Source organism: Paraclostridium sp. AKS73, from assembly GCF_025671395.1.
GTDB classification, from domain to species: domain Bacteria; phylum Bacillota; class Clostridia; order Peptostreptococcales; family Peptostreptococcaceae; genus Paraclostridium; species Paraclostridium benzoelyticum.
Window position 1 is genome coordinate 1 of sequence record NZ_JAIXHU010000005.1, and the last position, 57671, is coordinate 57671.

Consider the following 57671-nt stretch of genomic DNA (forward strand, 5'->3'; position numbering starts at 1 on the left):
AGATAATAATAGATACTTACGGTGGATACTCAAGACATGGAGGAGGAGCTTTCTCAGGAAAAGATCCTACAAAGGTTGATAGATCAGCAGCATATGCTGCAAGATACGTTGCTAAAAATATAGTAGCAGCAGGACTTGCAGACAAATGTGAAATAGAATTAGCTTATGCTATAGGTGTTGCTAGACCATTATCTGTATTGATAGATACATTTGGAACTGGAAAAGTAAGTGAAGAATTACTTGTTGACTTAGTTAATAAGAACTTTGATTTAAGACCAGGAGCAATAATAAGAGACTTAGACTTAAGAAAGCCTATGTATAAAAATGTTGCAGCTTATGGACACTTTGGTAGAACTGACTTAGATTTACCATGGGAAAGAACTGATAAAGCTGAAACTTTAAAATCACAAGCAAATATATAGATAGTATAGATTGGGAATATATATAACGTTTCGTCATGTTATATATATTCCCTTAGCTATTTCTTAAATCAAGTTACATTTAGGGGACATAAATAAAAATAAGGCATTGCACTATGTGCAATGCCTTATTTTGTTAAAGTATTCCAGTTTTTAGCCGTATATAAGTAGATGGTATCAAATTAGCTATATTTTAGAAGTTATTATACTTCTTTTTAAGAAAAGCTATCATAATCAACAGAGGACAGGGAGGAAAATATATGAAATTAAAAAACTTAAAAATAGGACAAAAGTTAGGGTTAGCATTTGTTATTTTATTAGTTTTTACAGCATTATCAAATTTATTTTAATAAGTAACTTAAAAAAATCTACGGATAGAAGCGATCAATTATTTGATGGTCCTTTTCAAGTAACCAATGAATCTATGAGTATTAGACGGGATTTAGCATCGATAGATCAAATTACTATGAACTCTATTGCAGGAAATAAATCAGAGGAACTTGAAGCTTTGGTACAAAAAGATTTTGAAAATATTGATAAAAGTATGGATGTACTTAGAAAAAAAACTTTAGGTGATAAAAAATTAGTTGAGGATCTTGGAACATCTTTAGAAACATTAAAAAGAGAAAATGGAAATCTATATTCACTTATACATCAAGGTAAAGCAAAAGAAGCAGAACACATTGCAGTAACATCTGGAAGTGTATATTATAATGCTTATGATACATGTATAAATACGGCAAAGGCTATATACGAAAATGAAAAAGCTCGTAGTGTAGAATTCAATAAAGAGATAAAAGAAAGATCATCAAAAGCTATTAAATCTTCTGTAGTAATAAGTGTAGTTGTTATCTTATCAGGTCTTGGTATATGCATATTTATAACAAAGAAATTACAAAATCCAATCAAAGAATTAGAATCTGCTGCAAATAAAATGGCAGATGGAGATTTTGATATAGATATTGAGTATGAATCAAAAGATGAATTAGGTTCATTATCAGATAGCATGCGTCAAATGAGTAGTAAGACAAAAGAGATTATAATGGATACTACACACGTATTAGAAGAAGTTGCATCTGGAAACTTTGATGTTGAAACTAGTACTGAATACGTGGGAGTGTTCAAAGTAATAGAAAGTTCTATTTTAAAAATAACTAAAGATCTAAGTGAAATAATGTTACAAATAAACTTAGCATCAGAAGAAGTTGAAGGGGCATCAAATCAAGTATCAAGTGGATCACAACTTTTAGCACAAGGTGCTACAGAACAAGCAAGTGCAGTGGAAGAATTATCTGCAACTATAGCAGAAATATCAGATAAAATTAAAGAAAATGCTGATAATGCAAAAAAAGCAAATTCATTAATGTTAAATTCAAGTAAGCAAGTTAAAGAAGGAAATGACCAAATGACTCATATGATAAAAGCCATGGAAGAAATATCATTTACTTCTAATGAGATAGCTAGAATAATAAAAACAATAGATGACATAGCATTCCAAACTAATATATTAGCATTAAATGCAGCAGTAGAAGCGGCTCGTGCAGGAGAAGCTGGTAAAGGATTTGCTGTTGTTGCAGATGAAGTTAGAAATCTAGCGTCTAAATCAGCTGAGGCTGCAAAAAATACAGCTACACTTATTGAAAATTCAATAGAAGCCGTTGATAAAGGTAATGAAATAGTGGAAAATACAGCTGATTCATTCAAGAGAATAATAAATACAACAAATAGAACAACTGCAGTAGTTAATGATATAGCAAAAACATCTGAAGATGAAGCTAACGCGATAAATCAAGTTACACTAGGAGTAGATCAAATATCTGAAGTAGTTCAAACAAATTCAGCAACTTCAGAGGAAAGTGCAGCTGCTAGTGAAGAATTAAGTGGACAAGCACAAATGTTAAAATCACTTATAGAAAGATTTAAGTTAAAAAGTGTAAATAGTTCAAGTAAAAATATAAACTTTGAAGAAGAACTAGATAATTATTTTGAAGCTAAAAATGTTTAAATGTAGTTAACTTAATGTGATGTTATATCTAGTACCTTCCTGCACTAAAGCCTAAAAGCTGGCTTTAACGGTTAGTCAGGTTCTAGATATAACATACTTGTAGGAAAAGTTACACTAAATTTTATTGAAGGTGTCGTGGGGTTGCGACACCTTTTATTTTTGTGTTTTGAAATTACACTTGCAATACGAGGTATTTTGATTTACTATATTTATGTAACTACATCGTATAGTGAGGTATTTAATGAACGGAGGTGATTTTATGGAATTAAATAAAGAAGTTTTAAAAGGGCATATAGATACATTAATTTTAGCTATTTTAGATGAAAAAGATTCTTATGGATATGAAATAGCTAAAATTGTTAGGGATAAAACTACATTTGAATTAAAAGATGGAACAATGTATGTTTCTCTTAAAAGATTAGAAACAAAAGGATTGATAAAATCTTACTGGGGAAATGAACAAGGGGCAGGAAGTAGAAGAAAGTATTACAACATAACTGATGAAGGTAGAACCGCTTTAGATATAAAAATACAAGAGTGGGATTTTGTCCAAAACATAATGAATCAATTTTTAAAGGGGAGAAAATAAGTTATGAAAATTATTGATGAATATTTAAAGTCATTATATAAAAATGATAAAAGTAAGGAAGTAAAAGAGTTAAAAGAAGAATTAAGGGAGCATTTAATAACATCAACTAATGAATTTATTGATAATGGATACTCAGAAGAAGATGCGCAAAGGGAAGCTATAAATCAATTTGATGGTGGAACTGAAATGCTAAAAGATTTACATAAATCGCTTAAGGAAAGTAAAAAGGATAATGAAAAATTAAATAAAAGAATGATAAATATATTCAAAAATACAGCTATACTAGCTTTAATAGTATGTTTGTCGATGATGGTGTTTGGAGGTCGTATAAATGATAATATTAATTATATACGAGATATTATAGACCTTAAGTTAGATATTATAGTAAGTGAAAAAGACCTATATAATCCAAAAACCTATGAAAAAGAATTTAATGATTTACTTAATACTAAAGAGTTTAATGATGTAAGATATTTAGAAATATATACAGCTGGAAATGAAAAGGTTCTATATAAACATACAGATAAAAATATAAAAAAGAAGAGCTTATTAATATAGGTGGAAATACAATGGGGCTTACCTCAAAAGGAGAAAGAGGCGGATTTAATGTAGGAATAGACTATACTCTATTATCAACAATTCATATTATTTTTGGATGCTCATTTTATATAGGAATAGCTTCAGCTATTATTTATATAGCTTTACTTATAAAATTTAAGTATGCATTTAGAAAAAAATTAATTTATAGAAAAGTTTAATCTATAAAACTAATTGGAGGTGTCGAAGGATTACGACACCTTTTTTGTTGAATTGTTAGAATATTAAGTTAAAAGGTAATTAAGAAAATATGGTGAATAATTAATAATATTGGTAAAAAATGACAAATAAGGGGTGCATTATGAATAAAAAAATATTTGGAGGATTATTAATAACAAGTATGTTATTAATATCGGGGTGTACATCTACTAAAACTACAGATGTAAATATATTAGCGACTACAGATTTACATGGAGTACTTCCAAATGAATTAAGTGAATATGTAGCAAATGAAAAAAGAAAGATAAAAATATAACATTAGTGGATGCTGGTGATTTTTGTGATAGTGAATTCGGGGTATCTGGGGATATGGAAAAATTCTTTGAACAGACAGGGAAGGATAGGTTAGAGAATAATATACAATATAGGGACATGCCTTTAGCAAAAGAAATGAAGGATATCGGATATGACACTGTAACTCTTGGAAATCATGAGTTTTTAGGAAGTAAAAAAGAATTAGATAATATGATAACTAGCTTTGAAAAACAAGGTGTAAGTGTCTTGTCAGCAAATACATATAAATCAAATGGAGAAAGTTATACAAAGCCTTATGTAATAAAAGAAGTAGAAACTCCAGAGGGAACTGTAAAATTAGGAATACTGGGACTTACTATAAAGGAAGTTGGAGAAAGTAAATACTGGGATGGGGAAAAGTTAGTAGAAAATAAATCTTTGGAACTTAAAGATCAAGCTGGTTTTAAGGGAGAACTGTATATGACAGACTTAGTGGAAGATGCTAAAAAATGGGTCAAAGTCATGAAAGAAAAGGATAAAGCTGATGTTATAGTAGCTGTTGCTCACACTGGGGAGAAACCTAAAAAACCAAGACACCCAGGGAATAGAATCCAAGATTTAGCTACCCAAGTTGATGGTATAGATGCAATTGTAGCAGGGCACAACCATGTTCAAATTAAACAAAATGATTATAAAAATAAATCAGGAGAGAAAGTTATAGTAACAGAACCTGGAAAACATGGAGAGTGTATCTCAAAATAAATTTAAAGCTAGAAAAAGATGGAGACAAATGGGAAGTTATTGATAAATCAAGTGATATAGTTCAATTTGAAAAAAGTAAAAAAGCTTTAAATGAGATGTGTAACAACATAGGTATATTTGGATCTGTATTATTTGATAAAAAAGATAATTTAGGAGAAGAAATAAGTTTTGGTAAAACTATGAAGTTTAAGTGGAATAAACTATATGTGTTTAGTCCAAAAACACCAAGAGAAAAAATTTATAATACAGTTGGATATAAATTTTTAAATATTGCTGAAAGTAATGAACCACAGTTAGTATTTATGAATGGAAATGAAGTTGTCTTATACATGAGTGGAGAGGAAAGGTGTGCACCATATAGCTTTGATTTTAAAAAATCAGATTTTAATGATGGAGTTTTAACTATTAGATCTGATAAAAATGACTGTTTTAGAATGGAAGAAGGAGAAGAAAATACATATACTAATAGTCCTACGATTAAGTTTGTTTATACATCTAAGTAGAATTAAGATTAAGAGAGGGTTTTGAGATTTTATGAATAAAAAATTATTATATATAACTATAGGAATAGTTGCAATTTTTATAGGTGGATGCACATCTACAAAAACGACAAATATAAGTGTATTAGCTACCACTGACTTACATGGAATTTTACCATATGAGTTAAGTGATTATGTTAAAAATGAAAAAAAGAAAGACAAGAATGTTACTTTAGTTGATGCAGGAGATTTCTTTGACTTAGGGTTTGGAGCATCTGATGATATGAATAGATATTTTGATAAACGTAGAGAAAATAGAAATATTGAAAAATACATAGAAGCACCTATAACAAAGGAAATGAAAGATATAGGGTATGATGCAGTAGTTCTTGGAAACCATGAATTTGTATCTAATAATAAGTTTTACCTAGACAATTTAATATCTGATTTTGAAAAACAAAAAATAGATGTATTATCAGCAAATGCATATAAAAATAACGGAGATAATTATACAAAACCATATGTTATAAAAGAAATAAATACTCCACAAGGTACTGTGAAATTAGGAATTTTAGGGCTTACAATAAAAGAAGTTGGAGAAGGGGATGTAGAATTAAAAGATTTACCAAATTACAAACAAGAACTATATATGACAGACTTGGTGGAAGATGCTAAAAAATGGGTTAAAGTCATGAAAGAAAAAGACAAAGCTGATATTATCGTGGCTGTTGCTCACACTGGAGAAAAGCCTAAAAAACCAAGACACCCAGGAAATAGAATACAAGATTTAGCTACTCAAGTTGATGATATAGATGCAATTGTGGCAGGGCATAACCATGTTCAAATTAAACAGCATGATTATAAAAATAAAGCTGGTGAAAAAGTTATAGTAACAGAACCTGGTAAGCATGGTGAATGCATATCTAAGATAAATTTCAATATAGAAAAACTAAAGATGGATGGGATGTTGTTGATAAGTCCAGTGAAATAGTCCAGTTTGAAAAAAGTAAGAAAGAATTAGAAGATATGTGTAATAATCCAGGAAATTTACATATTAAAATTATGGATTTAAGTGAAGATGTAAAAGAAACGAGCATATCAAGTTTAAAACCTTTTGAATGGGACAAGGCATATGCATTTAAGATAGGAACTCCAAAAGAAGAAATATATAAAACTATTGGATATAAGTTCTTAAATATTGGGGAATCAGAAGTTGGAGAGTTTAATCAAGTTGCTTTTATGAAAGAAAACAAAGTAGTATGTTTCTTATATGGGAACAAAGAAATGACTGGATTTGGCATAAACTTTAATGATAATGATTTTAAAGGAAATGTTTTAGAAATTATCCCTGGGAAGAATGACAAGTTTTCAATTGATAGAAGTGAAAAAGAACCTTTATATGGACTTCCTATAGTTAACTTAAATTATGTAGGACAATAAGATGCTTATAAAAAAGATATCACATATTACTTAGTGTGATATCTTTTTCTGCGTTTAAGAAAATTACTTTGATAAAAAAAGTTGATAGAATATGATATTCAGTAGGTATTGCAATTTAAAAGTAACTAGAATATAATAAATATATAGATATTTAACTAATTAGCTAAATATATAAAGGAAGGAATACATTTATGGGAAAAGTGTTTAAAGCTTTAAGTGATGAAACTAGAAGAGAAATTTTAAAACTTTTGAATAAACAGGATTTAAGTGCAGGGGAGATATCTAACCGCTTGACATGTCAAAACCATCTATATCCAAACATTTGGATATTCTAAGAGATGCAGAACTTATAAGTTCTGAAAAGAAGGGACAGTTTGTAATTTATTCTATAAATACTTCTGTAATTCAAGAAGTTTTAGGGAATTTTTTAGATATATTTCAAAAATAATAAAGGGGGAATGTATATATGAAAAAGATTGATATTACAGGGATAGTGCTTTCTATAGCATCGTTATTAATTATAATTTGGGGAACAATAGCACCAGAAAATAATTTGAGTTTTACTGTTGTTGTAGCACTTGCTATTATTTCAATGATAATTTTAGACATCAAAGCATCAAAGGTATCAAATCTATCAGAAGGAAATCCTAAAATTAAGACTATGAGATTTTTGAATAGACTTAGTATGTTAGTTTTTGTAGGGTTTTACTTATTGACTATTATGCCATCAACTAAGGATTTATTAAACTTAAAAAATAATGATATGGTGATAGTTACTTTGGTATCTATTCTAATTATGGTATTTGGGAATTCTGCACCTAAAATACCATTTAATAGATATTTAGGATTAAGACTTCCTTGGACTATAAGAGATGAAGATACTTGGAAATTAGCTCATAAAATTTTAGGATATATTTCTTTTCCAATAGCAATTATTATGTTTATATCAGCATTTTTCTTTAAAATAGAAACATCTTCAACTATATGCATATTGTTGTGGATAATAATCCCAGGGGCGTATTCATTTATATTTTATTATAAAAAAATGAAGGGCTTAAAAGTATAAAAAATACCTATCAAATTTGATAGGTATTTTTATATTTTTGATTTAAATAAATTGTGGATATAGGTTAATATATTAAGATGAGTACAAAAATTTGCATAAAAAATGTGCGTATATTTTGTCTTTTGTGCAAAAATAAAAAGTTATATAATGAACTTAAGAAAGGAAGAACATATGAAACTTAATAAAAGACTAGAAGATATATTAGATATACTTATGAATCATGAATATGTAAAGATTGAAAAAATAGTTAAGTTATTAAATATTTCTAGAAGAACAGTTTATTACGATATTTCAAAAATTAATGATCATATAAAAAAATATAATTTGGAAATATCGAATGTAAGAAACTTAGGTTATCATATAAGCTCAGAAGATAAAGATAAGATAAGAAAGGTGCTTAAGTACTCTAAAGATGACTACATATTATCTTCAGAAGAAAGATGCATAAGTATAATAATCGATTTATTTTTATCTTTAGAAAAATTAACAATAGAAAGATATTGTAACAAGCTTTTAGTAAGCAGAAACACTGTTTTAAACGATATCAAAAATGTTAGAGAATATATAAGTAAATATAAATTAGAATTAGAAGCTAAAAATGGATATAAGTTAGTTGGAAGCAATAATTCTAAAAGATATCTATTTATAAATTTATACAATGAATACAATTATTTTTTCGATGAATACGGGTATATGCAAGTGTTTGAAGATATGAAGTCTTTGATGAAAGAAGAAGATTTAAATATTTTAAAAAATACTAACGCAAATTATATACTTATGTATTTAGCAATTTTTTATAAAAACTATTATGTAAAAAATAAAGATACTATAACCTTTAAAAATGAAGATAAGAATTTCTTAGAGAGTTTGGACTCTCACAAAGAGGTTAAAAGATTATTAAATATAATTAGAAAAGTCCTAAACAATGATATTGATGAAGATGAAGTATATTATATACAAACGTTTTTTTACAAAAGATGAAGATATAAGAAACTATTTTTATCAAAATGAACTTAATAGTAAATATATTCTTCCTGTTAATATGATGGTAAAAGAGTTTGAAAAGATTTCTTGTATATCAATAGAAGATTATGATGTGTTATCTAAAAATATATTAAACCATCTTATACCTTCTATATTTAAAATAAGGTATGGAATTTACTACTTAAACTTAATAAAAAGTGAAGTAAAGCAAAAGTATAAATCAATATATCAATTTACAAAACAAGTTGTAAAAACTATTGAGAAAAACTTAGATATATATTTAATGATGATGAGATAGCATATATAGCTATGTACTTTGGAGGATATAGTTCAAAAATGGGAGTTGAAATTAAAATTCCTAAAATTGTTATAGTATGTAATTCAGGCATGGCAACTTCACAGCTTCTTAAAAATCAGATAGAGCAGTTATTTGATTTGATAGAAATTCAAGATATATTGTCTCTGGAGAATTTTGAAAATTATGAAAAGTACTATGATTTTGCTATAACTACTGTTGACTTAAACCAAAAACAAGCTATAAAGGTAAATCCTATACTTACAGATTTAGATAAGCAAAATTTACTTTCTCAAATATCAAATACGCAATCTGTATTTAATTTTGAACAAGAGTTTATAAATAAAATTATAAATGGAGTAGAAAAATACGCGACTATTTCAAATAAGGAAAAGTTAAGAGAAGAAATTAAAAACATTGTAATTTCTTCTAGAGAAAAAGGAAAAAGCTATAAAGCAACATTAAGAGAACTTCTAAATGAGGATACTATTTATTTAAACCAAGAAGCAGCAAATTGGGAAGACGCAATAAGAGTTAGTGCGAATCCACTAAAGGATTTAGGATATGTTAAAGATTCTTATATACAGGCTATGATAGAAAATGTAAGAAAATTAGGGCCATATATAGTTATAGCTCCAAAGGTTGCGATGCCACATGCAAGACCAGAAGATGGAGTAAATAAAGTTAGCATGACTCTTACAACATTTAAAGAAGAAATTTATTTTTCTGGGAAAGAGCAACATAAAGTTAAGATTCTTATAAGCTTAGCTCCAAAAGATAATCAAACACATATAAAAGCACTTGCCTGTCTGACTAAAATGCTTAGTAAAAAAGAAAATATAGATAAAATTTTAAATAGTAAAGATAAAGATGAAGTTTTAGAAGTTATAAATAAATACTCAAGATAAGCAAGGGGGGGTAAGAGATGATAGTTAAAGTTTTAGACAATGTAAATGACTATAAAGAAGCTATCAAAATTACTTGTGATATTTTACAAAAAAGGGATTCAATAAATGATTCTTATTATGAAGCAATATTAAACAAAATTGATGAATTTGGATCATATTTTTGCATAGCACCTAAAATTGCAATGCCGCATGCAAGACCAGAAGATGGAGCATTAAAAACAGATTTATGCTTGTTGAAGTTAAATAAACCAGTAGATTTTTTAGGCAAAGAAGTTAGTTTATTTTTCACTTTAAGTGCAATTGATAGTAGCTCACATCTAGAAATTATGCAAAAGGTTGCCAAGGTATGTATGGATCAAAATAAATTAAATACAATATTAAATTTAAATAATGAAAAAGAGATAATGGAGGTAATGTAGTATGAATAGAATAATGGCAGTTTGTGGATCAGGATTAGGATCAAGTTTTATGGTAGAGATGAATGTTAATGAAGTATTAAGTGAACTAGGATTAAGTGGATATGAAGTTTCTCATAGTTCTTTAGCAGATGCAACAGCTGATCAGGCAGATATATTTATAACAGCAAGAGACTTAGAAGATAGTGCATCTCACTTACCGAACTTAATAGTTTTAGATGCATTATTTGACAAAGATGAATTAAAAGCTAAATTACAAGAAAAATTAGGTTGCTAGAACCTAAATAAAGAGGGGGCATCATAGATGAGTGGTTTTTTAAAAGTAACTATCGACTTTTTATCTGAGCCATCAGTGCTTGTAGGATTTATAGTTTTAGTAGGGCTTTTATTACAAAAGAAGCCTATTGAAGATATAATAAAAGGAACTTTAAAGGCTATGGTTGGATTTGTTGTAATAGCAGCTTCAGCAGGTATAATAGCAGGTTCACTAGAACCATTTGGTAAAATGTTTGAGTATGGATTTAATGTAAGTGGAGTTATACCTAATAATGAGGCAGTAGTTGCACTTGCTATGGATAAATTCGGTACAGCTACAGCTCTTATAATGACATTTGGTATGATAGTAAATATTCTTATAGCTAGATTTACGAAATTTAAATATATATTTTTAACAGGACATCATACATTATTTATGGCTTGTATGATAGCTGTTATATTAATATCAGGTAGAATGAGTGGAACTCACTTAATATTTACGGGTTCACTTGCACTAGGACTTTTAATGGTAATTTCTCCTGCTATATGCCAACCTTTCATGAAAAGATAACTAAAAATGACTCAGTAGCACTTGGTCACTTTTCATCAGTTGGATATGCGATATCTGCATCAATAGGAAAGGCTGTTGGAAAAAATTCAAAATCAACAGAGGAAATGAAAGTTCCTAAGTCTTTAAGTTTCTTAAGAGATTCAGCAGTTTCTATATCAATAACTATGTTAATTCTATATATAGTAGTTGCACTTGTTGCAGGACCTAAGTTTATTGAATCAGAGTTATCAGGTGGTAAAAACTTTATAGTATTTTCAATGATACAAGCATTAACTTTCGCAGCAGGATTTATATTAATCCAAAATGGAGTTAGATTAGTTTTAAATGAGATAGTTCCTGCATTTAAAGGAATAGCTAGCAAACTAGTGCCTAATTCAAAACCAGCACTTGATTGTCCTATAGTTTTCCCTTATGCACCAAATGCAGTATTAATAGGATTTTTAAGTTCATTCATCGGAGGTATAGTTTCGATGTTAGCTCTTGCAGCAGCAGGACTTGTAATAATAATACCAGGGGTTGTGCCTCACTTCTTCACAGGAGCTACAGCAGGAGTATTTGGAAACTCAACAGGTGGTAGAAAAGGAGCTGTAATTGGAGCTTTTGTAAATGGAGTAATAATATCACTATTACCAGTAGCATTACTTCCTGTACTTGGTAGTTTAGGTGTTGCAAACTCTACTTTCTCAGATGGAGATTTTGGAGTAGCTGGAATATTCTTAGGTAAGGTACAAGCTTTAGTTGGAGGATATGGACTTACAGCAGTGCTTTTAGGAATACTTGTAATACTAGTTATTTTAACAATTAGCTCTAATAAAGATAAATCATCAAAAATAGAAAATTAATTAAAAAAGCCTATTAAAATTTATTTTAATAGGCTTTTAAATATATATTTATTGAAAAAGCGTATTAGATTATATACTATTTAAAATATATATTAAGTTAGGGGGATGTTGTGGAATGAACAATGAAAATAAATATAGCATAGATAATATATCAAAAAACTTAATTGAGAATTATGATGCAGAAGAAATTACACTAGAGGATTTTTTTAATATGGATGAAAACAATGAAGACTATAGTTTTGAAGATATTTCAAAAATTTACAAAATAGATAATGTGGGTGTTATTGAAAAACTATTAAGTGAAGAAGAAAAAGCACAAATAGAATTGACTATAGAACATCTAAATAATATAGATAATGATGATTCTTCCTATTTAGATAAAATAAGTACTGGACAGTTAATTATCATAGTTCTTGAGAGTAAAGATAAAGTTAATTTATCAGGATTTATAATGGAGGGAAATGGTCAAGCTTTATTTGACTATTTAACAGATTTAATTGGAAATGATGTAAAAAAAGAATTTAACAAATTAGATGAAATTATTGAGGAATTAAAAGAATTTAAGCCATATGGAAAATACTTCAAATAGAGAGAGAAAACGAGTATAGTTAAGTCATTAATTGTATTAGTGATAAGTGCGTTATAGTTATTGAAGAAACACTTAAAGACTGAACTTCAAGTCTTTGTGTGAATGAAATAACTATAACGTACTTATCTAAAGTAAAATTTAATCTATGTACAACCCCATAGCTATAGTATTGTAATAAACACCATTTACACGTATATCTTTCTTCAATAGTCCTTCTTTTTCAAACCCGAACTTTTCGTAAAGTTTTACGCCTCTAATATTATCTTCTCTAACTAAAAGGTTGATTTTCTTTGTTATTTTATTAGATTTGGCCCAGTCGATAAGATAAGCCATAATCTCACTTCCAAGACCTATACCCCAATATTTTTTTCGAATACTTATTCCTAAGGTTCCATTGTGCTTCATTCTTTCCTTTTGAACAGAAGTAATAGAAGCTATTCCAACGATTTCATCTTCTATAATAATTAGTACATTTTTAGAATTATCCATACTATTTATTCTTTCGATATAATCTTGCTCTGCCTCTACGCTCATTGAAAATTCATTTTTACCAAAGGTTATAAAATCACTTTCACCACCTATTATATTTAGGTAGTCTATCATTGCTTGAGCATCTTCTTTTATTGGTGATCTTAAAATTGCAGTTTTACCATTTTTTAATTTAATTTCTTTCATATAAAACCTCCTTTTAATTCAAAGATTAATAAACCTTATTTAAATAAATATGATTCTTTGTAAAACTTATGAATCCTTTTTTACGATTAAAGAAATTATATAATAGTTTTGTAACATTAGTGTAAAAATTGGATGATAATATATAATATATTTATAAACTTTAAATACGAATGGACGTGAAAAGATGAATATATTAGTTGCGGATGATGAATTAAGTATGCTAAAAATTATAGAAGCTTATTTAAGAAAAGAAGGATTTAATGTTTTTACTGCTAGCAATGGAGAAGAAGCTTTAGAAGTATTTTATAAAAATAAAATTGATTTAGCTATACTGGATTGGATGATGCCTAAAATAGATGGAATAGAAGTTTGCAAGGAGATAAAAGAAAGCAGTAATATCAAGGTGATGATGTTAACAGCAAAGAGTCAGAGTGATGATGAGGTAGATGCTCTCAATTTTGGAGCTGATGACTATGTTAGAAAGCCATTTGATCCTAGAATTTTAATAATAAGGGCCAAAAAACTTATGGGGTATAGTGATATAGTTACAATTAAAAACTTAAAAATAGATTTTAAATTTACAAAAGCATTTAAAGATAATGTGGATATAGGTCTTACAAAAACAGAGTTTGAGTTATTAAAGTGCTTTATAAACAACAAAGGTGTAATACTTTCAAGAGAAAAATTACTTGATTTGGTTTGGGGTATGGATTACTTTGGTGATTTTAGAACAGTAGATACTCATATAAGAAGGTTAAGAACAAAAATAGGGGAGAATTTTATAGTTACACATAGAGGATTAGGATATAGCTTGGAGGAACATAATGACTAAACTTAATAAAAAACTAGCTATTAGTATATCTTTAGTTGTAGTAATTGTATCTATAATATCACTAACTATAAATAATATTTTTATTCATAAGTATTATTTACATGAAAAGAAGAAAATTATAAATACTGTTGGAGATGAAATCGAAAAATTAAGCTCAGGTACTATTATTAAAGACATAGACAATATAGAGGATAAATATGGAATAAATATAATCTATACTCATTTAGATGCGGAAAATGGAATAAACGAAGGTGATATAACTGAAGGATTGATAAAAGAGTTTGAAAAGAAAGATATAAAACTTAAGAAATTTTGGATTTCTCATTACTTAATTGATGATATGAAGGAAAAGAGTGTCAATAAAATATATAATCAGGGAAATCTAAAATACAGTTTATTAGTAAAGTTTATATTGAAAGATAATTATATATTTGCAATATCAATGCCTATAGAACATTCTCAAGAAACTATTTCTATAATAAATAAATTTAATTTAATACTTAATAGTTTGTCAGTATTAATAGTAATATTATTGACATTTATTTTATCTAAAAAGATAATTGATCCACTTGAAAAATAAAACTATTATCTAAAGATATAGCAAAGTTAAACTTCAGAACAGAAAAAATAAAAACAAATGATGAAATAGAAGAATTAGCGGATAGTGTTAATCAAATGAGCGTAAGTTTACAAAAAGCACAAAATGAATTAAATAAAAGAAATGAAAATTTAAAAATATTCATAGGTGGAGCATCGCATGAGCTAAAAACACCTATAGCACTTATAAAAGCTTATGCTATGGGAATTCAAGATGGAATAGATGATGGAACTTATTTAGATACAATAATAGAAGAAAGTGAAAAGATGAATGATATAATAAACAACTTAATTTATCTTTCAAAATATGAAAAAAGAGAAGTCAAAATAAATTCATTTGACTTGAAAGAAATATTATTGTTAATTATAGATGAATATAAATTGATTATAAATGAAAATAATGTAGAGGTTAATTTAAATATAGATGAAAATGAATTCATGATTGAGGGGGATATAGAAGGAATAAAAATTGTTCTAAGAAATTTAATAAGTAATTCTATAAAATATACTCTTGATGATAAGATATACATATCTTTAATAAGAAAAGAAAAGGTATATATATATGTATCTAATAAGGCTAATGGAATAATAGAATCTGAATTAGATAATATATGGAAACCATTTTACGTATTAGAAAAATCCAGAAATAGACAATTATCTGGAACAGGATTAGGGCTTGGTTTAGTAAAGGAAATTTTAGATGCACAAAAATTAACATACGGAACAAAATTAAAAAATGATTATATAGAATTTTTATAGAGTTCTAAATAAAAAAATATTAAGGAGGCTAAATTTACATAGCCTCCTTTTTTATGCTTAATCAAACTTTTTTGTTTTGTAACATTCATGAAACAAACTTTTTTTATAATAATCACATAACAAATACATAAGGAGTGTGACATTATGAAAAACAAAGGTTTTTGGCTGTGATAGTTGTCTTAATAGGATTAATTTATATAATGATAAGTTTTTATTCTTTAAAAGATATAAATAAAGAAGATATAGATGTTTCAAAATTTATAAATGTAGCAGATGAAATTAGCGATAATAAGGCTCAAATTAACTGGAAGTATGTGACGGCTATAATTGGAGTTATGGAGAAGAATGATTTAAACAATGTTAAAGAAGAAGAAATGAAAAAGTATCTAAATTATTTTTAAATGATAATAATGAAGCAAAAGTTTTAAATAGTGTTGATGAGGTTACAAGTAAACTTAAATTTAATAAGATTGAAAAAAGTTTAACACATAGCTATATAAATCAACTTAGTGATTTTGGAGTAATGCCACAAAGGTTGAGTAAAAATAGTGATTATACAAAATTTATAAATTCCATAAAAGATGATGCAATACAAAACTATGAAAGATACAAAGTTTTACCATCTATAACTATAGCACAAGCAATATTAGAATCAGGATGGGGGCAGTCAAGATTAGCTAAGGATTATAATAACTTATTTGGAATAAAAGCAGACGTAAATTGGAAAGGGGAGTATGTAACTTTAGAAACTAGAGAATTCAAAAGCAACACTGTAAATGGAAAGTTTAGAAAATATAAAGATGCAGGTCAATCAATTGATGACCATGCAAAGTTTTTATATGAAAATAAAAGATACCAAAACAACGGGGTATTTAGTGCTAAGACATATATATATCAGGCAAAAGCTTTGCAAAATGCAGGTTATAGCACAGATACAAATGAAAAAGGCCAAAAGGTTTATGCAAACAGATTAATCGAAATAATAAAGCAATATAATTTACAGCTTATAGATAATGAAGTTCAGAGTAAATAAAACTGTAACATACGTGTAACAAAAATAAACTAAAATGACTTTGAGGTGATAAAGATGAATAAAAAAATATCGTTATTGTTAAGCTTTGTACTTATAGGAACAAGCTTAGCGGGGTGTAGTAACGGGCTTACTAAAAGTGATGAAGATATATCAGCTAAGGTAGAAAAAGTTAATAACTTAGATTTTAAATATGACGTTAATCCTAAAAACTTTCAAGTATCTGTAGATGTTGATGGTAAAAAGGAAATTATATCAGAACCTATGAAAGAGAGATCTGTTACTAATTTAAAAAAGAAAGATAATGAAATTTCGTGGACATACCCAGATGAACATATTAATGTAGACATAAAAAAGAAAGATAACTACTTAGATGTAGATATAAAATCAACATCTAAAGAAGCTAACACTTTTACTTGGCCAAGTGTTAGTGGTGAAAGTTATGTAATTCCTATAAATGAAGGAAAGTTTATACCAAGCAATGATAAGTACTGGAAAGAGTATTTAAATGAGCAAATATTTAATACTATAGAAAGTTTTTCTATGCAATTTTTCTCAGTAAATAAAAGTAACTTTGCAGCCACTTATATAATGAAAAATAAATATAATGATGAAATAAAATTTGATACAAAGAGTAATATAAAGTTTGATTTTACTCATGAATATCCAAGTATAAACAAAAATAAAGATTATGGATTTAGGGTGTATATAACAGATAAAAATGTAAATGATGTAGTTAAAAATTACAAGAATTTTGTAATTGAAAACGGAGAATTTAAAACATTAGCACAAAAAGCAAAGGAAAATAAAAACATAGAAAAGTTATATGGAGCACCACAGATTTACTTCTGGGATAAATCTATAATTACTGTTGATGATATTAAGTGGAATTTATTAAGAGAAAACATGGATGAAGAATTTATAAACTGGATGAAAGAGCTTCTAAATACAAAAGTAGAAGATGGAAAAGAAGTATCAAATGTTTTAGATGCTGTAAAAAATCAAGACTATGTAGATAAGTACCAAAAACAAACTATAGTAAGAGGATTTAATTCAGTTATGATGTTAAAAGAATTTTATAATCCTAATGTATTTAAAGATTTAAATAAAGAAACTCAAGATGTTGTAAAAAAAGGTATAAATAATTTAAATAGAAATGAATTGATTTCATTAAATAAAGAATTATTAAAATCAAAGCTTAAAGATTCAACAACTCCAACAACTTATTGGGCAAGAAACAATACAATAGATGTATTAGATGATATGAAAAAATCAGGATTAGATAATGCTTGGATAGGATTTGATGATTTAGAGGCAGGATATGTTTCTCCAGAGTTTGTAAAAAAAGCTAATGACTATGGATATTTAGTTGGACCTTATGATTCATACCATTCAATTCATAAGCCAGGTGAGGAAAAATGGAGTACAGCTAAGTTTGATGATAAATCACTATATGATAATGCAACAGTAGAAGATAAAGATGGAAAAAATTAGAAGGGTTCCAAGGAACAGGTAGAAAACTAAATCCTACATTGGCTATGCCTAGTGTAAAATCAAGAGTAAATAAGATACTTAATGAGGGATATAAATTTAACTCATGGTTTATAGATTGTGATGCAACTGGAGAAATCTATGATGATTATTCTAAAAATCACATTACAACACAAGAACAAGATTTAAATGCAAGATTAAAAAGAATGAGTTATATAAGAGATGATAAAAATATGGTTGTAGGGTCAGAAGGCGGAAATGATTTTGCGAGTACGACTATAGCATTTGCACATGGACTTGAGACACCTGCTTTTTCATGGGTAGATCCAGACATGAATAAAAATAAAGATAGTGAGTACTATGTAGGTAAATATTATTCACCTACAGGTGGAGTTCCAGAAGTATTTGCAAAACAAGTTCCTGTTAAAGATTTATATAAAAAAATATTTATAGATCCAGCATATTCACTTCCTCTATTTAGACTAGTTTATAATGATTCAGTTGTAACTTCTGATCATTGGCTATGGGGTACTTTCAAAATACAAGGTGAAGTTGAAAATAGAATGATGAAAGAAGTTTTATATAATACAGCGCCTATGTATCATATAGATAAGAGTGAATGGGAAAAACATAAAAAAGAGATTTTAAGCCATGATAAAGTTTGGTCAGAGTTTGATAAAAAAGCTATAAATAAACCTATGACTGACTTCGAGTTTTTAAGTAGTGATAGATTAGTACAAACTACTTGCTATGGAGATGATTTGAGAGTTGTAGCAAATTTCTCTAATAAAGACTTTAAATACAAAAACGACACTGTAAAGGCAAATTCTCTCATTATATATGATAATGGAGGAAAAACTGCTTATAGTCCCAAATAAATTTTAAAATAGTTAAAGTGGAGTATCTAAATAAGATACTCTATTTTAATGTGCTATAATTGTATAGTATAACTATTAACTGATTATATTAAAAAAAGTGGGGTAAAAATAAATTACAAAATAAATACTTTTAAGTATACCAAAATGTTAAATAATAAATTATACTATATTAATGACAAAATAAATAGTAATGACTAATCGGAGATATACTAGGAGGTAAATATAGTGAAGCTACAGAAAATGGGCATGAGAACCATAAAAACAGGAATAGCTGTAATGCTATGTATCTTATTGGGGCAATTTCTTGTTCAAAAATTTTTTACTGCGCAATAGCATGTGTAATTTCTGTTCAAGATACAGTTAAAGGATCTATGAAAGCAGGTCTAAACAGAGTAAAAGGAACAATTGTAGGAGGTATAATAGGATTTTTATTTGCACTTATACAGCCAGGAGAACCTATTTTATGTGGAATAGGTATAATGCTAACTATATATGCGTGTAATTTATTAAAAGTGAACTCTGTAGTAGTATCATGTGTAACATTTTTAGCAATACACTTAGGTGTTGGAACATACAATCCAGCATACTACTCTATACATAGGGTTATAGATACATCAGTGGGTGTAGTTATAGGAGTAGTTACAAACTACTTAATAGCACGACCTAATTATTTAGACAAGACTATAAATGAATTTAAAAATATAGAAAAATCAGCTATACAACTTATAGAGTCAAAAATTGTAAATGAAGAAAGTTTAGATATAAATATATTCAAAAAGAACATACAACAATTAGATAAAATATATTCAAAATTAACTGATGAGTTAGATTATGGTGGTAAATACGAAGCAGATATAGAAAACTTAGAAAAATCTATAAGCATATGTAGGGAAATTTATTTCCATATGCAGTCTATAGAGTTATTGGAAAATAAGTTGTATTTAAATAAAGAAAACTTTAATGCAATAAAAGAACTGTACAACACAGAGGAAATTTGTTTTGATGTTGAAGAAAACAAGAGTCCTGTATTTAATTACCATTTAAGTAAGATAATAGAAGAAATAAAAACTCTAAAAGAGTTTAATGAATCTATCGAATAAATGTCCTGGGTTAAAATATCGAGGATATTTTTTACGCTTAAGAAATTTATACTTAACAAATATTTGTGGATAACTTATACAACATAGTTATACAAATATTTTGGCGAAAGTAAAAAATGACATTTTGAGCAACGGACAGAGTTGTTGGCGACATGAGCGAAGCGAATTTTTTACGCTTAAGAAATTTAGTTAATCATTAATAATTAAAGCATACATAAATAAATAAGGATGTGAACTTGTGAAACTTAATAAAAAAATTATTTTAATTTTATTAATAGTAATCATTTTACCTATATCAGCATTGTACTTATTAATAAAAGATAGGAATGAAAAGCAAAAAGTGTCTATTGAGAAAACAAAAAGTGAAAAAATTGAAAATCAGAAGATTATTAATATAGCTTTATTTGGATTAGATAGAAGAAGTAAAGAAGAAAAAGCTAGAGCCGATTCTATAATGATTGCAAACATAGATTTAGAAAATAAAACAGTTAACTTGGTATCTATACTAAGAGATACATTGGTAGAGATAGATGGTCATGGAAAAGAAAAACTAAATCATTCATATGCATATGGAGGGCCTAAACTAGCACTTGACACTTTAAACTCAAATTTTGATTTGAATTTAAAGAACTATGTAAGTGTAGATTTTTTAGCTTAGCTAAAGTAATTGATTTAGTAGGTGGAGTAGATATAGAACTTAAAGATTATGAAGCAAATCAAATAAATAAAAATTTAGATGAAATTAATAATATAGAAAAATTACCTCATGGAACTGATTATATTGAGGGAATGGGAGCTAAAAATTTAAATGGAAGACAAGCCGTTGCATATTGTAGGATAAGAAAAGAAGGAAATGGAGATTATGAAAGAACTCAAAGACAAAGAACAGTTTTAAAGTCTATAATAAATAAATATGAAAGCTTAGAGTCTGATAAAAAGTTTGAAGTGAATATGGAAATGATGTCTCAAGTTAGTACAAATATACCAGTAAATGATATAAAATATATACAAGAAAAAATACAAAACGAAAAAATTATAAAATAAATCAATACATGATTCCTGTTGAAGGAAGTTTTGAAACAAAAACAATTAATGGAATGTGGGTTATTGATGCTAACATGGAAGAGAATATAAAACAATTACATAAATATATAAAATAAAAAGACGGGTGTCAGTGGTAGCACCCGTCTTTTTTAAAGGAGAAATAAGTATAGTATGTTTAGTGATATAATTAAAAATTGCATTTGAAATTATATTAAAAGTATAAACAAAAAAATGAATTATATACAAAAAAATATTCAATTTTATAAATAAAACTGAAAAATAAGAAATTTTATTAAACAATATTTTTATTAAAATAAGAAATCTAACTTACTTTTTATACGTAAAAATACTTTTATATATAAAATTAAATTTTAAATTTACGAAAAATAAAACTAATTCGACAAAAAAACTCGAAATAAGAAGAAAAATTTCAAATATTAAAATATTCTAAATTGTAGAAAAAATAAAATATATGTAGTATAATGAATTTCGGGAAAACGAATTCATATGTATAAAATTTTTTAGGAGGAATTATAATGGAATTAAATGTAACGAGTAAAAAAGAAAAACAGTCGAGGCTCCAGTCGTGTATGGGTGTTATCGAAAGAGTTGGGAATAAGTTACCAAGTCCAGCGCTATTATTTGTTTATATATCTGTAGCTGTACTTATACTATCAGCAATACTAGGAACTTTTAATGTAGTTGCTGAAACGGAACTTGGTAAATTCCCTATAAATAATCTATTAGGACAAAAGCCTATAGAAGTTTTAAAAGTAACAGCAGCTGGGACTGCAGTTTCAGAGACTTACTCAAATGGATTATCATATATTATAGGTTCAGTTATCCAAAACTTTATGGGGATGACAGCTCTAGGAGCAATACTTATTATAATGCTATCAATAGGAGTAATGGAACAAAGTGGATATTTATCAATAGGAATACAAAGTATAGTTAAGGCTACACCAGCTAAGCTTGTAACACCTGTTGTAATATTTTTAGGGGTTATGTCAAATGTAGCATCTGATGCAGGATATGTTGTTTTAATACCGCTTGCTGCATTGGTATATTATACAATAGGAAGAAATCCTATGGTCGGATTAGCAGCAGGATTTGCAGGGGTTTCAGGAGGATTTAGTGCAAACTTACTTATAGGTTCATTTGATGCATTATTAATACCATTCACTCAAGCAGCAGCAGAAACAGGGGATGCTTTAGTTGGGACAAGTTTTGCACCAATGTTAAAGTCTACTTCTAATATGTTCTTCTTGATGGCATCAACATTTATAATAGTTGCAATAGGTACTTTTATAATAGATAAAATAGTTGAGCCAGGAATGGAAAAATATGATAAGAGTGAAGCTGATGTTGTTGAAAAATCAGGAGATTTAACTGATCAAGAAAAGAAAGCATTTAAAGCAGCTAATTTTAGTTTATTAGGAGTAATAGCATTTATAGTATTAACAGTTTTACCATTTGATAAAAATAATGTAATACCTATAGTTGGAGACTTATCGACTTCAGTTTCTTTAACATCAATAAGCCCTGAAGGAACTATGGCACTAAAGGGAGTAAATAGCTTCTTAGATTCTATATTCTTTAGTGGAGATATGATAATGATGTTAATGTTTATCGTATTTTTAGTACCTGGTTTAGTTTATGGATTCAAGTCAGGGACATTTAAAACAAAAGATGATGTTATAGGTGCAATGGTTACATCTATGAAGAGTATGGCTTCTATAATAGTTATATTATTCTTTGTTGCACAATTCTTAAACTTCTTTAATGATTCACATTTAGGTATATTAATAGCTTCATTAGGTGCAAAATTAGTAGCTCAAATACCAACAGACAATACTTTTATGGCTATGATGTTAATGATTGCATTCATATGGTTTACTGCAATAATTAACTTATTTATAGCAGGGGGCACATCTAAGTATGGATTACTAGCTCCAATATTTATACCAATACTTATGAGCGCTGGATTCTCACCTGCTGGAGTACAGTTAATGTATAGAATAGGGGATTCATCTACGAATATAATATCTCCACTTATGAGTTATATGGGAGTTATAGTTATATTTGGACAAAAGTACAAGAAAAACTTTGGGATAGGAAACTTAATGGGAATGATGCTACCTATATCAATAGGATTTTTATTAGCATGGACAGTATTTGCAGTAGCATGGGCATTATTAGGAGCTCCTATAGGACCGGGAGAATTCTTCTTTATAAATCAATACTAAAAGGATAGATATGGCTCAGTATTATAGCTAATATTCCTTCACTAAAGCCTGTAGAGCTCGGCTTTAACGTTTCGTCATATTAGCTATAATACATCCGCCTAATATCGTTAAATGAAAAAATAAAGTATCGCAAATGCGATGCTTTATTTTTTTGCTCTAATTTAGATTAAATTTAATAAAATGGGAATTATACAAATATAAGGAAGTAATATAGAAAGGAGTAACTAGGTTAGCTAGTTAGATATAAACTTATGAAAGAATCATATTGGATATTAAGTTCTAAAGGTGAATGTTATGAGAAGCTAAAAGAAGATTTAGAAGTAGATACTATTATAGTTGGTGGAGGAATAGTAGGTGTGACAACTGCTTATTTACTATCAAAAAAGGGAATAGAAACTGCAATTGTGGATGCTCATAAAATAGGATATGGAAGTTCCGGAAGAAATACAGGTAAAGTAACTTCGCAGCATGGTATTGTATATTCAAAAATAAGAAATAAATATGGATTAGATAGTGCTAAACTATATCATGAAGGAAATGAAAGTGCGATAGACTTAATAGAGGAAATTGTAAAGAGTAACAATATTGATTGTAACTTTGAAAGATTATCTTCCTTTATATACTCAGATAATGAAAACTACATAGAAGAGCTTGAGGAAGAATATCAAACTTGTAAAAAGTTAGGAATTGAGTGTAAGTATCATAAGAGTTTGGATATACCATTTGATGTAAAAGGAGCGATAGAATTTTTTAACCAAGCTCAATTCAATCCTAAAAAATACTTAGATGCATTAACTAAGGAATGTTTAAAGTTAGGGGTTAAAGTTTATGAAGAAACTCCTATAGTAGATCATGAAGAAGAAAATATATATAATTTAAAGACTAAAGATGGAAAAACAATAAAAGCATTAAACGTTATATTAGCTTCTCATGTTCCTTGGTATGATGGATTAAATCTTTATTTTGCTAAAGAAAAAGGTGAAAGATCCTATTTATTAGCTGGAGAGTATGAAAGAGATATACCAAAAGGAATGTATTTAAGTGTTGAAGACAGTGGATTTACATTTAAACCTTATTGTGGAGATGGTCAGAATCTAATTATTTTAGGTGGAGGAGATCATAAAGTTGGACAATGTCAAAATGAAGGTGAAATATACGAAGAGTTAATACATGAATTAGGTGAAAAATTTAAAGTTAAGCAATTTAAATGTAAGTGGTCAGCACAAGATTATATAAGCTTTGATAATATACCATATATAGGGTATGTAAATAAAAAAGAAGATAACTTTTACGTTGCAACAGGATTTTGCAAGTGGGGAATGACAAATGGTACATTAGCATCTATGATAATTAGAGATTTAATATGTTATAGAGAGTCAAAGTTTGAATATATATTTAATCCATCTAGAAAAGGTAGCGTACTTACAACTGAATTTATAACTCAAAACATTAATGTAGGGTGGGAATATGTAAGAGGCAAACTAAAAGTAGGGGATAACAATTTAATATTAGAAAAAGGTGAAGGGAAAGTTGTTAATATAGATGGTAAAAGATGTGGTGCATATAAAGATTATGATGGAAAGTTATATATAGTAGATATTACTTGTACACATTTAGGATGCGAGCTAACTTTTAACTCAGCAGAAAAAACATGGGATTGTCCTTGTCATGCATCTAGGTTTGATTATAGAGGAAATGTAATAGAGGGACCTGCTTTAAGAAATTTAAACAGATATGATGAACAAAAAAATGATATAGACCCTAAAATACTGTAAATAAAAAGCCTATCATAAAAATCTTTTAATATAGATTTAGTGGTAGGTTTTTGTATTTAATGAAAGAATTAATTTAAAACAAACTAAATATATATGTTAAAGAAATAAATTTAGAGGTAGGAAACTTAGGTAAATAGAATCATAGTATAAATGTAGCAACAAATTAAAAGATAGTTTGATTTAAATAATTTTATAAGGTGGGGGATAAGCATGAAACCTTTAATAGGTATATTGGCAAACTTAGCTACTATAGATAGTGGAGCATTTACTGGAATAGAGAGAGTTCACTTGCCAAATTCGTATATACATGCTGTTGAAAAAGCTGGTGGCGTTCCAATTGTAATTCCTGTAAATGGAGATAAAGAAAATATAAAAATACAAATTGAAGCTATGAATGGAATTATAATTTCAGGTGGAGATGATATAAATCCTACATTATACAAAGAAGAACCAGTTAGAGAATTAGGTTATATTTACCAAGATATAGATGAATTTGACATAGAAGCTATAAATGTAGCATTAGAAAAAGATAAGCCTATATTTGGAATTTGTAGAGGTTTACAAATACTAAATGTAGCACTAGGTGGAAGTTTATATCAAGATTTAAAATATATAAGAAATAGTCATATAAAACATAATCAACAAACAAAGCCATATTTAGGAACTCACTATATAGACATAAAAGAAGAATCTATATTAAAAGAGATTATTAATGAAAAAGTTTTAGTAAATAGTTATCATCACCAAAGTGTAAAAACATTGGGAAACAACTTAAAAGTAATAGCGTACTCAAATGATGGTGTAATAGAAGCTGTTCAAAAAATAGATGAAAAGTTTGTTCTTGGAGTTCAATGGCACCCAGAGCTAATGGTAGATCATAGTGAGCACATGTTAAATATATTTAAAAGATTCATAGAAGAATGTAAAGAAAGTTAATGTTGAAATAAAAAGGAAAAACCGATAGAAACAAATCATTATCTATCGGTTTTTCCTTTTGTGATGTATTCAAATTAAGTGAATTATATCATAATTGCTAAGCGTTTGCAATATAAATTAAGATACTAATTAGTTCACTAAAGAAATATTAATATCATAGTATAAATTATAGATGTTAGCAACATGGATATTAGTGCTTAAATTTTCTAAATTATTGCGATTAATGCTATGTTTATCTACAATATATTGATATTTCAAATAATATATACTAGAATTACGTATATATTATTTAGATGATGAAATTTTTAAGTAGAAAGAGGCGCATGGATATGAAAAAAGTAAACGTTGCTATAGTTGGGGCAACAGGTATGGTAGGAAGAACTTTCTTAAAGGTGTTAGAAGAAAGAAACTTCCCAATAGAAAATTTATACCTATTTTCTTCAGCTAGATCAGCAGGATCTAAAGTAGAATTTGCAGGAAAAGAATATACAGTAGAAGAACTAAATGAAAATTCATTTGATAGAGATATACAAATAGCACTTTTTTCAGCAGGAGGAAGTATAAGCGAAGAGTATGCACCAATAGCAGCATCAAAAGGTGCAATAGTTGTAGATAACTCAAGTGCATGGAGAATGGATGAAAATGTTCCTTTAGTTGTACCGGAGGTTAATCCAGAAGCTGTTAAAGAACATAAAGGAATAATTGCAAATCCAAATTGTTCTACTATTCAAGCAATGGTTCCATTAAAACCTCTTCATGATAAATATAAAATAAAAAGAATAGTATATTCAACATACCAGGCTGTTTCAGGATCTGGAGTAAAGGGTACTAAGGATTTAGAAGATGGAATAAATGGTATTCCTAATCAATTTTATCCACATCCTATAGCTTACAACTGCTTACCTCATATAGATGTATTTATGGAAAATGGATATACAAAAGAAGAAATGAAAATGATAAATGAAACTATGAAAATTTTAAATGACTATAACTTAAAAATTACTGCAACCACAGTAAGAGTTCCAGTAGTAAATGGTCACAGTGAGTCAGTTAACGTTGAGTTTGAAAATGATTTTGAAATAGATGAATTAAAGAGTGTATTAGCTAATTTTGAAGGATTAGAATTAGTTGATGATATAGCTAACAATGTATACCCAACAGCATTTGAATTAAGCGGAAGAGATGAAGTATTTGTAGGAAGAATAAGAAGAGATTTCAGTGTAGACAGTGGAATAAATATGTGGGTAGTAGCTGACAATATAAGAAAAGGTGCTGCAACTAATGCTGTTCAAATAGCTGAACTTCTTTTAAAATATGATTTAGTATAAAATTGGGAGGTATAAATTATGTTATTTAAGGGATCTGGAGTTGCGTTAGTTACTCCTTTTAATGAAACTGGTGTAGATTTCGATAAACTTGGAGAATTAATAGAATATCATATAGAAAATAAAACGGATGCATTAATAGTTTGTGGGACTACTGGAGAATCTACAACTATGTCAGATGAAGAGCAATTTGCAGTTATAGATTTTACTGTTAAAAGAGTAAATAAAAGAATACCAGTTATAGCTGGAACAGGGTCTAATAATACTATGCATTCAGTTCACTTAAGTCAAGAAGCTGAAAAATTAGGTGTAGATGGATTATTAGTAATAACTCCTTATTACAATAAAACAAATCAAAAAGGATTAAAACTTCACTTTGAAACAATAGCAGCTAGCACTAAGCTACCAATAATATTATATAACGTTCCAGGAAGAACTGGAGTTAATATAAAGCCTAGTGTTATAGCAGAACTTGCTAAAATTGAAAATATAGTAGCTGTTAAAGAAGCTAGTGGGGATTTAGCTCAAGTAGCAGAAATAGCTAGATTAGTTCCAGAGGGATTTGCAATCTATTCAGGAAATGATGATTCTATATTGCCTCTTTTATCTCTTGGTGGAGTAGGAGTTATATCAGTTGTTGCTAATATATGTCCTAAAGAAACTCATGACTTAGTAGAAAAATTCTTAAATGGGGATGTTAAAGGTTCAAGAGAATTACAATTGGGTATGAAATCATTAATAGATAAACTATTTATTGAAGTAAATCCAATACCTGTAAAAACTGCTATGAATTTATTAGGTTTTAAGGTTGGAGATTTAAGACTTCCTTTAGCTCCAATGGAAGAAAGCAATTTAAAAGCATTAAGAGACGAACTTGTAAACTATGGGTTTGAGTTATAGGAGGAACGACATGATAAAGGTTATAGTAAATGGCGCTCTTGGTAAGATGGGAAAAGTACTTACTAGATGTGTAAATGAAGATAAAGATTTAGAACTAGTTTGTGGATGCTCAATGCCAACAGGAGAGACAACTGATTACAAACTATACACTAAAATGAGTGATATACAAGAAAGTGCTGATGTTATAATAGATTTTTCACATTTCTCTGCGCTTGATGATGTTTTAGGGTATGCACTTAAAACAAAAACACCTTTAGTAATTGCTACAACAGGATTTACTAAAGATCAATTAGAAAAAATAAAAGAAGCTTCAAAGATAATACCAATATTCCATTCTTCTAATATGTCTTTAGGAGTAAATGTAATGTTAAAGCTTGTAAAAGAAGCTGCAAAAGCATTACAAGGATTTGATATAGAAATAATAGAAAAGCATCATAATAAGAAAGTAGATGCTCCAAGTGGAACTGCTATAATGGTAGCCAATGCTATGAAAGAAGTTCTACCTGATTCTATATACAACTATGGAAGACATGGTAGAGATGCAAAAAGAAATGAAAATGAAATTGGTATACATGCTATAAGAGGTGGAACAATAGTTGGAGAACACGAAGCTATATTTGCAGGATTAGATGAAGAGGTTATGATATCTCATAGAGCTCAATCTAAAGATATATTTGCAAATGGAGCAATAACAGCAGCTAAATATTTAGCAAATAAAGAAGCTGGATATTATAATATGGATGACATGTTAAAGTAATTAGGAGGGTACAGATGATAAACTTAAATGACGCATATGAAATAGCAAGGTATATAAAAACAGTAGAAAAAAAGACACCAGTGAAGGTTTATGTTAATGGAGAGTTAGATGCTAAGTCAACTGAAGACTACAAAGTATTCGGAAGCAATGGATCATACACTATAATAGGAAATTATGATTCTATAAAATCAGTTTTAGATGCTCAAAAGGATAAATTAGTTGACATACACATGGAATATGACAGAAGAAACTCTGCTATACCAATGTATAACTACTTACATGAACATGCAAGAATAGAGCCAGGAGCTCATATAAGAGACATGGTTACTATAGGTAAAAATGCAGTAGTAATGATGGGTGCAGTTATAAACATAGGAGCTGTAGTTGGAGAAGGTTCTATGGTAGATATGAATGCAGTAATAGGAGCTAGAGGTACACTTGGTAAAAATGTACACCTTGGAGCTGGAGCAGTAGTAGCAGGTGTTTTAGAACCACCTTCAGCAGATCCTGTTATAATAGAAGATGATGCAATGATCGGTGCAAATGCAGTTATACTTGAAGGAGTAAGAATAGGCGAAGGTGCAGTAGTAGCTGCTGGATCTGTAGTTACACAAAATGTTCCTGCTGGATCAGTAGTAGCTGGTTCTCCTGCAAAAGTAATAAAAATGAAAGATGACAAAACTGCTGATAAAACAAAATTAATGGATGATTTAAGAAATTTAGATTAATAAAAAGATAAAAAAAGCTGATATTAAAGTCAGTCTTTTTATGTATAAAAAGGATGGCATAGTTAGAAGTTTAGATATCTCAAAAATTTAGAAAAAATAGTTTAATTAGTTTTTATAGGTTAATATATTTTATATTTAAATGTTAAAAATAGCATATAACTATGATATTAATAAATGTTTAAAAATTATACGGAAAGGATGGTTTAGTCTATGAGTGCAGAGTTTAATCAAGAGGGATTATCGACTAAAGAAGTCATAGATAGAATTGAACGTGGGGAAAGAAATTCTCCTATAAAGCCATTAACTAGAAGCTATAATAAAATATTCAAAGATAATATATGCACATTATTTAATCTTATAAATATTATAATTGCTACTTTAATCATATATACTGGAAGCTATAAAAATCTATTATTTTTAGGGGTTTTAATCTCGAATGTATCTATTGGGATATTTCAAGAAGTAAGGGCTAAAAAAAGTATAGACAAGTTATCTTTATTAAATCAATCAAAAATAACAGTTATAAGGGATAATCAAAAGAGTAAAATCAATCAACATGATTTAGTAAAAGATGATTTAATGATAATAAATAGAGGTTCTCAAATTTGTGCAGATGGAGTAATTGTTAAGACTGACGGTATAGAGGTAGATGAATCTCAATTAACTGGAGAATCTGATCCAATATTAAAAATAGTAGATTCTAAAGTTATGTCAGGAAGCTACGTTATAAGTGGGATGGCATATGTAAAAGTTGTAAATGTTGGAGAAGAAAGTTATGCATCTAAAATTGCAATGGAAGCAAAGAAAGAAAAAGATATAAATAGTCAATTAATAAAAACTCTTAAACAAATTATAAAAGGACTTGCTTTTTTCATAGTTCCAATTGGAATCGCACTATTTTTATCAAAGTCAAATTCGGGTATAAATACAAATGATGTTATATTAGGAGTTTCAGCAGCTATGATTGGAATGATACCAGAAGGTCTAATACTAATAACTTCTATTGCACTAGCAGTTGAGGTTGTAAATTTAAGTAAGAAAAAAGTTCTTGTAAAAACTATGGGATCTATTGAAAACTTAGCTCGTGTAGATTTATTATGTTTAGATAAAACAGGAACTATAACTGATGGAAATATAAAGTTAGTAGATATAATCACATGTGAAGATTTTGAAATGAATAAGCTTAAAGAAGGAATTTCGACTTTAGTAGAAAACTTAGAAGAAAATGCAACAAGTAAAGCTTTAAAGGTAGAACTTCCAAGTCCGAAATCTTGGAAACCTATTAATAGGGTACAATTTTCATCAGCTAGAAAGTGGAGTGGCGTTACTTTTGAAAAAGAAGGTAGTTATATAATGGGAGCTCCTGAATTTGTTTTTGAAAAATATCATCAAATATCCAACGAATAATAGATGAATCTACTAATAAAGGCGAGCGAGTTTTAGTTTTTGCATATTCAAATGACTCTATAGTTGATAATGAACTTCCAAAAGATAGAAAACTGATAGGTATTTCTATTATGGAAGATACAATAAGATCAGAGGCTGCAAATACATTGAATTATTTTAAAAAACAAGGAGTAGCTATCAAAATTATATCAGGAGATAATCCAAAAACTGTTTCACAAATTGCAAAACGAGCTGGTGTTGATAATTCTGATAAATACATAGATATGAGTAGTATTTCAGATAATGATGACTTAAAAAATTATACAAGTAAATATGAAATTTTTGGGAGAGTTAGCCCGGAACAGAAAAAGGAACTTGTAAAAATATTTAAAGATGAAGGACATACTGTTGGAATGACTGGTGATGGAGTGAATGATATTTTAGCTCTTAAAGAGTCTGATTGTAGTATAGTAATGGCAGAAGGTAGTGATGCAGCAAAGGGAGTTTCTGATTTTGTACTTTTAGATTCTAATTTTGATTCTATGATAGGTGTTGTCATGGGAGGACGAAGAGTAGTAAATAATATACAGCAAGTAGCATCTCAGTATTTAATGAAAACTGTATATTCAATTATACTAGCTATAATTTTTATATTTATGAAGGGATCTTACCCATTTCATCCTATACAGTTGATGCCAATAACTTCACTTGGAGTTGGAATTCCATCGTTTTTTTTGGCATTTAGACCAAACTATTCACAAATAAAAGAAAATCTATTATTAAATATTTCAATACCAGCATTAACATCTGGAATTTGCGCAGTTTTTTATATAATGATAATTTCAGTCGTTGGTAATATGTTAAACTTTAATGAATCGGGTATATCAACTTTATGTGTATTATTAACAGGATCAGTTTGTTTTACATCTTTATGGCAGATATCTAAGCCGATTGATAAAAAAGTAGGATTTATGATAATTACATTAGTTACTATATTTGTTTTAACTATTATACTTCTTAGGAACATATTCTCATTTGTAAATATTATTAATTTAAAAATGATGATATTATATATACCGTTAATTTTATCAGTTATACCTGTATATAAGGTCATTAAAAAAATAATAACTTACATTGTAATGAAATATGTTAAATACAAAAACAAAATTAAGCAAAACAAAAAAAGCTGACACTCGTGTGTCAGCCTTTTTTATTGGCAAGATTCACCTCTATTTCAAGGCAGCTATCTTTATATATATACACTATAATTAGTTTTCTAAACATTTTTTTAGAAATTTATAGAAAAAATTATTTAGAATCTTTATATTTATCAACATTTTCAGATGTAGTACCATTTTTAATATCTTGAGCTTCTACAAATTTTTGATTTTGAGGGAAGAATACACAGAAAGACATAAGTTGGTCAAAATAGTTAACACATCTATTTAACTTAACCTCTAAAGTATAATCATTTACTGGTTTTACACCAACATTATTTGCATTTTCCATTTGAAATTTTAACCATGAATAATAAAGTTTGAATTTAGGAATAATATTAACAAATACATAGTGAGGTGATAATTATGGAAATGAATACACAAGATTGTTTAAAAAAAGCATTATTAGATACTCAAGAAAAAGTAAGAGACTTTATGCAATATGCTGATAATGTTGATGACAAAGAATTAAGCAAATGTTTTAAAGACTTTGCTGAAGCTGAAGGATTACAAGCTCAAAAACTACAAGAGCATATTGAGAAAAGATTTAAATAATGTCAAAAGAAAGGCTTTTAATAGCCTTTCTTTTTTTATTGAATAATAAAGATAGGATAATAACTTAAAAAATAAAATGTTTTAATTAAAATATATATACTAATACTATACATATTGAATAAATAGATTAAATAAAAAAAATTTTGAAGAAAATAAAAAGTTAAAAATTAAAATTAAATTATATAAAATGTAAAGAAGTAATAAAAAATGTATCAAAAAAATTTAATGCAATAGTTAACTAATATATGTGAATAATACTAATTTAAAAAAATAATGAAAATTAATAAAATACATACGTTTAGATTTTGAAAAGATTATGAATAGAAAAAATTAATTGTCAAAAGATTGGGAAAAAAGAAGAGAAATATACGAAGAAAACGATTTACAATAGCGTATTGACAATAAATTATAACAATATATAATAGAAACCGTAATCATACAAATTTTGGGAGGTAAAAGATCAATGTCTGATCAAAATAGAAATTTAACGTGGCAAAATATTGCCTTAATGGGATTTGTTATGGTATGGGGATTTGGAAATGTTGTTAATAACTTTGCAAATCAAGGCCTTACTGTAGTATTCTCGTGGATATTCATGATAGCTTTATACTTTGTACCATATACATTAATGGTGGGGGAACTAGGGTCTGCATTCAAGGATTCTCAAGGTGGAGTTTCAGCTTGGATAAGTTCAACTACAACACCAATGCTTGCATTTATGGCAGGATGGACATATTGGGTTGTTCATGTACCTTATTTAGCACAAAAACCACAATCATTATTGATAGCTCTTTCTTGGGCAATTAGTCCATCAGGAGAACTTGCTACAACATTAAAGGAATTAAATCCTTTAATATTACAAGGAATGGTACTTGTTGTATTTTTAGTATTTTTATATATTTCAACAAAGGGAGTAAAGGTATTAAAGGTTATAGGTAATGTAGCAGGTATGTCAATGTTTGTTATGTCTTTATTATACATAGTATTAGGGTTAGCAGCTCCAGCTATAACTGGGCATGTTGCAACACCTAATATAACACCTAAGTCATTTGTACCTAAATTTGACTTTGCATACTTAACAACTTTATCGATGCTAGTATTTGCTGTTGGAGGATGTGAAAAGATAGCTCCATACGTAAACAACACTAAAAACCCATCTAAAAATTTCCCTAAAGGAATGTTAATTTTAGCTGGAATGGTTGCTGTATGTGCACTTTTAGGATCAATAGCTATGGGTATGATGTTCAATGCTAATGCTATACCAGAAGACTTAATGATGAATGGTCAATACTATGCATTCCAATTATTAGGAGAGCATTATGGATTAGGTAGTTTATTTGTTATAGTTTATGCATTAGCAAATACTGCAGCACAATTATCAGCGTTAGTATTCTCAATAGATGCTCCACTTAGAGTATTATTAGGAGAAGCTGATTCTAGATTTATACCTAAGAAATTATCTAAAACAAATAAGAATGGTGTTTTAGTTAATGGATATATAATGACAGCTATATTAGTATCTGTATTAATAGTAATTCCAGCATTAGGAATAGGTAACACTAATGAGTTATTTAACTGGTTATTAAAATTAAACTCAGTTGTAATGCCAATGAGATACTTATGGGTATTCTTAGCTTACATGGGTCTTAAGAAGATGAGTAGTAAATTTAAAACTGAATACAAGTTTATAAAGAGTGATAAATTAGGATTCTTAGTTGGAGCTTGGTGTTTTGGATTTACAGCATTTGCTTGTATAATGGGTATGTTCCCAACAGATGTTCCTGCATTTAGTAAAGAATGGATATTTAGAGTTTCTTTAAATGTTATAACACCTATAGTATTAATGGGAATAGGATTACTATTACCTGTTATAGCTAAGATAACTAATGAAAGTGAAAATGCATCTAACTAATAAACTTAGTTAATAAGATAGAGAGAAAAATGAGTGAAGGAAACTTCACTCATTTTTTACGGTTAAAGAAACTATGTTTCACTAATATTTGAGCATAAAATCTAGAGTATAGTTAATAAAATATGTTTTTTCTATTCCTAAAAATAATTTATGGCAATATTTGAGCATATGTAGTTTTTACAAATTTAAAATAAAAAATGAAAATAAATTATTCATAAATTAAAAAATTTATAATATTCAATCTAGCTTAAAATATATGAAAATGCATAATAAATAGTAAAAAGTATATAAAAAAATGATATTGACTTTATATGTCGAAGTATATATAAAGAGCAAATATTAGAATATAAAGAAAATTTAGGGATTTAGGAAATGAATTGTTAATATACACTTTTGGAAATTTATAGTATTGTAATCTGAAATTTAGAGTAGTAATATATAAAATGTTAAATACATTATACAAATTAAATGTATTAAATATTAAGAAATAAAATTTAGAAAGGCGGAGCACGTTTGGAAAAAAAAGTTTTAACTGTATGTCCATATTGTGGGGCAGGGTGTCAGCTTTATTTAGTTGTTAAAGACAATGAAATAGTGAGAGCAGAACCTGCAAATGGAAGAACTAATGAAGGAAACTTATGCCTAAAAGGATATTATGGATGGGATTTTCTAAATGACCCCAAAATTCTAACGTCAAGATTAAAAAAGCCTATGATAAGAAAGAATGGGAAGTTAGAAGAAGTCGAATGGAAAGAAGCTATAGATTATACAGCATCTAGACTAAATGAAATAAGAGAAAAATATGGCCCAGATGCAATAATGGGAACTGGTTCTGCAAGAGGACCTGGAAATGAAGCAAATTATGTAATGCAAAAATTTATGAGAGCAGCGATAGGTACTAATAATATAGACCATTGCGCTCGTGTTTGACATGCACCATCAGTAGCCGGTCTGGCTTACTCATTAGGAAATGGGGCTATGTCTAACTCTATACCAGAGATAGAGAACTCAGATTTATTATTTATATTTGGATATAATGGAGCAGATTCACACCCTATAGTTGCTAGAAGAATTGTTAGGGCAAAAGAAAAGGGTGCTAAATTAATTGTTACAGATCCAAGGGTAACAGAATCTGTAAGAATTTCAGATGTATGGTTACCTATAAAAGGTGGAACTAATATGATTTTAGTCAATGCATTTGCTAATGTATTGATAGAAGAAAATCTTTATAATAAAGAATATGTTGAAAAATACACTGAAGGATTCGAAGAATACAAAGAAATGGTTAAAAAGTATACTCCAGAGTATGCTGAAAAAATGACAAACGTACCAGCAGAAGATATAAGAAAAGCAATGAGAGAATATGCAAATGCTAAAAATGCTACAATCTTATATGGAATGGGTGTATGTCAGTTTGGGCAAGCTGTTGATGTTGTAAAAGGGCTTGCATCATTAGCTCTTTTAACTGGAAACTTCGGAAGAGAAAGTGTTGGAATAGGGCCTGTACGTGGACAAAATAATGTTCAGGGAACATGTGATATGGGAACTTTACCTAACTTATTCCCAGGGTATCAAAAGGTAACAGATGACAAAGTAAGAAAGAAATTTGAAAAAGCTTGGGGAGTTAAACTTTCTTCTAAACCAGGGGTTACGTTAACTGAAGTACCTCATTTAACATTAAAAGAGAATAAAGTAAAAGCTTATTATATATTTGGAGAAGATCCAGTACAAAGTGATCCGCACGCAAGTGAGGTAAGAGAAACTTTAGATGCTATGGAATTTGTAGTAGTTCAAGATATATTTATGAATAAAACTGCCTTACATGCAGACGTAGTACTTCCTGCAACTTCATGGGGTGAGCATGATGGAGTATACTCATCTGCGGATAGAGGATTCCAAATAATGAGAAAAGCAGTAGAACCTAAAGGTGATGTAAAACCGGACTGGCAAATTATGTGTGAAATATCTACAGCTATGGGATATCCTATGAGCTATAATAACACTAAAGAGATATGGGATGAAATGAGGTCATTATCACCATTATTCGCTGGTGCATCTTATGAAAAAATAGAAAAGCAAGGAAGTGTTTTATGGCCTTGTACAGATGAAGATCATAAAGGTACACCGTACTTATATGAAGGAAATAAATTTGAAACTGAAAGTGGAAAAGGAAAACTATTTGCATGTGAATGGAGACCTCCTAAAGAAATTCCTGATAAAGAGTATCCTCTTGTATTATGTACAGTTAGAGAGGTAGGACATTATTCAGTAAGAACAATGACAGGAAACTGCAGAGCGCTTAGAGCTTTAGAGGATGAGCCAGGATATATACAATTAAGTATAGAAGATGCTTCAAAGCTAGGAATTAAGGATAAAGAATTAGTTAGGGTAAGTTCAAGAAGAGGAAGTATATTAACTAGAGCCTTAGTAACAGATAGAGTTATACAAGGAGCTACATATATGACTTACAGCTGGTGGATTGGATCTTGTAATGAGTTGACTATAGATAACTTAGACCCAATATCTAAAACTCCAGAATATAAATACTGTGCAATAAAAGTAGAAAGTATAAAAGATCAAGATTCAGCAGAGCAGTATATAAAAGATGAATACGAAAAAATAAGAAAACAAATGTTAATTGAAAAATAGACAATATATCTAATTTTAAAGATCTATCTGATTGATTATAAAAATGATAGGTCTTTAATTGGGTTATAAAATAAAAAGTATATTGTTAAGTTAAAAATAGAACAAGGGGGAATGGACATGATAGATATTTCTACGGCGATTGATAAAATTATTGAAGAATCTAAACCAATAGGGACATGTGAAAAAGATTTAATGGAATCGGTAGGATATACATTAGCTGAAAATATATATTCTAATGATAATTTGCCCCCCTTCAATAAATCAGCTATGGATGGATACGCAATAAAAAGTAAGGATTCTTTACTTTGTAATGAAAGTGAAAATATTTGCTTAGATATTATAGGTGTAATAAAAGCAGGAGATTACTTTGAAGGTAAAGTAGATGATAAGCAAGCTATAAAAATAATGACAGGAGCTCCTGTTCCAGATGATACTGATGCAGTTATACAAATAGAAAATGTAGAATTAGATGGAAATAAGCTCATATTATCGGAAGTAGTTAAAAAAATAAAACAATAATTAATATAGGCGAAGAACTTAAAGTGGGAGATTTAGCATTAGAAGTAGGTCAAAAAATCAGGGCTAGTGAAATAGGACTGTTAGCATCTTTAGGTTATTCAAAGGTAAAAGTTTATAAAAAACCAATTTTATCAGTATTAACTACTGGGGATGAACTAGTTGATATAACTGATTCTATAGAAAATGGTAAAATAAGAAATAGCAATGAATACTCATTAAAAGCTTTAGCAAAAGATTTAGAAGTGAGATCATTTGGAATAATTGAGGACAAAAAAGATGTTATAAAAGAAAAATTAAAAGAAGCTCTAGAAATTTCAAATATAATAATAACATCAGGTGGTTCTTCTGCAGGTGACTATGATTTTATAGAAGATGTATTAAGTGAATTAGGTGCTGATATTAAATTTAATAAAATAGCAATAAAACCTGGCAAGCCAGTTATATTTGCTACTGTTGGTGAAAAATTAGTTTTTGGATTACCAGGAAACCCTCTATCATTTATAAATACATATGAAGAGTTTGTAAAGCCTGCTATATTAAAGATGAGTGGTGAAAATATAAAGGAAAATAAATTCCCTGTTATACTAAAGCATGATATAAAATGCAAAGCGGGAAGAACAAATTATGTTTATGTTGATATAAATAAAGAAGATGGTAAATTTTATGCATATGAAGTGGGTTCTCAATGTTCTAACCAACTTTTAATGATTACAAAATCTAATGGAATAGTGATAGTTCCAAAGAATAAAGGATTTGTAAAAAAGGAGAAATCTTAGATGGGAAATTTATATTCCAATAATAAACAGAAAATAATATCTATAGTTTCTACAAAGTCTGGAATGGGAAAAACGACTTTGGTGGAATTATTGATAAAAGAATTTAAAAAAAGAATATAAAGTTGGAGCATTAAAGCATGATGCCCATAAGTTTAATATAGATAAAGAGGGTAAGGATAGTTATAGATTTACAAAGGCAGGAGCTAAAGATGTAGTTATAGCTTCAAATGAAAAAATAGGTGTAGTAAAAATACTAGAAGAAGAAAAAAGCTTAAATAAAGTATTAGAACTATTTGATGATGTAGATATTGTCTTTACTGAAGGATTTAAACAAAATCCTTATCCTAAAATTGAAGTTCATAGAAAAGAAGTCGATAAAAATTTTCTTTTTAATAATGCAATAAATAAAGATACATTTATCGCTATAGCTACAAATGAACATATAGATGGTATAACCAACTTAGATATAAACAATATAAATCAAATAGTTGATTTTATTGAATCTTATATAAAAACAGAAGAACTAAAGACTCAATTAATAAATTATGATTATGATAAAACTATAAAAATAGATGTGGTTAAAATAGACAATCAAAATGCTAAAGAAGAAAAAGAAATCATAATATCAGAATACCCATTAAGTTTAATTTTAAACGGAAAATATTTAAATACTTTCTTATGTACTCCAGACAAAATAGAGGAACTGATTGTTGGGTTTTTAGCTACAAAAGGCTATATATCTAATAAAAATGATATAGAAAGTATAATTATAGATGAAAAATCAAAGGTAGTAGAGGTTATATCGAATAAATCTAATACTAATTTAAACTTAGAAAAAATATTTTTAAATGATTTAGATTTTATTGAGTGTAATTCAGTTAAAAATAGTTTTGAAATAGATATAAATACAATTTACAATTCAATGCATATGAACTTGACATCGTCTCAATTATTTAAAGATACTGGTGGAGTTCACAGTGTAGCACTGTTTGATGGATGTGACCCTGTAGTGATATGTGAAGATGTTGCTAGACATAATGCTATGGATAAGGTAATTGGATATGGTGTATTAAATGATGTAAATTTTGAAGATAAATTTATAGTAGTTAGCGGAAGAATTTCTCTTGAAATGATGCAAAAGGCATGTAAGATGCAAATACCTATAGTAGTTTCAAAGTCAGCTCCTACAAATCTTTCAGTAGAGCTTGCAAGAAAGTTAAATATAACTTTGGTTGGATTTGTAAGAGGGAGAAGAATGAATATATATGCTAATGGATATAGAATTAAGTATTAAAAAGTAAACTTAAAAGGTGGGAAAATATGAAAAGTACACTAAATTCGTTTGTAATAGCAGACGCAAACAAATGCGTAGGATGCAGAGCTTGTGAGGTTGCATGTTTTGTTGAACATAATAAGAAAAATAATGTTGGATATACTGTTGGAACTGTAGAAATACCTGTTATACCTAGATTATATTTAGTTAAACAAGGAAGTTTTTGTATGCCTATACAATGTAAGCATTGCGAAGATGCACCTTGCTTAAATACATGTCCAAATAAGGCAATTAAAAAAGAAAATAATGCAATAATTGTAAAAGAAGAATTATGTGTTGGGTGTAAAACATGTATATTAGCATGTCCTTTCGGAGCTATAGACCTATTACCTCAATATAAAGATGGAAAAAAGTAGAACAAATAGAGTTAGAAGATGAAAAAGTAATAGCATATAAATGTGATTTATGTAAAGGTAGCGATAAACTAGCATGTATAAATGCCTGTCCAGAAAATGCATTAAAACTAGTATCTCCTATAGAAGATAAAAAACTAAAAAATAAAAAAAGCAGCTCTTGCGTTGCTTGGAATTTCAAATAATAAATAGGAGGATAAGTTATGATTGTAAATATAGATAAAGAATTGTGTACGGGTTGTAAAAAATGTAGTGATGTCTGTCCAGTAGATGCAATACAAGGAGAAAAAGGAAAGGCTCAATTTATAGATGAAGATAGATGTGTAATTTGTGGTCAATGTGTACAGCAATGTAAATCATTTGCTCCTATATACGAACTAGGACAAGATACAATAGAAGCAAAAAAGGAAGAAAGAGGTATGCTAGAAAGCGTACAAGAACCTTTATTTGCAGCTTATAATACATGTGATGTAGAAAAAGTTAAAGAAGCTTTAGCTAATCCAAGTTCATTTACAGTGGTTCAATGTGCTCCAGCTGTAAGAGTTGCATTAGGAGAAGAATTTGGTTGTGAGTTAGGTGAATTAACATATGGGAAGATGGTTGCAGCATTAAAACAACTAAAATTTGATAGAGTATATGATACAAACTTTGCAGCTGATTTAACTATAATGGAAGAAGGCAGTGAACTTATAAAAAGAATAGGGGAAAATAAAAATCTTCCTATGTTTACTTCTTGCTGTCCTGCATGGGTAAAGTTTATGGAAGATAATTATCCTGAACTTACAAATCATTTATCAAGTTGTAAATCTCCTCAACAAATGGGTGGAGTAGTATTTAAAACTTATGGGGCTCAAATGAATAATGTAGATCCTAAAGATGTATTTAGTGTAGCTGTAATGCCATGCACTTGTAAAAAATTTGAATGTGATAGAGAAGAAATGAAGTCAAGTGGATACAAGGATGTAGATGTTGTAATCACAACTAGAGAACTAGCATATTTAATAAAAGATATGGGAATTGACTTTAACAGTTTAAAAAATGAAGACTTTGACTCTCCTCTAGGAGATTATACTGGAGCAGGAACTATATTTGGTGTTACAGGTGGAGTTATGGAAGCTGCTATAAGAACAGGATATGAGCTTATAACTAACCAAGCTATTCCTAATGTAGAGGTAACTCAAGTTAGAGGCGGAGAGGGAATAAGAAAGTCGGTTATAAAAGTAGGAGACTTAAGCCTAAAAGTTGCAGCTGTAAGTGGTTTGAAAAATGTAGTTTCTATACTAGAAGATGTTAAAAATGGTGACTGTGACCTACATTTTATAGAAGTTATGACCTGTCCAGAAGGGTGTATTAGTGGTGGAGGCCAACCTAAACTTTTAATAGATGAATATAGAGAAATAGCTTATGCAAATAGAAGAAAATCAACTTATAATCACGATAGAGATATAGAGATAAGAAAATCTCATGAAAGTCCGTCTATAAAGAAAATATATGATGAATTTTTAAAAGAACCATTAGGAGAAAAGTCACATCATTTATTACATACAAATTATTGCACTAGAAAGGAAGTGGCTAAATAATGAATTGTTTTGTTATATCAGACCCAAATAAATGTATAGGATGTAGAACATGCTCTATTGCATGCGTAGTAGCTCACTCTGAAGAAAATATATTTTTACAAGATCCAAATCATATAAACTTTAATCCTAGACTTACTGTTGTAAAAACTGCACAAGTAAGTGCTCCTATTCAATGTAGACAATGTGAAGATGCACCTTGTGCGAATGTATGTCCTAATGAAGCTATAAAAAGAGAAAATGGGGCAATAGTAGTTAAGGAAGAAAAATGTGTTGGCTGCAAAACATGTATTATAGCATGCCCTATAGGAGCTATAGAAATAGTAAGTAAAGAAATTAAATTAGATGATATAGATTCAGATAAATTGTATTTCAAAGAGCAAATGGTAGCAAATAAATGTGATTTATGTGTAGGGAAGGAAGACGGTCCTGCATGTGTAAATGTATGTCCTACTAAAGCATTTAAAATAGTAAAAGAAGATGATGTGAAATTAACCATAAATAATAAAAGAAAACAAGCAGCAGCATGCATTTCTAACTTATAATAAGGAGTATAACTAATGAAAAAACAAATAAGATTTTACTTATTGTAAGCACTATATTAGTATTAGGTTTAAGTGGATGTAGTAAAGTTTCTAAAGAAAAACAAAATATAACTATATCAGCAGCGGCAAGTTTAAAAGAGCCTCTAGAAGAAATAAAAGGTATATATGAAAAAGAAAATAATATGAATATTACACTTAATTTAGGGGCATCTGGAACTCTTCAAAAGCAAATAGAACAAGGTGCAGATTGTGATATATATATATCTGCTTCACCTAAGCAAATTAATGTATTAGAAAAGAAAAATCTTATAAAAAAAGATTCTAAAATAGATTTATTACAGAATAAACTTGTGATAATATCAAATAAAGAATCAAATAAAAATTTAGATCCAAATGACAGTGAATTGAAGTTTTCTATAGGAACACCTAAAGTAGTTCCAGCTGGAGACTATGCTAAAGAATCATTAGAGAATATGGGAATGTATGATAAATTAAAAGATAAAATAATATATGCAAAAGATGTAAAGCAAGTATTATCTTATGTTGAAACAAACAATGTAGACTTTGGAATGGTATATAAGTCAGATGCATTGAGTTCTGATAAGTGTAAAATCTATGAAGTAGTGGATGACAATATGCATAAACCGATAATATACCCAGCGGCTATTGTAGAAAGTACAAAGAATGAATCTCAATCAGATAAATTTATTAAACACTTAAAGAGTTCAGAGTCTAAATTGATATTTGAAAAATATGGATTTGAATGTGTAAATAATTAACATGAAAGATGCAATAATTTTATCCATAAAAATTTCTGTAGTAGCTACAATGATAACTTTAGTATTAGGTGTTTTTTTGGCTAGAATATTTACAAAATATAATTTTAAATTTAAAACAATTATAGAAGCTTTTATAATTATTCCTATGGTATTGCCACCATCTGTTGTTGGTTATGGACTTTTAGTAGTTCTTGGCAAAAATGGGCCAGTAGGAGAGTTTGTGCACAACCTATTTGAGCAAACGTTGATTTTTACTCCACAGGCTGCATGTATAGCATGTGTAGTAGTTGCGCTTCCGATGATGTATCAAAGTTGTAAAACTGCTTTTTTAGAGATAGATACCACATATGAAGATGTAGCTAAAGATCTTGGAGCTACTGATAGTAAGGTTTTTGGAAAATAATAATACCATTATCTAAAAAAGGTATTATAGGCGGAACTATATTATCATTTGCTAGGGCTTTTGGAGAATTTGGAGCAACTTTAATGGTAGCAGGAAATATACCAGGTAAGACTCAAACGGTACCTTTAGCCATTTACTTTTTCGTAGAAAGTGGATATATAAGGGAAGCAAATATATTAATAATAATAACTATAATAATAAGTTTTACTACTATATTTATATTAAATAAATTAAAATAGAATATAAGATTATGTTTTGATTAAAAAATAAAAGCACAAAGCTTAAATATAACATTAGATTTTAAATTGTTTAAGTTTTGTGCTTTAAACATTTTTATTTACGAAAAGAATAAAATTTAAAAAATAGAGAATATGTGGAAATAGACATGGTTAGAATAGGAGGTTAATATGGAGTTTACTCACTTTAATGAACATGGGAAAGCTAAAATGGTAGATGTAAGTGAAAAAGATGAAACAAAAAGAACTGCTACAGCTAAAGGTAGCATATCTATGAACTCAGGAACTATAGAGATAATAAAGCAAGGGAAAATAAAAAAAGGTGATGTACTTTCTGTAGCACAAGTTGGAGGAATAACAGGCGCAAAGAAAACATGGGATTTAATACCTATGTGTCACAATATATTTTTAACAGGAGCTGATATTAAATTTAATATATTAGAAGCAGAAATAGAAATAGAAGCTACGGTATCTACTGTAGGTAAGACTGGGGTAGAGATGGAGGCTTTAACAGCTGTGTCTATGGCAGCGCTTACTATATATGATATGTGCAAAGCTATAGATAAGGATATGGTTATAAATAATATAAGACTTGTAAAAAAAGTAGGTGGAAAAAGTGGGGAGTACATTAGAAATGAATAATATAGGAAAAGTAATATCTATAAATATAAGTGAGAAAAAAGGAACTATAAAAAAGCCAATAGAAAAAGGAATGTTTAAACAAAATCATGGTCTTGTTGGAGATGCTCATGCAGGTGAGTGGCATAGACAAATAAGCTTGCTTGGAATTGAAAGTATAGAAAAAACAAGAAAACAAGGAATAGATGGTTTAACTCCTGGAGTTTTGCCGAAAACCTAACAACTGAAGGTATAGTGCTATATGAGCTGCCTGTAGGAACAAAGTTGAAAATTGGTGATACAATTCAAGAAGTTACTCAGATAGGGAAGAAGTGTCATAAAGGCTGTGAAATAAAAACTAAAGTTGGAGACTGTGTAATGCCTAGAGAAGGAATATTCACTAAGATAATAAAAGATGGTGAAGTTAAATGTGGAGATAAAATAGAAATTATTGAAGCATAATATATAAAAGTAACTAAGAAATAAATATATCCGCGTCAAGTGGATACATATGAAAAGCACTTTAAAATGGCATGAGTCCGGTATTTAACTGGACTCATGTCATTTATTTATTTAATATTTCTAGTGCCTGAGCTATAAAGTCTTCTTTATCTTTTGCTGTTATTAGTTCAGTATTTACATAAGCTGTAAATCCTGATCCACATTCACATATACAATCTTCTTTTATATCAAATTCTAACAAAGCTCTTTTTAATTCACCCTCGCTAATACCAGAACACATTGAGCAAAAACTTATCATATTTAATACCTCCATATTAATATATGTATATTTATACACTTATAGGTAGGGGGATGAAACATTAAATTGTTACTAAAATTGTAACTAATTTGTAACCCTTTTTCTGGTAATTATAGAAAATGTGTTTACAAAGGTTCAAAAATATATTATCATTAATTAAAAGTTACAGAAAAGTAACAAAATCATAAAATATGAATTTTACAAGACATAGTGGTCAATAATATATAATTTTTATTTAAATTAACTGGAGGGATATTATGAGTATGAATAAAAGAGCGAGGAAATCATCATTGATATTAGCATTAGGATTAGTTGTAGGAGGACTTTATACATCTACAAGTAATATATATGCAGCAGAAAGAGAAGTAGTTAAAGCAGAAAAGTTAAATGTAAGAAAAGGTCCATCAATAGAAGAGCAAAGAGTAGGATCATTAGACAGAGGCATGGTAGTTGAAATTTTAGAAACAAATAATGGCTGGAATAAGATTAAGCTTACTGATGGAAATGAAGGATGGGTAAGTGGAGATTATACTGATAAAGAAAATGGAACTGTAACTGCTAGTAAATTAAATGTAAGAAAAGGTCCAGCTACAGAACATGAAAAATTAGATGTATTAGATAAAAATACAGAAGTTAAACTTTTAGAAGAAAAAGATAATTGGTACAGAATTAGATTAGATGATAAAAAAGAAGGTTGGATTTGTGGTGATTATGTTTTAACAGAATCTCAAGCTAAAGAACAAGAACAAAATCAAGCTAAACAACAATCTAATAATACAGTTAAAGAAGTTAAGAGTGCATCTACAGTATCTGATGCAACAACAAATGAACCTTCTAAATCACAAGCAGAAAGTTCATCTAACAATAATAATGGAACATCAATGTCTGTAGAAGCTACAGCATATGCAGGAGATACTATAACTTCAACAGGAACAACTCCTAAATGGGGAACTATAGCAGTTGATCCAACTGTAATACCATATGGAACAAAAGTATATATACCTAAGTTTGACATGGTATTTACTGCAGAAGACTGTGGAAGTGCTATAAAAGGTAAAAGAATAGATATATTTATGAATAGTGAAGCAGAATGTGTTAAGTTTGGAAGACAAAATATGGAAATAAAAATATTAAAATAGTTAACATAAAAAAGACGGTACGTTAAGTAAAGTTACTTACGTACCGTCTTTTTTTATTAAAAATATAAATAATATCGTATATATATGAATAAAAAATAAGTTAAAATATGTAATAGTTTGAAAAATAAGTTTTTTGTGCTGATTTTAGAATATATATAAAGTTATATCCAAGATAAACAAAACATAATAAAGTTTAAATTACATGAACTTAATTATATTAAGTTAAAATGTGTTTTAATACATTTAAACTTTAAAAAATTACAAAAAATTCGTTTTTTAGTGTATAATATTAATATGATAAAGAGATGGAGGAAACATATATGAGGAAACTTGGATTAACGAGCAAAATATTAATTGGATTATTTTTAGGAATACTGTTTGGGGTAATACTTAGCAAAATGCCAGGCAGCTATATTAAAGATACAGTTTTATTAGGTGGAATTATAAATGTAATAGGAAATGGATTCACAAAAGCTATAAAGATGATGGTAGTGCCACTAGTATTTGTTTCATTAGTATGCGGGGTATCTGCTATGGAAGATATAAAGAAATTAGGTAGAATAGGATTTAAAACTATGGGATTCTATTTAATGACAACAGCTACAGCTATTTGTATATCATTAGCTTTAGGGGTTTTATTAAAGCCAGGTGCAGGACTTGATTTAGGTACTGTAGCTAGTCAATCTACTACGATAGCAAAAAATCAATCACTATCAGAAATAATATTAAATATGATACCATCAAATCCTATAGAGTCATTTGCAAAAGGTGAAATGTTACAAATAATATTCTTTGCAATGCTTACTGGAGTATCAATAAGTTTAGTTGGAGAAAAGGCAAAACCTTTAAAAAAATTATTTGAGTGCGCAAATGAAGTTTGTATGAAAATGGTTAGTGTAATAATGATGTTTGCACCTTTTGGAGTATTTGCACTTATTACAAATACCTTCTCTACAGTAGGAGCAGATGCAATAGGGTCATTAGTTAAATATATATTAGTTGTATTATTAGGGCTGTTATTACACGTAGTAGTTGTCTATGGAGGAGCTTTAAAAGTATTTACAAAAGTTAGTTTTACTGGATTTGTACGTAAATTTACAAAAGTAGCTGCAGTTACTTTTTCAACTGCATCAAGTAATGCTTCTGTTCCAGTAAGCTTAGAACTTATGGAAGAAATGGGAGTTAGTAAAAGTATACGTTCATTTACAATACCTATGGGAGCTACTATAAATATGGACGGAACAGCTATAATGCAAGGTGTAGCGGCTTTATTTATAGCACAAGTTTATGGAATTGATCTAGGTATAAATGATATTTTAACAATAGTTTTAACAGCGACATTAGCATCAGTTGGAACAGCAGGAGTTCCAGGTGTTGGTATGATAATGCTATCAATGGTACTTCAATCAGTAGGACTTCCACTTGAAGGTATTGGTCTTATAATGGGAGTAGAAAGAATTATAGATATGTTTAGAACTACAGTAAATGTTATGGGAGACAACACTTGTACACTTGTAGTTGCAAGTAGTGAAAAAGAGTTAGAAGTAACTAATATAGATGCTGCAGAAATAGCTTAATAAATTTTTATTGACATATAAATTTAGTGAGCTATAATTAAACTGTAATCTAAAATGAATAGCTAGGGGTGCCCCAACGGCTGAGAGATGAATTTATTCATTAACCCTCAAACCTGATCTGGATAATACCAGCGTAGGAAAGCTTTACTAAATATACAAATGAAATTTATTTGCATAGTAAATTAAAAGCTATATTCCTACAGGAATATAGCTTTTTTTAATACAAAAACCAAGGGGGAAACATCTAATGGAAAAGTATAAAGTGCCAACACTTACAATAGCAGGTTCAGATTCATCAGGAGGTGCAGGTATACAAGCAGACCTAAAGACATTTAGTGCTATAGGAACTTATGGAATGAGTGTAATAACAGCTATAACTGCTCAAAACACTCATGGAGTATTTTTAGTAGAAGATTTAAGTAAAGAAATAATACAAAAACAAATAGAGGTAGTATTTGATGATATACCACCTAAAGCAGTAAAAATAGGAATGGTATCTAGCCCAGAAATAATAAAGGCGATTGTTGAATCTTTAGATAAGTATAATCCAAAGTACTTAGTAGTAGATCCAGTAATGATATCTAAAAGTGGATATTCACTTTTAAAACCTGAGGCTAAAGATAATTTAATAAAATATCTTATACCTAAAGCATACATAATAACACCAAATACATTAGAGGCTGAGGAAATAACAGGGATTAAAATTGATAATGTAGATGACATGAAATTAGTTGGGAAAAAAATATTAGAACTAGGACCTAAGTATGTGTTAATGAAAGGTGGACACTTAGACGGGGATGCAGTAGACGTTTTAATAGGCAAGGATACATTTGAAATTTATAAAAGTGAAAGATTGGATAGAAAAAATACTCATGGAACAGGATGCACTCTATCATCTGCAATAACTGCAAATTTAGCACTAGGATTTGATATAGTACAATCTGTTTCTAATGCAAAAGACTATATAACTAACGCTATAAGACATAGCTTTGATATAGGTGGAGGAGTAGGACCAGTACACCATTTTTATAAATTTGACTCAAATAAATAGATATAAGCATTTAAAAGGGAGAGATGAAATTATGTTTGAATTATTAAATAAAGTTAAAGAAATTAACCCATTAGTACTTCATTACACTAACGAAGTTACAATTAATGATTGTGCAAATATAACTTTAGCTATAGGTGCAAGTCCGCTGATGAGTTATTCTTATGAAGAAGCAGAAGAAATAATACCTATTGCAAGTTCTGTAGTAATAAATATTGGAACAATGAATTCCTCTCATAGAGAATTATTTATAAAGGCTGGGAAAATAGCAAATAAGCATAAAAAGCCAGTTATATTAGATCCAGTAGGGGTGTTTGCAACACCTTCAAGATCTTTGTTAGTAAAAACTTTATTAAACGAAGTAAAATTTGACGTAATTAAAGGTAATGCAGCTGAAATTAAGTATATAGGTGGATTTAATGTAAAAGGAAAAGGTGTAGATTCATTTGACGATGATGAAAACATAGACGATATTATCAAGAAAGTTGCTAAAAAACTAGAATGTGTGGTAGTAGCTACTGGAAAAGTAGATGTAGTAACTGATGGCGATAAAATTATAAAAATACATAATGGAACTCCTAAACTAAAAGGAATAACAGGTACTGGATGTATGAGTGCTAGTTTAATAGGTAGTTATTTAGGAGCTAGTAATGAAAATTTAAATTCTGCAGCAATGGGTGTTCTTACAATGAGTTTATGTGGAGAATTAGCAGATATAGATAATATAGGAATTGGAAGCTTTAAAGTAAATTTAATGGACAATATATATAAATTAAATGAAGATAAGTTAAAAGAGTCTTCAAGGGTGGAGGTATTTTAATGAAATTTACAGATTGCTTGTTTGAAGAAGTTAAAGATATATGGGAAAGTTATTTAAATCATCCATTTGTAAGAGAAATAGGAGAAGGAACTTTACCAAAAGATAAATTTAAAAGATATCTTATACAAGATTACTTATATTTAAAAGAATTTGCTAAAGTTTTTGCAATGGGAGTAATAAAAGCAGATACAGTTAAAGAAATGAAGTTTTTCAATAAAGCAGCTAAGGGATCTATGGAAGACGAAACTGCTATACATGTTGAATATATGAAAAAATTAGGAGTACCTCCGATTGAGGCTGAAAAATGTAAATATGAACTAGTTTCAAGTAGCTATACAAGTTACATGCAAGCTGTTTCATTAACAGGAGGAGTTAAAGAAATTGTAATGGCTACATTACCTTGTAACTGGAGTTACAATTATATAGGTCATTATTTATATGAAACTTATAAAGATAATTTAGATAATAATTATTATAAAGAATGGATAGAGATGTATGCAGATCAAGAATTTGATGATGTATTAATAGATTGGTTAGAATACACAAATGAGTTATGTAAAGATTTAACTGAAGATGAGACAAAGAAGCTTAAAGAAATATTTGTTAAATCAAGTTTATATGAATTAGATTTTTGGAATATGGCATATGAAGAGGCGAAGAAAAAATGTCAAGCGTAGTAATTATAATAATAAGTTTAGTAATGTTATTTATGTATGCAAAAGATATAAATAAAAAGAAGTTTTCTACTAAAGAGATAGTAATGATCGCTATGTTTAGTGCTATATCATTTATACTTTATATGATACAATTCATAAGATATCCGCAAGGTGGAGGTATAACGTTATTTTCAATGCTACCTACGATGCTACTAGCTATATTATATGGTAAAGAGGCAGGTCTAACAGGTGGATTGATATTTGGATTACTAAAACTATTAAATGGAGCTTATGTAGTGCATCCAGCACAATTTTTACTAGATTATATATTATCAAATATGGCACTTGGATTAGCTGGAGAATTTGGAAGAGAGAAAAAAAGCGATATGTTCAAGGATGCTTATTTGCAAGTAGTTTAAGTGTATTGATAAGTATAATATCAGGAGTAGTATATTTTGGACAGTATGCTCCAGAGGGAATGAACATAGTACTTTATTCTTGTATATATAATATATCAAGTGCAGGAGTTGAAGGATTACTTTCGAGTCTAATACTAGTTTTATTACCTATAAAAAGATTTCAAAAAGTGTTGAAATTATCAACTAATTAAAGGGAGAACAAAATGGAAGAAAAATTAAAATTATATTTAGTGACTGACTCAGAAATACTAAATGGGAGAGATTTTTATAAATGTGTAGAAGATGCATTAAAAGGTGGGGTAACAACTTTACAATTAAGAGAAAAAAATGCAAATGGAAAAGAGTTTTTAGAAAAAGCATATAAATTAAGAGCTCTTACTAAAAAATATGATGCTTTATTTATAATAAATGACAGAGTAGACATTGCTATGCTTTGTGATGCAGATGGTGTTCATGTTGGACAAAGTGATATACCTTTAGAAGAAGTGAGAATATTAGTAGGAAAAGATAAAATTATAGGAATATCAGCTCATAATATAGAAGAAGCCACTGCTGCAAAAAATGGTGGAGCAGATTATATAGGGGTAGGAGCTATGTTTAATACAACTACTAAAAATGATGCTACAATAGTTACAGTAGATCAACTAAAAGAAATTGATGAAAATCTTGATATACCTAAAGTTTTAATCGGTGGTATAAATTTAGATAACATAGATACATTTAAGGGTATAAACATAGATGGATATGCAATAGTATCGGCTATATTAAAGTGCGATGATATATATAATGAATGTTTAAAATGGACAAAGTCTTTGCAAAAATAGATACAGGAGGTGAATTATGATAAATGCAATAATAATATTAGGTAGTATAGGATTTGGTATATATTATCTAAAAGGGTTAAAAAACACTAAATTCACTACCAAAACAGTTGTTATGATAGGTATGTTTAGTGCAATATCATATATACTTAGTATGATAGAGTTTATAAAATATCCACAAGGTGGAGGAATATCTTTATTTTCAATGTTACCAACAATGTTACTTTCAGTTTTATTTGGAAACACGGTCGGTATAACTGGTGGACTTATTTATGGAGTATTAAAATTATTAAAGGGCGTGTATATAATACATCCAGCACAATTTTTACTAGATTATATATTACCAACAATGTTACTTGGATTAGCAGGATCATTTGGAAAAGATAAGAAATCAAAGGTTATACTAGGTTGTTTATTTGCTGTAGTTCTTAGTGTATCTATGAATATAATATCAGGATGTGTATTCTTTGGAGATTATGCTCCAGAAGGAATGAATGTATTCGTATACTCATTCTTGTATAATGTATCAAGTCAAGGCGTAGAGGGGTTATTGTCTGCACTTATAATTGGGATACTTCCACTTGAACGATTAAATAGAGCAATAAATGCAAGTGGTAACTAAATAAAGATAAATAAAGTTTTAAAATAAGAGGTTATTATATAAGTTTTGCTTCTAAAGCTGGAAAGATGCTTTAAAAGGCGCTAAAACTTATATAATAACCTCATTTTAGTTAACTTATATTTATCTTTTTTTAAAAGAGGTAGGATGTGGATGTGGGCGTAAGGGTGTACATAATCCTACAAAAATATTAAAATAGAGGAGTATGTAAATATAAGTTTGGAGGGGTTTAATGGGGAAGAAAATAATTATAGGGGTAATGAGTTTAATTTTAGTTGGAGCTTTGTTTGTTGGGTTTAATGTTTTAAAAGACGATAAGAAAGTGAAATTAGATGAAAGTGTTAGTAGCAGTCTTGAATATTCAGGGTCAATTCAAGAAATTTTAAATAAGACTTATGATAGAGCAAAATCTTCAGAAAAATTTGAGTATAAAGACGAAGAAATATATAGCTTGGTGCATTGGATATCTAATCCAGTTATAAAGTCTAAAAAGAACAAAAGGGTAGGATTTTTAGAACCGAGTCCAGAGAATGTAGATAAGATGATATATATATTAGGAAAAGCTCCATTAGGACCTCATAAATTTTTTATAAAATCTTTAAATGAATGGAAAAAAGGTAACTTTGTTGAGGTTGAAGAAGTTCATAACACGGCTTGGAAGATGTTAGATGGAAACGTAGGAAGAGCTATCGACAGAGATGAATATGAGATAAATAGATTAAAAGAAAAGTATTATAAATAAAATATGTATATATAGTTGACAATATATAAAAACTGATTGTAGACTGTATTTTATAGATATATAGAAAGAAGGTAAATAAATGGAAGAAATATATAAATTAATAGAAGATAAAATAAAAGCTGCAGGTTATAATGGCTATGTAAGTGGAGAAGAAATATACGAAGAAATATGTGATGAAATAGAAGAAAAAGAAAATGGAAGCTACATATTTATGTCTAAGAAAGAAGACGATATATTCTTTGAATATAAGATAGATGTTATGGATGAAAACTTTAACTTATCTTACATAGATATAAACACTCCGATAGGAAAAGTTCATGTAGACTTTGATGCATAGTAAGTAATAAAAAGGTTCTAAGATTAAAAAATCTTAGAACTTTTTTGTTTTTAGAGTTGACAATTTTAAAAGTTGTGAATATAATGAAAGGGAAGTAAGATATAACTAAATAGTTTCGGTAGGTGAGGTTACCTTAGGGATACGGGTTGCTGCCGCGAAATAGTGGAGACACTATTAGATGGTTAGCAGTATACGTCGGAGAAGGCGTATTCTAATGCAATTACATTGCCCTAAGAAGCTAAAGCTTGGACGAAGATTATTAAGTATATGTAAAAGATACTTTTTAATTACGCTTTCATTATCCTCGTTTACCAAAAGAAACGAGGATTTTTTAATGCTAAAAAATCAAAAAACATTAAAAATGAATTAAATTAAAATACGGAGGTGAAAATAAAGTGGACTTAGAAAGTAGGTTGTGTATGAGAACAGATGGCATAGAATTTGAAGAAGACTCAGATTGGCTCTATTTTTATTATAAAATTGAAAACAAAACAGTTAGTAAAAGTAATATGCTATTTACTTGTATACTAACTATGTAAGTTCATTTTGTTTTCACTTTAAAAATAAAGTACAAGAGTTTTATTTATGCTGCCTGTTTACTAAAAATATAGTAACAGGCATTTATTTTGTCATTTATTCTCATGCACTTGCAAAATAGTGAGGAGGGAATAATATGAAAATCATGAACATGAAAACAAAAAAAATAGAAGTGAAAAAAGAGGAAAGAGGAAATTTAACAGAAACTAAATTAAAAAAAGCTGCGGTATTATCACAAACAGAATTATTTGATTTTTTACAAACAGATTCAAATGGACTAAGTGATAAAATTGCTAAAGATAGAATAGAAGAATATGGATTAAATGAAATAACAGATAAAAACAATGATACATGGTATAAGAGATTATTTAATTCATTTGTAAACCCATTTACAATAATACTTGTAGTGCTTGCACTAATATCATTTATAACAGACTTTGTTATAGCCGCTCCAGAGGATAGAAGTTTAACAGCTGTAATTATAATAGGTAGTATGGTCACATTAAGTGGAGTATTAAAGTTTGTTCAAGAAGGAAAATCAAGTAATGCAGGTAAAAAGCTAAGAGAAATGATAATAACTACAGCTACAGTATTACGTGGTGGAAAAGAAGTAGAAGTTCCAATAAATGAACTAGTTCCAGGCGATTTGATAAAATTAGCTGCAGGAGATATGATTCCAGCAGATATAAGAATATTATCATCTAAGGATTTATTTATAAGCCAAGCATCAATGACTGGAGAATCTGAACCTGTTGAAAAGTTTGGAAAAGAACTAGAAACAGTTTCTGTGATGAGCCAATCTATACTTGAACTTGAAAACTTAGCTTTTATGGGAACTAATGTAATAAGTGGATCAGCAACAGCAGTTGTAGTAGTTACAGGAGATGACACTTTTATAGGTAATATAGCTGATATAGTTACAGAAAAAAGAGAAGAAACAAGTTTTGATAAAGGTGTAAATTCAGTAAGTATGATTTTAATCAAATTTATGGCAATAATGGCTCCAACAATTTTCATAATAAATGGATTAACTGATGGAGACTGGTTAGAAGCATTCTTATTTGGTATATCAATTGCAGTAGGATTAACTCCTGAAATGTTACCTATGATAGTTACTACAAATCTTGCAAAAGGTGCAGTAGCAATGTCTAAGAAAAAAGCTATAGTTAAAAATTTAAACTCTATTCAAAACTTCGGAGCTATAGATGTATTATGTACTGATAAAACAGGAACTTTAACAGAAGATAAAATAATATTAGAGCGTCATTTAGATGTTGAAGGTAATGAGAATTTAAGTGTTTTAAAACATGGATATTTAATAAGTAAATTCCAAACAGGACTTAGAAATTTACTAGATGTAGCTATACTTGAATACGGAGAGAAAAAGAATCTATCTGATATTGTAAGTTCATATGAAAAAGTTGATGAAATTCCATTTGACTTCACTCGCCGTAAAATGTCAGTAGTATTAAATGATGAAAATAATAATAATCAGCTACTAACAAAAGGTGCAGTAGAAGAGATGTTAGACATTTCAAGTAAGGTGGAGTATAGAGGAGAAATAGTTGATTTAACTGAGGACTTAAAAGAAAAAGTTTTAAAAACAGTAGAAGATCTAAATAGCAAAGGTATGAGAGTTATAGGTGTAGCTAGAAAAGCTAACGTATCAAAAAATACAGAATTCTCAACAGCTGATGAAAAAGATATGATTTTAGTTGGATATATAGCATTTTTAGATCCTCCAAAAGAGTCTTCATATGAAGCTATAAAAACTTTAAATGAATATGGAGTAGATATAAAAGTATTAACTGGAGATAATGAACAAGTAACTAAATATGTATGCAAACAAGTTGGAATAGATGTAAGTAATATAATACTTGGACATCAAGTTGAAGTAATGTCAGATGAAGAATTAAAAGAAGTAGTAGAAAGTACAAATGTATTTGCAAAACTTTCACCAGAGCAAAAATCTAGAGTGGTATCAATGTTAAGAATCAATGGTCATGTAGTTGGATTCATGGGAGATGGAATAAACGATGCACCAGCTATGAGAAAATCAGATGTTGGTATATCAGTTGATACAGGTGTAGATATAGCAAAAGAGTCAGCTGATATAATATTACTTGAAAAAGATTTAATGGTTCTTGAAAATGGAATAAAAGAAGGCCGTAAAACTTATGCAAATATAATTAAGTATATAAAAATGACTGCAAGTTCAAACTTTGGTAATATGTTTAGTGTATTAGCATCAAGTATATTCTTACCATTTTTACCAATGCTTCCAGTTCAATTATTAATGCTAAACCTTATATATGATATATCTTGTATGTCAATACCATGGGATAATGTAGATGAAGATTACTTAAAAGTACCACGTAAGTGGGAAGCTGCATCAATTGGTAACTTTATGAAATGGATAGGACCTACAAGTTCAGTATTTGATATAACAACATATCTATTAATGTACTTTGTTATATGTCCTGCTGTATTAGGTGGTGGATATAATGATCCTGGAGTAGACAAAACTTTATTCATGATGCTATTTAATGCAGGATGGTTTGTTGAATCATTATGGTCTCAAACATTAGTAATTCACATGATAAGAACACCAAAATTACCATTTATTCAAAGTAGAGCATCACTTCCACTACTTATATTAACAACTATGGGCATAGCTGTAGGAACAATAATACCATATACTCCATTTGGAAGTGCATTAAATCTTTATCCTATGCCAATGATATACTTTGCATGGTTAATAGCTACAATAATAGCATATATGGTTTTAGTTACTATAGTTAAAAAATATATATAAGAAAATATGGGGAATTATTATAAATGACTGAATAAAAAAGAAGGATATATTGATCTGATAAAAGATAATATATCCTTCTTTTTCTATAGTAAATATAGTTAATATATCTATAATTTCAAAATAATAAAATGTATATGTTATAATTAATACATTGAAATTAATGACCATTAAAAAAGAGGAGAGAATTATGGATTTATTTGATTTATTAGAACAAAAAGAAGCTAACGCAAAAATCAAAGAATCTGAATTATCTAGAGGAGATAATATAAGACTTAATAGCTATGTTGGATCTAGATTAAATACAGATTTTAGAACGAAAAATAAAAAAGTTAATAATATAAAAGAAGAAATAGATACAATAAATGCCGTTGAGGAAACTAAAAATATTGAAATAAAAGAAAGTGAAAAAGTTAAAGGTTTAAAAATAGATGAAGATAATAATAAAGAAAAACTACTTATTATAGATGGGTCATCATTACTTAGTACAAGTTACTTTGCAAGACTTCCAAGACAAATAATGTTTGCTAAAACAATTGAAGAAAAAGAACAATTTTATGATAAGATACTTCAAACAAAAGATGGAATATATACAAATGGAGTTTTTGGGTTTATGCAAATTATGCTATCTATGATAAAAGAGCAAAAGCCTACACACTTAGCAGTGTGCCTAGATTCTACTAGAATGACTTTTAGAAAGTTAATATATGATGATTACAAAGGAACAAGAAAACCTATAGAAGTTCCTTTAAAAGAACAATATGATTTATTAAGAGAAATGCT

General features: G+C 28.6%; 62 protein-coding genes, 6 pseudogenes and 2 riboswitches (1 of these 70 running past the window's edge). Of the genes and pseudogenes, 65 read left to right on the top strand and 3 right to left on the bottom strand.

Features of this window, described 5'->3' with window-relative positions:
• The 19 genes and pseudogenes from LEQ07_RS04375 to LEQ07_RS04465 form a co-directional block, all read left to right on the top strand.
• Positions 1 to 422 (top strand): methionine adenosyltransferase domain-containing protein (locus LEQ07_RS04375; RefSeq protein WP_263329675.1); only part of this gene is annotated, 422 nt, incomplete at its 5' end.
• A 421-nt stretch (positions 423 to 843) separates the two neighbouring features.
• On the top strand, positions 844 to 2424 hold the full coding sequence (locus LEQ07_RS04380; protein WP_263329676.1) for a methyl-accepting chemotaxis protein: 1581 nt from the start codon (positions 844 to 846) through the stop codon (positions 2422 to 2424).
• A gap of 259 nt (positions 2425 to 2683) precedes the next feature.
• Positions 2684 to 3013 (top strand): PadR family transcriptional regulator, encoded by a 330-nt coding sequence (locus LEQ07_RS04385; RefSeq protein WP_021430747.1) that lies wholly within the window; start codon positions 2684 to 2686, stop codon positions 3011 to 3013.
• A 3-nt stretch (positions 3014 to 3016) separates the two neighbouring features.
• The gene (locus LEQ07_RS04390; protein WP_263329679.1) at positions 3017 to 3571 is read left to right on the top strand and encodes a permease prefix domain 1-containing protein; all 555 of its coding nucleotides are present in this window, start codon (positions 3017 to 3019) and stop codon (positions 3569 to 3571) included.
• Between the two features lie 11 nt (positions 3572 to 3582).
• The gene (locus LEQ07_RS04395) at positions 3583 to 3771 is read left to right on the top strand and encodes a hypothetical protein (RefSeq protein WP_263329680.1); all 189 of its coding nucleotides are present in this window, start codon (positions 3583 to 3585) and stop codon (positions 3769 to 3771) included.
• Positions 3772 to 3911: 140 nt separating this feature from the next.
• Entirely contained in the window at positions 3912 to 4085 is a 174-nt protein-coding gene (locus LEQ07_RS04400; protein ID WP_263329681.1) for a hypothetical protein, read from the top strand.
• Positions 4086 to 4090: 5 nt separating this feature from the next.
• Positions 4091 to 4825 carry a CapA family protein gene (locus LEQ07_RS04405; protein WP_263329682.1) on the top strand — a complete coding sequence of 245 codons (735 nt, stop codon included), beginning with the start codon at positions 4091 to 4093 and terminating at the stop codon, positions 4823 to 4825.
• Entirely contained in the window at positions 4810 to 5328 is a 519-nt protein-coding gene (locus LEQ07_RS04410; protein WP_263329683.1) for a hypothetical protein, read from the top strand. Before LEQ07_RS04405 ends, LEQ07_RS04410 begins: the two co-directional genes overlap by 16 nt.
• Before the next feature lie 31 nt (positions 5329 to 5359).
• Entirely contained in the window at positions 5360 to 6295 is a 936-nt protein-coding gene (locus LEQ07_RS04415; RefSeq protein ID WP_263329684.1) for a metallophosphoesterase, read from the top strand.
• A 35-nt stretch (positions 6296 to 6330) separates the two neighbouring features.
• A complete protein-coding gene (locus tag LEQ07_RS04420) occupies positions 6331 to 6744 on the top strand; it encodes a hypothetical protein (RefSeq protein WP_263329685.1) in 414 nt (137 codons plus the stop codon).
• A gap of 191 nt (positions 6745 to 6935) precedes the next feature.
• Positions 6936 to 7192 (top strand): annotated as a pseudogene (locus LEQ07_RS04425) (autorepressor SdpR family transcription factor).
• An 18-nt stretch (positions 7193 to 7210) separates the two neighbouring features.
• Positions 7211 to 7810 (top strand): SdpI family protein, encoded by a 600-nt coding sequence (locus LEQ07_RS04430; protein WP_263329686.1) that lies wholly within the window; start codon positions 7211 to 7213, stop codon positions 7808 to 7810.
• 171 nt (positions 7811 to 7981) lie between these two features.
• The gene (locus tag LEQ07_RS04435) at positions 7982 to 8791 is read left to right on the top strand and encodes a helix-turn-helix domain-containing protein (protein ID WP_263329687.1); all 810 of its coding nucleotides are present in this window, start codon (positions 7982 to 7984) and stop codon (positions 8789 to 8791) included.
• Positions 8751 to 9092, top strand: a complete 342-nt coding sequence (locus tag LEQ07_RS04440) for a PRD domain-containing protein (protein ID WP_263329688.1) — start codon at positions 8751 to 8753, stop codon at positions 9090 to 9092. Before LEQ07_RS04435 ends, LEQ07_RS04440 begins: the two co-directional genes overlap by 41 nt.
• Positions 9093 to 9130: 38 nt before the next feature.
• On the top strand, positions 9131 to 9997 hold the full coding sequence (locus tag LEQ07_RS04445; RefSeq protein ID WP_263329689.1) for a PTS sugar transporter subunit IIA: 867 nt from the start codon (positions 9131 to 9133) through the stop codon (positions 9995 to 9997).
• A gap of 17 nt (positions 9998 to 10014) precedes the next feature.
• Complete coding sequence (locus LEQ07_RS04450) at positions 10015 to 10416, top strand: PTS sugar transporter subunit IIA (protein WP_263329690.1); 402 nt, start codon at positions 10015 to 10017, stop codon at positions 10414 to 10416.
• Between the two features lies 1 nt (position 10417).
• Positions 10418 to 10690: a PTS sugar transporter subunit IIB gene (locus LEQ07_RS04455; RefSeq protein WP_021430754.1), complete on the top strand. Its 273-nt coding sequence runs from the start codon at positions 10418 to 10420 to the stop codon at positions 10688 to 10690.
• Between the two features lie 27 nt (positions 10691 to 10717).
• Positions 10718 to 12081 (top strand): annotated as a pseudogene (locus LEQ07_RS04460) (PTS ascorbate transporter subunit IIC).
• Between the two features lie 115 nt (positions 12082 to 12196).
• Positions 12197 to 12670, top strand: a complete 474-nt coding sequence (locus LEQ07_RS04465; protein WP_046824188.1) for a hypothetical protein — start codon at positions 12197 to 12199, stop codon at positions 12668 to 12670.
• A gap of 138 nt (positions 12671 to 12808) precedes the next feature.
• On the opposite strand, the gene LEQ07_RS04470 is transcribed toward LEQ07_RS04465, so the two are convergent.
• On the bottom strand, positions 12809 to 13345 hold the full coding sequence (locus LEQ07_RS04470) for a GNAT family N-acetyltransferase (RefSeq protein WP_263329691.1): 537 nt from the start codon (positions 13343 to 13345) through the stop codon (positions 12809 to 12811).
• A gap of 184 nt (positions 13346 to 13529) precedes the next feature.
• Between LEQ07_RS04470 and LEQ07_RS04475 the strand changes: the two genes are divergently transcribed.
• The 17 genes and pseudogenes from LEQ07_RS04475 (at position 13530) to LEQ07_RS04555 (ending at position 32319) form a co-directional block, all read left to right on the top strand.
• On the top strand, positions 13530 to 14177 hold the full coding sequence (locus tag LEQ07_RS04475) for a response regulator transcription factor (protein WP_021430761.1): 648 nt from the start codon (positions 13530 to 13532) through the stop codon (positions 14175 to 14177).
• On the top strand, positions 14170 to 14757 hold the full coding sequence (locus tag LEQ07_RS04480; protein ID WP_263329692.1) for a hypothetical protein: 588 nt from the start codon (positions 14170 to 14172) through the stop codon (positions 14755 to 14757). The genes LEQ07_RS04475 and LEQ07_RS04480 overlap by 8 nt, the downstream gene beginning before the upstream one ends.
• 95 nt (positions 14758 to 14852) lie before the next feature.
• On the top strand, positions 14853 to 15533 hold the full coding sequence (locus LEQ07_RS04485; protein ID WP_263329693.1) for a sensor histidine kinase: 681 nt from the start codon (positions 14853 to 14855) through the stop codon (positions 15531 to 15533).
• A 200-nt stretch (positions 15534 to 15733) separates the two neighbouring features.
• On the top strand, positions 15734 to 15934 hold the full coding sequence (locus tag LEQ07_RS04490) for a hypothetical protein (protein WP_263329694.1): 201 nt from the start codon (positions 15734 to 15736) through the stop codon (positions 15932 to 15934).
• Positions 15935 to 16056: 122 nt separating this feature from the next.
• Complete coding sequence (locus LEQ07_RS04495; protein WP_263329695.1) at positions 16057 to 16566, top strand: glycoside hydrolase family 73 protein; 510 nt, start codon at positions 16057 to 16059, stop codon at positions 16564 to 16566.
• Positions 16567 to 17826: 1260 nt separating this feature from the next.
• Positions 17827 to 18932, top strand: a pseudogene (locus LEQ07_RS04500) (glycoside hydrolase).
• Between the two features lie 281 nt (positions 18933 to 19213).
• The gene (locus LEQ07_RS04505) at positions 19214 to 20032 is read left to right on the top strand and encodes an FUSC family protein (protein ID WP_263329696.1); all 819 of its coding nucleotides are present in this window, start codon (positions 19214 to 19216) and stop codon (positions 20030 to 20032) included.
• Positions 20033 to 20486: 454 nt separating this feature from the next.
• Positions 20487 to 21076 (top strand): annotated as a pseudogene (locus LEQ07_RS04510) (LCP family protein).
• Positions 21077 to 21612: 536 nt separating this feature from the next.
• Positions 21613 to 23322, top strand: coding sequence for an AbgT family transporter (locus LEQ07_RS04515; RefSeq protein WP_263329697.1), 1710 nt, complete (start codon positions 21613 to 21615; stop codon positions 23320 to 23322).
• 251 nt (positions 23323 to 23573) lie between these two features.
• Positions 23574 to 25097, top strand: coding sequence for an FAD-dependent oxidoreductase (locus LEQ07_RS04520; RefSeq protein ID WP_263329698.1), 1524 nt, complete (start codon positions 23574 to 23576; stop codon positions 25095 to 25097).
• A 210-nt stretch (positions 25098 to 25307) separates the two neighbouring features.
• Positions 25308 to 26033 (top strand): gamma-glutamyl-gamma-aminobutyrate hydrolase family protein, encoded by a 726-nt coding sequence (locus LEQ07_RS04525; RefSeq protein WP_263329699.1) that lies wholly within the window; start codon positions 25308 to 25310, stop codon positions 26031 to 26033.
• A gap of 329 nt (positions 26034 to 26362) precedes the next feature.
• Positions 26363 to 27361 (top strand): aspartate-semialdehyde dehydrogenase, encoded by a 999-nt coding sequence (locus LEQ07_RS04530; RefSeq protein ID WP_263329700.1) that lies wholly within the window; start codon positions 26363 to 26365, stop codon positions 27359 to 27361.
• Between the two features lie 18 nt (positions 27362 to 27379).
• Positions 27380 to 28258, top strand: coding sequence for a 4-hydroxy-tetrahydrodipicolinate synthase (dapA, locus tag LEQ07_RS04535; RefSeq protein ID WP_084822235.1), 879 nt, complete (start codon positions 27380 to 27382; stop codon positions 28256 to 28258).
• Between the two features lie 10 nt (positions 28259 to 28268).
• Entirely contained in the window at positions 28269 to 29015 is a 747-nt protein-coding gene (gene dapB / locus LEQ07_RS04540) for a 4-hydroxy-tetrahydrodipicolinate reductase (protein WP_263329701.1), read from the top strand.
• 14 nt (positions 29016 to 29029) lie between these two features.
• Positions 29030 to 29743 (top strand): 2,3,4,5-tetrahydropyridine-2,6-dicarboxylate N-acetyltransferase, encoded by a 714-nt coding sequence (gene dapD, locus LEQ07_RS04545; protein WP_263329702.1) that lies wholly within the window; start codon positions 29030 to 29032, stop codon positions 29741 to 29743.
• A gap of 210 nt (positions 29744 to 29953) precedes the next feature.
• A complete protein-coding gene (locus LEQ07_RS04550) occupies positions 29954 to 31150 on the top strand; it encodes an HAD-IC family P-type ATPase (RefSeq protein ID WP_263329703.1) in 1197 nt (398 codons plus the stop codon).
• A gap of 95 nt (positions 31151 to 31245) precedes the next feature.
• Positions 31246 to 32319, top strand: a complete 1074-nt coding sequence (locus LEQ07_RS04555) for an HAD-IC family P-type ATPase (protein WP_332842936.1) — start codon at positions 31246 to 31248, stop codon at positions 32317 to 32319.
• A 118-nt stretch (positions 32320 to 32437) separates the two neighbouring features.
• On the opposite strand, the gene LEQ07_RS04560 is transcribed toward LEQ07_RS04555, so the two are convergent.
• Positions 32438 to 32638, bottom strand: coding sequence for a hypothetical protein (locus LEQ07_RS04560; protein ID WP_263329704.1), 201 nt, complete (start codon positions 32636 to 32638; stop codon positions 32438 to 32440).
• Positions 32639 to 32712: 74 nt separating this feature from the next.
• Between LEQ07_RS04560 and LEQ07_RS04565 the strand changes: the two genes are divergently transcribed.
• The 15 genes and pseudogenes from LEQ07_RS04565 to LEQ07_RS22390 all read left to right on the top strand — a co-directional run bounded on the left by LEQ07_RS04565 (position 32713) and on the right by LEQ07_RS22390 (position 45063).
• Positions 32713 to 32901 carry a hypothetical protein gene (locus LEQ07_RS04565; protein WP_021430867.1) on the top strand — a complete coding sequence of 63 codons (189 nt, stop codon included), beginning with the start codon at positions 32713 to 32715 and terminating at the stop codon, positions 32899 to 32901.
• A 463-nt stretch (positions 32902 to 33364) separates the two neighbouring features.
• Positions 33365 to 34813 carry an amino acid permease gene (locus LEQ07_RS04570; protein WP_046823524.1) on the top strand — a complete coding sequence of 483 codons (1449 nt, stop codon included), beginning with the start codon at positions 33365 to 33367 and terminating at the stop codon, positions 34811 to 34813.
• Between the two features lie 513 nt (positions 34814 to 35326).
• Entirely contained in the window at positions 35327 to 37462 is a 2136-nt protein-coding gene (fdhF, locus tag LEQ07_RS04575) for a formate dehydrogenase subunit alpha (protein WP_084822034.1), read from the top strand.
• 117 nt (positions 37463 to 37579) lie between these two features.
• Positions 37580 to 37981: a hypothetical protein gene (locus LEQ07_RS20035; protein ID WP_317852012.1), complete on the top strand. Its 402-nt coding sequence runs from the start codon at positions 37580 to 37582 to the stop codon at positions 37979 to 37981.
• Between the two features lie 23 nt (positions 37982 to 38004).
• Positions 38005 to 38757 carry a molybdopterin molybdotransferase MoeA gene (locus LEQ07_RS20040; RefSeq protein ID WP_317852013.1) on the top strand — a complete coding sequence of 251 codons (753 nt, stop codon included), beginning with the start codon at positions 38005 to 38007 and terminating at the stop codon, positions 38755 to 38757.
• 157 nt (positions 38758 to 38914) lie between these two features.
• Positions 38915 to 39202 (top strand): annotated as a pseudogene (mobB, locus tag LEQ07_RS22860) (molybdopterin-guanine dinucleotide biosynthesis protein B); the annotation flags it as partial.
• Positions 39203 to 39331: 129 nt separating this feature from the next.
• Positions 39332 to 40051 carry a formate dehydrogenase accessory sulfurtransferase FdhD gene (gene fdhD / locus LEQ07_RS04590; protein WP_263329705.1) on the top strand — a complete coding sequence of 240 codons (720 nt, stop codon included), beginning with the start codon at positions 39332 to 39334 and terminating at the stop codon, positions 40049 to 40051.
• A 26-nt stretch (positions 40052 to 40077) separates the two neighbouring features.
• Positions 40078 to 40446: a 4Fe-4S dicluster domain-containing protein gene (locus LEQ07_RS04595; RefSeq protein WP_332842919.1), complete on the top strand. Its 369-nt coding sequence runs from the start codon at positions 40078 to 40080 to the stop codon at positions 40444 to 40446.
• Between the two features lie 200 nt (positions 40447 to 40646).
• Positions 40647 to 42023, top strand: a complete 1377-nt coding sequence (locus tag LEQ07_RS04600; RefSeq protein ID WP_046822818.1) for a [FeFe] hydrogenase, group A — start codon at positions 40647 to 40649, stop codon at positions 42021 to 42023.
• Positions 42023 to 42565 carry a 4Fe-4S dicluster domain-containing protein gene (locus LEQ07_RS04605; RefSeq protein ID WP_046822817.1) on the top strand — a complete coding sequence of 181 codons (543 nt, stop codon included), beginning with the start codon at positions 42023 to 42025 and terminating at the stop codon, positions 42563 to 42565. Before LEQ07_RS04600 ends, LEQ07_RS04605 begins: the two co-directional genes overlap by 1 nt.
• Positions 42566 to 42678: 113 nt before the next feature.
• Complete coding sequence (gene modA, locus LEQ07_RS04610) at positions 42679 to 43344, top strand: molybdate ABC transporter substrate-binding protein (protein WP_263329776.1); 666 nt, start codon at positions 42679 to 42681, stop codon at positions 43342 to 43344.
• Position 43345: 1 nt separating this feature from the next.
• Positions 43346 to 43747: a molybdate ABC transporter permease subunit gene (locus LEQ07_RS20760; RefSeq protein WP_332842920.1), complete on the top strand. Its 402-nt coding sequence runs from the start codon at positions 43346 to 43348 to the stop codon at positions 43745 to 43747.
• Positions 43748 to 43830: 83 nt separating this feature from the next.
• Positions 43831 to 43986 (top strand): hypothetical protein, encoded by a 156-nt coding sequence (locus LEQ07_RS20765; RefSeq protein WP_332842921.1) that lies wholly within the window; start codon positions 43831 to 43833, stop codon positions 43984 to 43986.
• A 168-nt stretch (positions 43987 to 44154) separates the two neighbouring features.
• Positions 44155 to 44625, top strand: coding sequence for a cyclic pyranopterin monophosphate synthase MoaC (gene moaC / locus LEQ07_RS04620; RefSeq protein ID WP_046821695.1), 471 nt, complete (start codon positions 44155 to 44157; stop codon positions 44623 to 44625).
• 1 nt (position 44626) lies between these two features.
• A pseudogene (locus tag LEQ07_RS22390) lies at positions 44627 to 45063 on the top strand (MOSC domain-containing protein).
• Positions 45064 to 45166: 103 nt separating this feature from the next.
• On the opposite strand, the gene LEQ07_RS04630 reads toward LEQ07_RS22390, so the two are convergent.
• The gene (locus LEQ07_RS04630) at positions 45167 to 45361 is read right to left on the bottom strand and encodes a hypothetical protein (RefSeq protein ID WP_046821696.1); all 195 of its coding nucleotides are present in this window, start codon (positions 45359 to 45361) and stop codon (positions 45167 to 45169) included.
• A 257-nt stretch (positions 45362 to 45618) separates the two neighbouring features.
• Between LEQ07_RS04630 and LEQ07_RS04635 the strand changes: the two genes are divergently transcribed.
• The 14 genes from LEQ07_RS04635 to LEQ07_RS04695 form a co-directional block, all read left to right on the top strand.
• On the top strand, positions 45619 to 46500 hold the full coding sequence (locus LEQ07_RS04635) for an SH3 domain-containing protein (protein WP_263329706.1): 882 nt from the start codon (positions 45619 to 45621) through the stop codon (positions 46498 to 46500).
• Positions 46501 to 46820: 320 nt separating this feature from the next.
• Positions 46821 to 48077 carry a dicarboxylate/amino acid:cation symporter gene (locus tag LEQ07_RS04640; RefSeq protein WP_046821697.1) on the top strand — a complete coding sequence of 419 codons (1257 nt, stop codon included), beginning with the start codon at positions 46821 to 46823 and terminating at the stop codon, positions 48075 to 48077.
• Between the two features lie 54 nt (positions 48078 to 48131).
• A riboswitch (TPP riboswitch) is annotated at positions 48132 to 48234 on the top strand.
• Positions 48235 to 48324: 90 nt separating this feature from the next.
• Entirely contained in the window at positions 48325 to 49128 is an 804-nt protein-coding gene (gene thiD / locus LEQ07_RS04645) for a bifunctional hydroxymethylpyrimidine kinase/phosphomethylpyrimidine kinase (RefSeq protein WP_263329707.1), read from the top strand.
• 31 nt (positions 49129 to 49159) lie between these two features.
• Positions 49160 to 49945: a hydroxyethylthiazole kinase gene (thiM, locus tag LEQ07_RS04650; protein ID WP_247013056.1), complete on the top strand. Its 786-nt coding sequence runs from the start codon at positions 49160 to 49162 to the stop codon at positions 49943 to 49945.
• Positions 49945 to 50622 (top strand): thiaminase II, encoded by a 678-nt coding sequence (gene tenA / locus LEQ07_RS04655; RefSeq protein ID WP_150886123.1) that lies wholly within the window; start codon positions 49945 to 49947, stop codon positions 50620 to 50622. The genes thiM and tenA overlap by 1 nt, the downstream gene beginning before the upstream one ends.
• Positions 50610 to 51020, top strand: coding sequence for an energy-coupled thiamine transporter ThiT (gene thiT, locus LEQ07_RS20780; protein WP_332842924.1), 411 nt, complete (start codon positions 50610 to 50612; stop codon positions 51018 to 51020). Before tenA ends, thiT (LEQ07_RS20780) begins: the two co-directional genes overlap by 13 nt.
• 5 nt (positions 51021 to 51025) lie before the next feature.
• On the top strand, positions 51026 to 51211 hold the full coding sequence (locus LEQ07_RS20785; RefSeq protein WP_332842925.1) for an energy-coupled thiamine transporter ThiT: 186 nt from the start codon (positions 51026 to 51028) through the stop codon (positions 51209 to 51211).
• Positions 51212 to 51223: 12 nt separating this feature from the next.
• Positions 51224 to 51844 (top strand): thiamine phosphate synthase, encoded by a 621-nt coding sequence (thiE, locus tag LEQ07_RS04665; protein ID WP_263329708.1) that lies wholly within the window; start codon positions 51224 to 51226, stop codon positions 51842 to 51844.
• Between the two features lie 16 nt (positions 51845 to 51860).
• On the top strand, positions 51861 to 52463 hold the full coding sequence (gene thiT / locus LEQ07_RS04670) for an energy-coupled thiamine transporter ThiT (protein WP_046821702.1): 603 nt from the start codon (positions 51861 to 51863) through the stop codon (positions 52461 to 52463).
• Positions 52464 to 52692: 229 nt separating this feature from the next.
• Positions 52693 to 53202: a DUF6241 domain-containing protein gene (locus LEQ07_RS04675; protein WP_046821703.1), complete on the top strand. Its 510-nt coding sequence runs from the start codon at positions 52693 to 52695 to the stop codon at positions 53200 to 53202.
• A 79-nt stretch (positions 53203 to 53281) separates the two neighbouring features.
• A complete protein-coding gene (locus LEQ07_RS04680) occupies positions 53282 to 53539 on the top strand; it encodes a hypothetical protein (protein WP_025162785.1) in 258 nt (85 codons plus the stop codon).
• Between the two features lie 107 nt (positions 53540 to 53646).
• Positions 53647 to 53803, top strand: a riboswitch (M-box (ykoK) riboswitch).
• Between the two features lie 131 nt (positions 53804 to 53934).
• Entirely contained in the window at positions 53935 to 54078 is a 144-nt protein-coding gene (locus LEQ07_RS04685; RefSeq protein ID WP_160165091.1) for a hypothetical protein, read from the top strand.
• 134 nt (positions 54079 to 54212) lie between these two features.
• The gene (mgtA, locus tag LEQ07_RS04690; RefSeq protein WP_332842926.1) at positions 54213 to 56891 is read left to right on the top strand and encodes a magnesium-translocating P-type ATPase; all 2679 of its coding nucleotides are present in this window, start codon (positions 54213 to 54215) and stop codon (positions 56889 to 56891) included.
• A 187-nt stretch (positions 56892 to 57078) separates the two neighbouring features.
• Positions 57079 to 57671, top strand: partial view of a 5'-3' exonuclease gene (locus LEQ07_RS04695; RefSeq protein WP_263329710.1) — the 5' portion only. Its footprint extends 682 nt past the window's final position; the window shows 593 of its 1275 coding nt (coding positions 1–593); its start codon is at positions 57079 to 57081; its stop codon lies beyond the right edge, outside the window.

What these genes read in the sequence shown, in the direction of transcription:
- LEQ07_RS04450 (WP_263329690.1), top strand. Translation starts at nt 10,015, where the DNA reads ATGATAGTTAAAGTTTTAGACAATGTAAATGACTATAAAGAAGCTATC.
- moaC (WP_046821695.1), top strand. Translation starts at nt 44,155, where the DNA reads ATGGAGTTTACTCACTTTAATGAACATGGGAAAGCTAAAATGGTAGAT.
- LEQ07_RS04595 (WP_332842919.1), top strand. Translation starts at nt 40,078, where the DNA reads ATGAAAAGTACACTAAATTCGTTTGTAATAGCAGACGCAAACAAATGC.
- LEQ07_RS04445 (WP_263329689.1), top strand. Translation starts at nt 9,131, where the DNA reads ATGGGAGTTGAAATTAAAATTCCTAAAATTGTTATAGTATGTAATTCA.
- LEQ07_RS04380 (WP_263329676.1), top strand. Translation starts at nt 844, where the DNA reads ATGAGTATTAGACGGGATTTAGCATCGATAGATCAAATTACTATGAAC.
- tenA (WP_150886123.1), top strand. Translation starts at nt 49,945, where the DNA reads ATGAAATTTACAGATTGCTTGTTTGAAGAAGTTAAAGATATATGGGAA.
- mgtA (WP_332842926.1), top strand. Translation starts at nt 54,213, where the DNA reads ATGAAAATCATGAACATGAAAACAAAAAAAATAGAAGTGAAAAAAGAG.
- LEQ07_RS04495 (WP_263329695.1), top strand. Translation starts at nt 16,057, where the DNA reads ATGCCACAAAGGTTGAGTAAAAATAGTGATTATACAAAATTTATAAAT.
- LEQ07_RS04435 (WP_263329687.1), top strand. Translation starts at nt 7,982, where the DNA reads ATGAAACTTAATAAAAGACTAGAAGATATATTAGATATACTTATGAAT.
- LEQ07_RS04560 (WP_263329704.1), bottom strand. Translation starts at nt 32,638, where the DNA reads ATGGAAAATGCAAATAATGTTGGTGTAAAACCAGTAAATGATTATACT.
- LEQ07_RS04505 (WP_263329696.1), top strand. Translation starts at nt 19,214, where the DNA reads ATGTATCTTATTGGGGCAATTTCTTGTTCAAAAATTTTTTACTGCGCA.
- LEQ07_RS04440 (WP_263329688.1), top strand. Translation starts at nt 8,751, where the DNA reads ATGAAGTATATTATATACAAACGTTTTTTTACAAAAGATGAAGATATA.
- LEQ07_RS04400 (WP_263329681.1), top strand. Translation starts at nt 3,912, where the DNA reads ATGAATAAAAAAATATTTGGAGGATTATTAATAACAAGTATGTTATTA.
- LEQ07_RS04530 (WP_263329700.1), top strand. Translation starts at nt 26,363, where the DNA reads ATGAAAAAAGTAAACGTTGCTATAGTTGGGGCAACAGGTATGGTAGGA.
- LEQ07_RS04570 (WP_046823524.1), top strand. Translation starts at nt 33,365, where the DNA reads ATGTCTGATCAAAATAGAAATTTAACGTGGCAAAATATTGCCTTAATG.
- LEQ07_RS20760 (WP_332842920.1), top strand. Translation starts at nt 43,346, where the DNA reads ATGAAAGATGCAATAATTTTATCCATAAAAATTTCTGTAGTAGCTACA.
- LEQ07_RS20765 (WP_332842921.1), top strand. Translation starts at nt 43,831, where the DNA reads ATGGTAGCAGGAAATATACCAGGTAAGACTCAAACGGTACCTTTAGCC.
- dapB (WP_263329701.1), top strand. Translation starts at nt 28,269, where the DNA reads ATGATAAAGGTTATAGTAAATGGCGCTCTTGGTAAGATGGGAAAAGTA.
- LEQ07_RS04550 (WP_263329703.1), top strand. Translation starts at nt 29,954, where the DNA reads ATGAGTGCAGAGTTTAATCAAGAGGGATTATCGACTAAAGAAGTCATA.
- LEQ07_RS04520 (WP_263329698.1), top strand. Translation starts at nt 23,574, where the DNA reads ATGAAAGAATCATATTGGATATTAAGTTCTAAAGGTGAATGTTATGAG.
- LEQ07_RS04470 (WP_263329691.1), bottom strand. Translation starts at nt 13,345, where the DNA reads ATGAAAGAAATTAAATTAAAAAATGGTAAAACTGCAATTTTAAGATCA.
- LEQ07_RS04485 (WP_263329693.1), top strand. Translation starts at nt 14,853, where the DNA reads ATGAGCGTAAGTTTACAAAAAGCACAAAATGAATTAAATAAAAGAAAT.
- LEQ07_RS04390 (WP_263329679.1), top strand. Translation starts at nt 3,017, where the DNA reads ATGAAAATTATTGATGAATATTTAAAGTCATTATATAAAAATGATAAA.
- LEQ07_RS04675 (WP_046821703.1), top strand. Translation starts at nt 52,693, where the DNA reads ATGGGGAAGAAAATAATTATAGGGGTAATGAGTTTAATTTTAGTTGGA.
- LEQ07_RS04430 (WP_263329686.1), top strand. Translation starts at nt 7,211, where the DNA reads ATGAAAAAGATTGATATTACAGGGATAGTGCTTTCTATAGCATCGTTA.
- LEQ07_RS20035 (WP_317852012.1), top strand. Translation starts at nt 37,580, where the DNA reads ATGATAGATATTTCTACGGCGATTGATAAAATTATTGAAGAATCTAAA.
- thiM (WP_247013056.1), top strand. Translation starts at nt 49,160, where the DNA reads ATGTTTGAATTATTAAATAAAGTTAAAGAAATTAACCCATTAGTACTT.
- thiE (WP_263329708.1), top strand. Translation starts at nt 51,224, where the DNA reads ATGGAAGAAAAATTAAAATTATATTTAGTGACTGACTCAGAAATACTA.
- LEQ07_RS04415 (WP_263329684.1), top strand. Translation starts at nt 5,360, where the DNA reads ATGAATAAAAAATTATTATATATAACTATAGGAATAGTTGCAATTTTT.
- LEQ07_RS04565 (WP_021430867.1), top strand. Translation starts at nt 32,713, where the DNA reads ATGGAAATGAATACACAAGATTGTTTAAAAAAAGCATTATTAGATACT.
- LEQ07_RS04525 (WP_263329699.1), top strand. Translation starts at nt 25,308, where the DNA reads ATGAAACCTTTAATAGGTATATTGGCAAACTTAGCTACTATAGATAGT.
- LEQ07_RS04515 (WP_263329697.1), top strand. Translation starts at nt 21,613, where the DNA reads ATGGAATTAAATGTAACGAGTAAAAAAGAAAAACAGTCGAGGCTCCAG.
- LEQ07_RS04490 (WP_263329694.1), top strand. Translation starts at nt 15,734, where the DNA reads ATGATAAGTTTTTATTCTTTAAAAGATATAAATAAAGAAGATATAGAT.
- dapD (WP_263329702.1), top strand. Translation starts at nt 29,030, where the DNA reads ATGATAAACTTAAATGACGCATATGAAATAGCAAGGTATATAAAAACA.
- dapA (WP_084822235.1), top strand. Translation starts at nt 27,380, where the DNA reads ATGTTATTTAAGGGATCTGGAGTTGCGTTAGTTACTCCTTTTAATGAA.
- LEQ07_RS04475 (WP_021430761.1), top strand. Translation starts at nt 13,530, where the DNA reads ATGAATATATTAGTTGCGGATGATGAATTAAGTATGCTAAAAATTATA.
- LEQ07_RS04600 (WP_046822818.1), top strand. Translation starts at nt 40,647, where the DNA reads ATGATTGTAAATATAGATAAAGAATTGTGTACGGGTTGTAAAAAATGT.
- thiD (WP_263329707.1), top strand. Translation starts at nt 48,325, where the DNA reads ATGGAAAAGTATAAAGTGCCAACACTTACAATAGCAGGTTCAGATTCA.
- thiT (WP_332842924.1), top strand. Translation starts at nt 50,610, where the DNA reads ATGTCAAGCGTAGTAATTATAATAATAAGTTTAGTAATGTTATTTATG.
- LEQ07_RS04635 (WP_263329706.1), top strand. Translation starts at nt 45,619, where the DNA reads ATGAGTATGAATAAAAGAGCGAGGAAATCATCATTGATATTAGCATTA.
- LEQ07_RS04420 (WP_263329685.1), top strand. Translation starts at nt 6,331, where the DNA reads ATGTGTAATAATCCAGGAAATTTACATATTAAAATTATGGATTTAAGT.
- LEQ07_RS04385 (WP_021430747.1), top strand. Translation starts at nt 2,684, where the DNA reads ATGGAATTAAATAAAGAAGTTTTAAAAGGGCATATAGATACATTAATT.
- LEQ07_RS04605 (WP_046822817.1), top strand. Translation starts at nt 42,023, where the DNA reads ATGAATTGTTTTGTTATATCAGACCCAAATAAATGTATAGGATGTAGA.
- LEQ07_RS04480 (WP_263329692.1), top strand. Translation starts at nt 14,170, where the DNA reads ATGACTAAACTTAATAAAAAACTAGCTATTAGTATATCTTTAGTTGTA.
- LEQ07_RS04630 (WP_046821696.1), bottom strand. Translation starts at nt 45,361, where the DNA reads ATGATAAGTTTTTGCTCAATGTGTTCTGGTATTAGCGAGGGTGAATTA.
- thiT (WP_046821702.1), top strand. Translation starts at nt 51,861, where the DNA reads ATGATAAATGCAATAATAATATTAGGTAGTATAGGATTTGGTATATAT.
- LEQ07_RS04395 (WP_263329680.1), top strand. Translation starts at nt 3,583, where the DNA reads ATGGGGCTTACCTCAAAAGGAGAAAGAGGCGGATTTAATGTAGGAATA.
- LEQ07_RS04465 (WP_046824188.1), top strand. Translation starts at nt 12,197, where the DNA reads ATGAACAATGAAAATAAATATAGCATAGATAATATATCAAAAAACTTA.
- LEQ07_RS04680 (WP_025162785.1), top strand. Translation starts at nt 53,282, where the DNA reads ATGGAAGAAATATATAAATTAATAGAAGATAAAATAAAAGCTGCAGGT.
- LEQ07_RS04640 (WP_046821697.1), top strand. Translation starts at nt 46,821, where the DNA reads ATGAGGAAACTTGGATTAACGAGCAAAATATTAATTGGATTATTTTTA.
- LEQ07_RS04455 (WP_021430754.1), top strand. Translation starts at nt 10,418, where the DNA reads ATGAATAGAATAATGGCAGTTTGTGGATCAGGATTAGGATCAAGTTTT.